Annotated in this window: 51 protein-coding genes, 4 pseudogenes and 1 riboswitch (2 of these 56 running past the window's edge); of the genes and pseudogenes, 34 read left to right on the forward strand and 21 right to left on the reverse strand. The window is 73.8% G+C overall.

Translation table 11 applies throughout. From position 1 onward, the window contains the following. Both O7604_RS29270 and O7604_RS29275 read left to right on the forward strand, forming a co-directional pair. Nucleotides 1–421, forward strand: the 3' end of a protein-coding gene (locus O7604_RS29270; RefSeq protein ID WP_269700747.1) for a bifunctional cytidylyltransferase/SDR family oxidoreductase. Its footprint begins 1082 nt before the window's first position; only the last 421 of its 1503 coding nucleotides appear in the window; the start codon falls outside the window, past its left edge; it ends in the stop codon at nt 419–421. A gap of 19 nt (nt 422–440) precedes the next feature. Continuing rightward, complete coding sequence (locus O7604_RS29275) at nt 441–2117, forward strand: CDP-glycerol glycerophosphotransferase family protein (protein ID WP_281578433.1); 1677 nt, start codon at nt 441–443, stop codon at nt 2115–2117. A 6-nt stretch (nt 2118–2123) separates the two neighbouring features. On the opposite strand, the gene O7604_RS29280 is transcribed toward O7604_RS29275, so the two are convergent. The 5 genes from O7604_RS29280 to O7604_RS29300 all read right to left on the reverse strand — a co-directional run bounded on the left by O7604_RS29280 (nt 2124) and on the right by O7604_RS29300 (nt 7167). Further along, entirely contained in the window at nt 2124–2870 is a 747-nt protein-coding gene (locus tag O7604_RS29280) for an alpha/beta hydrolase (protein WP_269700749.1), read from the reverse strand. 242 nt (nt 2871–3112) lie between these two features. After that, nucleotides 3113–3967, reverse strand: a complete 855-nt coding sequence (locus O7604_RS29285) for a C39 family peptidase (RefSeq protein ID WP_269700750.1) — start codon at nt 3965–3967, stop codon at nt 3113–3115. A 194-nt stretch (nt 3968–4161) separates the two neighbouring features. After that, nucleotides 4162–4304: riboswitch (cyclic di-AMP (ydaO/yuaA leader) on the reverse strand. Nucleotides 4305–4613: 309 nt separating this feature from the next. Further along, nucleotides 4614–5375 (reverse strand): hypothetical protein, encoded by a 762-nt coding sequence (locus O7604_RS29290; protein WP_269700751.1) that lies wholly within the window; start codon nt 5373–5375, stop codon nt 4614–4616. A 137-nt stretch (nt 5376–5512) separates the two neighbouring features. Then, nucleotides 5513–5857, reverse strand: a complete 345-nt coding sequence (locus O7604_RS29295) for a hypothetical protein (protein ID WP_269700752.1) — start codon at nt 5855–5857, stop codon at nt 5513–5515. A gap of 80 nt (nt 5858–5937) precedes the next feature. Next, nucleotides 5938–7167: an acyltransferase gene (locus O7604_RS29300; protein WP_281578434.1), complete on the reverse strand. Its 1230-nt coding sequence runs from the start codon at nt 7165–7167 to the stop codon at nt 5938–5940. 160 nt (nt 7168–7327) lie between these two features. Here O7604_RS29300 and O7604_RS29305 point away from each other — a divergent pair, with 160 nt between their 5' ends. The 3 genes from O7604_RS29305 (at nt 7328) to O7604_RS29315 (ending at nt 10761) form a co-directional block, all read left to right on the forward strand. Next, nucleotides 7328–8653: a polysaccharide pyruvyl transferase family protein gene (locus O7604_RS29305; protein WP_269700756.1), complete on the forward strand. Its 1326-nt coding sequence runs from the start codon at nt 7328–7330 to the stop codon at nt 8651–8653. 40 nt (nt 8654–8693) lie between these two features. Next, the gene (locus O7604_RS29310) at nt 8694–9329 is read left to right on the forward strand and encodes an alpha-ketoglutarate-dependent dioxygenase AlkB (protein WP_281578435.1); all 636 of its coding nucleotides are present in this window, start codon (nt 8694–8696) and stop codon (nt 9327–9329) included. A gap of 94 nt (nt 9330–9423) precedes the next feature. Beyond that, nucleotides 9424–10761, forward strand: a complete 1338-nt coding sequence (locus O7604_RS29315; protein WP_269700759.1) for a solute carrier family 23 protein — start codon at nt 9424–9426, stop codon at nt 10759–10761. Between the two features lie 453 nt (nt 10762–11214). Here the strand turns inward: O7604_RS29315 and O7604_RS29605 are convergent. From O7604_RS29605 to O7604_RS29325, 4 genes and pseudogenes are all read right to left on the reverse strand, one after another. Further along, nucleotides 11215–13296: pseudogene (locus tag O7604_RS29605) on the reverse strand (DNA gyrase subunit A); the annotation flags it as partial. 393 nt (nt 13297–13689) lie between these two features. Then, a pseudogene (locus tag O7604_RS29610) lies at nt 13690–14571 on the reverse strand (LAGLIDADG family homing endonuclease); the annotation flags it as partial. Between the two features lie 12 nt (nt 14572–14583). Next, nucleotides 14584–14991: pseudogene (locus O7604_RS29615) on the reverse strand (DNA gyrase subunit A); the annotation flags it as partial. A 32-nt stretch (nt 14992–15023) separates the two neighbouring features. Further along, complete coding sequence (locus O7604_RS29325) at nt 15024–17138, reverse strand: DNA topoisomerase IV subunit B (protein WP_269700761.1); 2115 nt, start codon at nt 17136–17138, stop codon at nt 15024–15026. Between the two features lie 290 nt (nt 17139–17428). On the opposite strand from O7604_RS29325, the gene O7604_RS29330 reads away from it, so the two are divergent. After that, nucleotides 17429–18685 carry a hypothetical protein gene (locus tag O7604_RS29330; RefSeq protein WP_269700762.1) on the forward strand — a complete coding sequence of 419 codons (1257 nt, stop codon included), beginning with the start codon at nt 17429–17431 and terminating at the stop codon, nt 18683–18685. Between the two features lie 46 nt (nt 18686–18731). Here O7604_RS29330 and O7604_RS29335 read toward each other — a convergent pair whose 3' ends face one another. Continuing rightward, nucleotides 18732–19364, reverse strand: coding sequence for a class I SAM-dependent methyltransferase (locus O7604_RS29335; RefSeq protein WP_269700763.1), 633 nt, complete (start codon nt 19362–19364; stop codon nt 18732–18734). Continuing rightward, entirely contained in the window at nt 19364–19801 is a 438-nt protein-coding gene (locus O7604_RS29340; RefSeq protein ID WP_269700765.1) for an Rrf2 family transcriptional regulator, read from the reverse strand. Before O7604_RS29340 ends, O7604_RS29335 begins: the two co-directional genes overlap by 1 nt. Nucleotides 19802–19956: 155 nt before the next feature. Here O7604_RS29340 and O7604_RS29345 point away from each other — a divergent pair, with 155 nt between their 5' ends. The 5 genes from O7604_RS29345 to O7604_RS29365 all read left to right on the forward strand — a co-directional run bounded on the left by O7604_RS29345 (nt 19957) and on the right by O7604_RS29365 (nt 24883). Further along, nucleotides 19957–21168, forward strand: coding sequence for a globin domain-containing protein (locus O7604_RS29345; protein ID WP_269700767.1), 1212 nt, complete (start codon nt 19957–19959; stop codon nt 21166–21168). 301 nt (nt 21169–21469) lie between these two features. Beyond that, entirely contained in the window at nt 21470–22687 is a 1218-nt protein-coding gene (locus O7604_RS29350) for a glycosyltransferase (protein WP_269706876.1), read from the forward strand. A gap of 135 nt (nt 22688–22822) precedes the next feature. Continuing rightward, nucleotides 22823–23680 (forward strand): alpha/beta fold hydrolase, encoded by an 858-nt coding sequence (locus tag O7604_RS29355; RefSeq protein WP_269700769.1) that lies wholly within the window; start codon nt 22823–22825, stop codon nt 23678–23680. Nucleotides 23681–23764: 84 nt separating this feature from the next. Further along, nucleotides 23765–24394: a hypothetical protein gene (locus tag O7604_RS29360; protein WP_281578437.1), complete on the forward strand. Its 630-nt coding sequence runs from the start codon at nt 23765–23767 to the stop codon at nt 24392–24394. Nucleotides 24395–24505: 111 nt separating this feature from the next. Beyond that, entirely contained in the window at nt 24506–24883 is a 378-nt protein-coding gene (locus O7604_RS29365) for a hypothetical protein (protein WP_269700773.1), read from the forward strand. 4 nt (nt 24884–24887) lie between these two features. Here O7604_RS29365 and O7604_RS29370 read toward each other — a convergent pair whose 3' ends face one another. Together O7604_RS29370 and O7604_RS29375 are read right to left on the reverse strand one after the other, a co-directional pair. Further along, complete coding sequence (locus O7604_RS29370) at nt 24888–25064, reverse strand: GTPase activator (RefSeq protein ID WP_281578438.1); 177 nt, start codon at nt 25062–25064, stop codon at nt 24888–24890. A gap of 60 nt (nt 25065–25124) precedes the next feature. Continuing rightward, nucleotides 25125–26015 (reverse strand): DUF72 domain-containing protein, encoded by an 891-nt coding sequence (locus O7604_RS29375; protein WP_269700776.1) that lies wholly within the window; start codon nt 26013–26015, stop codon nt 25125–25127. Nucleotides 26016–26159: 144 nt separating this feature from the next. On the opposite strand from O7604_RS29375, the gene O7604_RS29380 reads away from it, so the two are divergent. Continuing rightward, complete coding sequence (locus O7604_RS29380) at nt 26160–26870, forward strand: hypothetical protein (RefSeq protein ID WP_281578439.1); 711 nt, start codon at nt 26160–26162, stop codon at nt 26868–26870. 23 nt (nt 26871–26893) lie between these two features. Continuing rightward, nucleotides 26894–27646 carry a Pr6Pr family membrane protein gene (locus tag O7604_RS29385; RefSeq protein WP_281578440.1) on the forward strand — a complete coding sequence of 251 codons (753 nt, stop codon included), beginning with the start codon at nt 26894–26896 and terminating at the stop codon, nt 27644–27646. Nucleotides 27647–27667: 21 nt separating this feature from the next. Here the strand turns inward: O7604_RS29385 and O7604_RS29390 are convergent, their stop codons facing one another. Next, a complete protein-coding gene (locus tag O7604_RS29390) occupies nt 27668–29746 on the reverse strand; it encodes a glycogen debranching N-terminal domain-containing protein (RefSeq protein WP_281578441.1) in 2079 nt (692 codons plus the stop codon). Further along, the gene (locus tag O7604_RS29395) at nt 29743–30120 is read right to left on the reverse strand and encodes an SCP2 sterol-binding domain-containing protein (RefSeq protein WP_269700783.1); all 378 of its coding nucleotides are present in this window, start codon (nt 30118–30120) and stop codon (nt 29743–29745) included. The genes O7604_RS29390 and O7604_RS29395 overlap by 4 nt, the downstream gene beginning before the upstream one ends. A gap of 121 nt (nt 30121–30241) precedes the next feature. Between O7604_RS29395 and O7604_RS29400 the strand changes: the two genes are divergently transcribed. Beyond that, complete coding sequence (locus tag O7604_RS29400) at nt 30242–31219, forward strand: glycoside hydrolase family 88 protein (protein ID WP_281578442.1); 978 nt, start codon at nt 30242–30244, stop codon at nt 31217–31219. On the opposite strand, the gene O7604_RS29405 is transcribed toward O7604_RS29400, so the two are convergent. Next, the gene (locus tag O7604_RS29405) at nt 31206–31712 is read right to left on the reverse strand and encodes a DinB family protein (RefSeq protein ID WP_281578443.1); all 507 of its coding nucleotides are present in this window, start codon (nt 31710–31712) and stop codon (nt 31206–31208) included. The genes O7604_RS29400 and O7604_RS29405 overlap by 14 nt on opposite strands. A 99-nt stretch (nt 31713–31811) precedes the next feature. Between O7604_RS29405 and O7604_RS29410 the strand changes: the two genes are divergently transcribed. The 12 genes from O7604_RS29410 (at nt 31812) to O7604_RS29465 (ending at nt 45128) form a co-directional block, all read left to right on the forward strand. Continuing rightward, the gene (locus tag O7604_RS29410; RefSeq protein ID WP_281578444.1) at nt 31812–32327 is read left to right on the forward strand and encodes a 2'-5' RNA ligase family protein; all 516 of its coding nucleotides are present in this window, start codon (nt 31812–31814) and stop codon (nt 32325–32327) included. A gap of 213 nt (nt 32328–32540) precedes the next feature. After that, complete coding sequence (locus O7604_RS29415; protein ID WP_269700790.1) at nt 32541–33650, forward strand: hypothetical protein; 1110 nt, start codon at nt 32541–32543, stop codon at nt 33648–33650. Nucleotides 33651–33673: 23 nt separating this feature from the next. Beyond that, nucleotides 33674–34501: an MEDS domain-containing protein gene (locus O7604_RS29420; RefSeq protein ID WP_281578445.1), complete on the forward strand. Its 828-nt coding sequence runs from the start codon at nt 33674–33676 to the stop codon at nt 34499–34501. Continuing rightward, nucleotides 34498–35460, forward strand: coding sequence for an anti-sigma factor RsbA family regulatory protein (locus O7604_RS29425; RefSeq protein ID WP_281578446.1), 963 nt, complete (start codon nt 34498–34500; stop codon nt 35458–35460). Before O7604_RS29420 ends, O7604_RS29425 begins: the two co-directional genes overlap by 4 nt. Before the next feature lie 136 nt (nt 35461–35596). Next, nucleotides 35597–37066, forward strand: a complete 1470-nt coding sequence (locus tag O7604_RS29430; RefSeq protein ID WP_281578447.1) for a hypothetical protein — start codon at nt 35597–35599, stop codon at nt 37064–37066. A gap of 124 nt (nt 37067–37190) precedes the next feature. Further along, entirely contained in the window at nt 37191–37565 is a 375-nt protein-coding gene (locus O7604_RS29435) for a hypothetical protein (RefSeq protein ID WP_269700798.1), read from the forward strand. A gap of 43 nt (nt 37566–37608) precedes the next feature. Further along, entirely contained in the window at nt 37609–38613 is a 1005-nt protein-coding gene (gene pip, locus O7604_RS29440) for a prolyl aminopeptidase (protein WP_281578448.1), read from the forward strand. Next, a complete protein-coding gene (locus O7604_RS29445; RefSeq protein WP_269700801.1) occupies nt 38610–39434 on the forward strand; it encodes a metallophosphoesterase in 825 nt (274 codons plus the stop codon). The genes pip and O7604_RS29445 overlap by 4 nt, the downstream gene beginning before the upstream one ends. Beyond that, the gene (locus O7604_RS29450) at nt 39431–40093 is read left to right on the forward strand and encodes a 4'-phosphopantetheinyl transferase superfamily protein (protein WP_281578449.1); all 663 of its coding nucleotides are present in this window, start codon (nt 39431–39433) and stop codon (nt 40091–40093) included. The genes O7604_RS29445 and O7604_RS29450 overlap by 4 nt, the downstream gene beginning before the upstream one ends. Before the next feature lie 92 nt (nt 40094–40185). Beyond that, the gene (locus O7604_RS29455) at nt 40186–42447 is read left to right on the forward strand and encodes a catalase (protein WP_281578450.1); all 2262 of its coding nucleotides are present in this window, start codon (nt 40186–40188) and stop codon (nt 42445–42447) included. Nucleotides 42448–42533: 86 nt separating this feature from the next. Then, a complete protein-coding gene (locus O7604_RS29460) occupies nt 42534–43634 on the forward strand; it encodes an L-dopachrome tautomerase-related protein (protein WP_281578451.1) in 1101 nt (366 codons plus the stop codon). Between the two features lie 120 nt (nt 43635–43754). Continuing rightward, nucleotides 43755–45128: a glycosyl hydrolase family 18 protein gene (locus tag O7604_RS29465; RefSeq protein WP_281578452.1), complete on the forward strand. Its 1374-nt coding sequence runs from the start codon at nt 43755–43757 to the stop codon at nt 45126–45128. 43 nt (nt 45129–45171) lie between these two features. On the opposite strand, the gene O7604_RS29470 is transcribed toward O7604_RS29465, so the two are convergent. Then, entirely contained in the window at nt 45172–46149 is a 978-nt protein-coding gene (locus O7604_RS29470; protein WP_269700806.1) for a DUF2804 domain-containing protein, read from the reverse strand. 70 nt (nt 46150–46219) lie between these two features. Beyond that, a complete protein-coding gene (locus O7604_RS29475) occupies nt 46220–46978 on the reverse strand; it encodes a peptidylprolyl isomerase (protein WP_281578453.1) in 759 nt (252 codons plus the stop codon). Between the two features lie 218 nt (nt 46979–47196). On the opposite strand from O7604_RS29475, the gene O7604_RS29480 reads away from it, so the two are divergent. Together O7604_RS29480 and prfH are read left to right on the forward strand one after the other, a co-directional pair. Further along, a complete protein-coding gene (locus O7604_RS29480; RefSeq protein WP_281578454.1) occupies nt 47197–48345 on the forward strand; it encodes an RNA ligase RtcB family protein in 1149 nt (382 codons plus the stop codon). Further along, a pseudogene (gene prfH, locus O7604_RS29485) lies at nt 48342–48946 on the forward strand (peptide chain release factor H). The gene O7604_RS29480 and the pseudogene prfH overlap by 4 nt, the downstream one beginning before the upstream one ends. Nucleotides 48947–48980: 34 nt before the next feature. Here prfH and O7604_RS29490 read toward each other — a convergent pair. Beyond that, on the reverse strand, nt 48981–49406 hold the full coding sequence (locus O7604_RS29490; protein ID WP_281578455.1) for a VOC family protein: 426 nt from the start codon (nt 49404–49406) through the stop codon (nt 48981–48983). Between the two features lie 128 nt (nt 49407–49534). On the opposite strand from O7604_RS29490, the gene O7604_RS29495 reads away from it, so the two are divergent. Genes O7604_RS29495 through O7604_RS29505 form a run of 3 tightly spaced genes read left to right on the forward strand, consistent with a single transcriptional unit; the run spans nt 49535 to nt 51356 of the window. Continuing rightward, nucleotides 49535–49873, forward strand: a complete 339-nt coding sequence (locus tag O7604_RS29495) for a hypothetical protein (RefSeq protein WP_281578456.1) — start codon at nt 49535–49537, stop codon at nt 49871–49873. Further along, the gene (locus tag O7604_RS29500) at nt 49870–50499 is read left to right on the forward strand and encodes a hypothetical protein (protein WP_269700812.1); all 630 of its coding nucleotides are present in this window, start codon (nt 49870–49872) and stop codon (nt 50497–50499) included. Before O7604_RS29495 ends, O7604_RS29500 begins: the two co-directional genes overlap by 4 nt. A 29-nt stretch (nt 50500–50528) precedes the next feature. Further along, nucleotides 50529–51356 (forward strand): DUF72 domain-containing protein, encoded by an 828-nt coding sequence (locus O7604_RS29505; RefSeq protein WP_281580018.1) that lies wholly within the window; start codon nt 50529–50531, stop codon nt 51354–51356. An 89-nt stretch (nt 51357–51445) separates the two neighbouring features. Here the strand turns inward: O7604_RS29505 and O7604_RS29510 are convergent, their stop codons facing one another. Further along, on the reverse strand, nt 51446–52240 hold the full coding sequence (locus O7604_RS29510) for a DUF3152 domain-containing protein (RefSeq protein ID WP_281578457.1): 795 nt from the start codon (nt 52238–52240) through the stop codon (nt 51446–51448). A gap of 121 nt (nt 52241–52361) precedes the next feature. Between O7604_RS29510 and O7604_RS29515 the strand changes: the two genes are divergently transcribed. The 3 genes from O7604_RS29515 (at nt 52362) to O7604_RS29525 (ending at nt 55153) form a co-directional block, all read left to right on the forward strand. After that, entirely contained in the window at nt 52362–52880 is a 519-nt protein-coding gene (locus tag O7604_RS29515) for a SigE family RNA polymerase sigma factor (RefSeq protein ID WP_281578458.1), read from the forward strand. A 5-nt stretch (nt 52881–52885) separates the two neighbouring features. Beyond that, nucleotides 52886–53605: a hypothetical protein gene (locus O7604_RS29520; protein WP_281580019.1), complete on the forward strand. Its 720-nt coding sequence runs from the start codon at nt 52886–52888 to the stop codon at nt 53603–53605. A gap of 501 nt (nt 53606–54106) precedes the next feature. Further along, on the forward strand, nt 54107–55153 hold the full coding sequence (locus O7604_RS29525) for a zinc-dependent alcohol dehydrogenase family protein (protein WP_281578459.1): 1047 nt from the start codon (nt 54107–54109) through the stop codon (nt 55151–55153). Between the two features lie 67 nt (nt 55154–55220). On the opposite strand, the gene O7604_RS29530 is transcribed toward O7604_RS29525, so the two are convergent. Next, nucleotides 55221–57671, reverse strand: the 3' portion of a protein-coding gene (locus O7604_RS29530) for an Ig-like domain-containing protein (protein ID WP_281578460.1). It continues 780 nt past the right edge of the window; the window shows 2451 of its 3231 coding nt (coding positions 781–3231); its start codon lies beyond the right edge, outside the window; it ends in the stop codon at nt 55221–55223.

A 57671-nucleotide genomic window follows, 5' to 3' on the forward strand; every position in this document is an offset into this window, starting at 1 on the left:
CGGCCCGGTCACCATCGCGCGCCAGTCGCTGCCGTACCTGCAGCAGACGAAGGGCCAGCTGCTGCTCTACACGTCCAGCTCGTACACCCGGGGCCGGGCCCGCTACGCGCTCTACTCCGCCACCAAGGCCGCGCTGGTCAACCTCACCCAGGCGCTCGCCGACGAGTGGGCCGAATTCGGGGTACGCGTCAACTGCGTCAACCCGGAGCGCACCGCCACCCCGATGCGGACGCGGGCGTTCGGCGAGGAGCCGGAGCACACGCTGCTCTCCTCCGAGGCGGTCGCGCAGGCGTCCCTGGACGTGCTGATCTCCGAGCTGACCGGCCAGGTGGTCGACGTGCGCCGGTCCCCCGGCGAGCCGGTGGCCGCCGTACCGGCCCAGCCCGGCGCCGACCGGTCCGAGCTGTCCACCGGCGCCTGAACCCGACGGGACGTGTCCGATGCGTGGTGACCTGGTCCGCAAGCTGCTCGCCCGGGTACTGACCACCGGGCTGGCGGTGCTGGCCTTCCTCGTCGTGGCGCTCACCGGGGCCACCGGCTGGGGCCTGGCGCTGGCGGTGGCCGCGCTGGCCGCCACCGCCTGGGAGCGCCGGGTCCGGCCGTCGGCCGACGGTCTCGCCGAGACGGTGCTCGTCGCCGCCGGCATCCTGGTCGGCTACGCCCGGCGCCTCGACGACGGTTTCGACCCGGCGCTGACCGCCACCGCGCTGGTGCTGCTCGGCCTGGTGCTGCTGGTCGGCCCGCTGCGGCAGGCCGGCGCGCTGGAGATCCGCGCGGCGAACCTCCCGGTCCGCACGTGGGCACCCGTGGTCGCCGCCCGGCTGGGCGACGCGCTGCTGGTGCTGCTCGCCGTGGTGGCGCTCGCCGCCGCCCTGACGCTGCCGGCCTGGACGGCGCTGGCCGCCGCGCTGCTGGTCGGCGCCGGATGCGGGGCGGTCGCGCTCGACCTCGCCCGGCGCCGGTTCCGGCCGCCCGCCGGAGGTGGACCGGTCGGCCGGGCGCTGCGCCACCACCGGCCCGAGTTCGTGCTGCACTTCTCCGCGCCGCCCGGCTCGGAGTATCAGGTCACCATGTGGCTGCCCTACCTGGAACGGATCGGCCGCCCGTTCCTGGTGGTGCTGCGCGAGCCGGAGCTCCTGCCCGCGGTGGCCGCCGCCACCCGCGCCCCGGTGGTCCTCTGCCCCACGCTGAAGGCGCTGGACGAGGCGCTGGTGCCCAGCCTACGGGTCGCCTTCTACGTCAACCACGGCGCGAAGAACGCCCACCTGATCCGGTTCAACCAGCTCACCCACGTGCAGCTGCACCACGGCGACAGCGACAAGGCACCGAGCGCCAACCCGGTCTCGGCCATCTTCGACAAGATCTTCGTGGCCGGGCAGGCGGCGATCGACAGGTACGCCCGCGCCGGCGTGGAGATCCCCGCCGACAAGTTCGTCGTGGTCGGCCGTCCCCAGGTCGAGGCCATCGAGGTACGCCGGGAGCCGGTCACCCCGTCGGCGCACCCGACGGTCCTCTACACCCCGACCTGGACCGGGCACCACGCCGACGCCAACTACTGCTCGCTGCCGGTGGCCGAGACGCTGATCCGCCGGTTGATCGACAGGGGGGCCACGGTGATCCTGCGCGCCCACCCGTACACCGGCAAGAACCCGGCCTCGGCCCGCCAGCTCGCCCGCCTCACCGAACTGCTCGCCGCCGACCGGGCCAGGACCGGCCGGCCGCACCTGTTCGGCGCCGCCGCGAGCCGCGAGCTGACGCTCACCGAATGCGTCAACCGCGCCGACGCGCTGGTCTCCGACGTCTCCGGGGTCATCTCCGACTGGCTGTACTCCGGCAAGCCGTACGCGGTCACCGACACCGGCGCCGACGGCGAGCACTTCGTCGAGCGGTTCCCGCTGGCGGCGTCCGGCTACGTGCTGCGGCGCGACATGTCCAACGTGGACGAGGTGCTCACCGACCTGCTCGACGCCGACCCGAAGGCGGCGCAGCGCTGGGCGGCCCGGACCCGCTACCTGGGCGACTTCCCCGCCGACGGCTACGCCGAGGCGTTCCTCACCGCCGCCCGCCGCGAGCTGGAACCCGAATGGTCGGTCCCGGCGCCGCGCGCCGTGGTGTAGGCCCGCTCAGAGGTACGGGTCGAGCAGGGCGAGCACCGCGGCCGGGTCCTCGACGTGCGCGTTGTGGCCCAGCCCGGGCAGCGTGGCCACCGGCACACCCAGTTCCTTGAGCTGCGCGTCGGTCACCATCGGGTCCTGCTCGCCCCGGGCCAGCAGCACCGGCACGTCGGTGGCGGCCAGCAGCGCCGCCAGCCGGGGCTCCCCGACCGCGAACGCCGCCGGATCCATGGCGAGCCGCCAGCGGCCGTCCTCCCGCCGCAGCCCCGCCTCCACCACGGGATGGTCCGGGGCGAACAGCCCGGCGAGCCCTGACACCCGCAGGTAGCGGCGAGCCGCCTCGTCGCGGGTGGCGAACCAGGTGACCGGCCGGGCGGCCAGTTCCTGCGACTTCGCCAGCTCGGCCGGGGACCAGACCGCCTTGATGCCGAGCCCCACCACCGCGTCGACCGGAAGGGCCCGCTGCCGGGCGGCGAGCGCCAGCGCCACCACCCCGCCGAGCGAGTGCCCGAGCAGCACCAGCCGGTCGGTGGGGCCGAGCCGTACCGGGCCGAGCCCGTCGGCCACGCGTTGGGCGAGGGCCTCGAACGAGTAGCCGGGCAGCGGCGGCGACCAGCCGTGACCGGCGAGGTCGGGGGCGAGCCAGCGGCCGGGCCAGCGGCGCTCCAGCAGCGGCGCCCAGGGCAGCCACACCTCGCCGGTGGCACCCATGCCGTGCAGGAGAATCAGGTGCCGCTTCCCCGTCGTATCGCCCATTGGCGCAGTCTGCCACCGCCCGCCCCGCACACGCGAGACCGAACCCGCCGCCTCCGGCCCCCACCAGCCCGTCGATCTTGCGGTTTCGGCCCCCGGGATGCCCGGCTCACCCGTTATGCCGGGGCCACAACTGCAAGATCAACGGGGCGAGGTGAGGCGGGCCGGGGTGGGGTGGGGTGGGGTGGGACGGGGAAGGCCGGCACCCCGGGGTGGGGTGCCGGCCTTCGGGGCTGCGGGACTGCTCAGGCGGAGTAGCCGCGGCTGGCGATCCAGTGCGCCAGGTCGATCGTGGTGAGCCAGTACGAGGGCAGGGACGGGTCGGCCGAGTCGGCGATCCGTACGGTCCGGCCGTCGTCCTTGTAGCCGACCACGGCGACGTAGTGGCCGCCCGGGAACGAGTGCCAGCCGCCGTTGGTGTCGGTGGCGGTACCGGCGACGTTCGCGACGACCGCGCGGCCGTTGCTGATCGCCTCGACGACGTCGGCCTGGAGCCGGTCCATCTGGGCCGGGGTGGCGGTGCCGGGAATCATGCGGGTCCGGTACGGGTTGCCCTTGACCTGCTGGTTGAGCACCCGGGTGGTGTCCTCGGCGGAGTTGGTGCCCATCTCGGTGGTGCCGAGCGGGCCGGCGAGCGCGTCCTGGCTGCGCTCGATGCCGGCGGCGCTGAGCGCGTTGCGCACGGCGGCCGGGCCGCAGTAGAAGTAGTTGATCTGCGCCTGGTAGTCGTAGTCGAGCGACTTGCTCGACGGCGGCTTCGGCTTGGCCTTCCGGGTGAGGTCCGGGTCCGCCGCCGCCTTGGCCGACGGGGAGGCGCTCGCCGACGCGCTGGGCGCGGCCGAGGCGCTGGGCGACGCCGGCGGTACGGCGATGCGGGCCTCGCCGCGGCTGGCGGGCTGCTCGCCGAGGCGGGCGGCGCCGAGATCGGCGACCGCCGCGGTGTTCTCCTGGACCGGGGCGTCGTCACCGGCGGCGGCGACGGTGCCGGCACCGGCGGCCAGCACGAGCGCGGCGGCCGATCCGGCGATGATCTGGTACGGGCGTTCGGTGACGATCCGTCGCAGCTGACGCTTCAGGTGGTGCTTCACGAAATCCTCCACGGGGCGTGAGCGGCACACGCCGGCCCGGCACGCGGAGGAACTCACACGTGCTGGCGGGGCCGGATGGCCGGGGGATCCGGGAACGCCCGTGATGCCGGGCGCCCAGGGGGCGGTTGCCGGTCGCGCGTCAGGCGAGCGCGGGCACCGCGGTGCCGTGGAGGCGGGGGGACGATCGAGGGGTGGGCAAGAGGGGTAACTCCTTCCGTGGCCGCCGACCGGGTTAGCTGACGGATTCGGGCGGGAAGTACGCCCTACCGCGGGCCGTGGGCTCGCGGATTCACCCCGATGGTGCTCATGGGTCCCCGGTTCGTGGAACTCGATTAGGCGGGTCGGTGCGGCGTCGCCGTCGGCGATCGATTACCGCATCGGACGCGCCGACACTACCGGTGGGTATGTCCCATGCCAAGCGCTCCCACCTGCGTAAACGTGATCCGCGGTAACGGATTTCGGAACACCCGGTTACTGACTTCACTCAATGGGACAAGCAGTTTCGACGGCACCCGGCGGCGGAAACCGGACAGACGGCGAGCAGCCGACCGGCAATTGCGCGGCTCGATGACCCGTTCTGCGCCCCGCGCCCGATTCGGCGGCCTGGGTGACCGGGCTCACCACATTGCGGGTAACAATTCGGTCGAGACGGGGCGCCTCAGCCGACCCGGGCCGGGCGCCACCGCGCGTTCCGGGCCGCCGCGGGCACCGGCAGGGCGCTCGTCGTCGTGCTCCGGTACGGCAGGGCGGGCCGCAGGGCCACGGTTGCCGCGTACGCCTCGGCGGCGAGGGTCCGGGCGGCCTCGGCGGCCAGTTCCGCGTCCCGCCAGGCCGTCCGCTCCCGCGCGGCGGCGCGCTCCCATCCGGCCCGGCGCCCGTCCCGAACCGTGCGGGCCAGCACGATCTCCTGCTCGGCCGGGTGCCGGCGCGGATCCCATCCGTTGCGGTGCGCCAGCACGTCGGCGAGCTGACGGGCGGTCAGGTCGCCCCGCCAGTGGGCCGTCATGGCGGCGTGGTGCAGCCAGCGCTCCCGGGCCGCGTACTCGCCCGGGGTGCGCGGGGTGCGCGGGGCACCCAGCGCGGCGGCGCCGGCCAGGCGGCGGGCGGCGCTGTCCGCCTCGTCGTACGCGGTCCAGGCCCGGTCCGCCTCGTCCTGCGCGGCCAGCCACCGCTCCCGGCGGCGACGGGCCGTCTGGGCGGCCCCGGCGGCGGCCACCGCCACCTCCTCGGCGTAGCGGACCAGATCGTCGCGGCGGGCGGCATCGGCGTCCGGCTCGGGGGCGGCGTCCGGCTCGGGGTCGCGTTCCGGCCGGGCGACGAGCGCGGCGAGCAGGCCCAGGGCGAGCAGCAGCAGGAAGGACCAGATGGCGGCGGCCTCGGGCACCGCGGTGAGGAAGTGGTACAGAGCGGTCTGCGACATGGTCGGCACCTCACGGGAAGAACCTGGCGGGAGGACCCGCACGACCTCGCCGGGGCGGGCCGGTGGAACGGGCCGCCGGGGCGGGTGCGGGGATGACGTTCGGTGGGTGCGGTGAACGGGCGTGGCCCGTGGGCGGATCAGCGGGCGGGCGGGGCCCGCGGGCCGGCCGGCGCGGCGACCCGGCCGGCCGGGACCGGCTGCGGTGCGGCCGGGTCGACGGCCCGGGGAGCGGGCGCCGGGACACCGGCGGGAAGGGCCTGCCGCTCGGCCGCGCGGTCGGCCTCCGGCCGCGCGGTGGCCGAGGCACCGGCGACGGGGTACGCCGGGACGGCCGCCGCCGGAGCCGGGGCGGCAGCGGCGACACCGGACGGCAGCGTGGCGGCGCCGAACGAGCAGGCGACGACCACGGCGAGACTGGCGAGCATCCGGGCGGTCCAGCGCGCCACCCACCACACGGGGCAGGTGAGCGCGATCGGAAGCACGGGTACAAATTACCGCCGAACCCCCACGAACGCACCGCCGCACGGCGTGTCGCGAATCGACCGGCCGAGGGGTGCGCGTGTCAGTCCGGGCGACGCCGCCCGGCGTACTCGATGCCCTCGCCCGGACCGGCGACGGACGTCGCGCCGCCGTCGGCGGCCGGGCCGGCGGCGTCGTCGGCGGCCCGGCGCGGAGCCGGCACCGCCGGCGCGGCGGCCGGCATGCGGGACGCGGCGCGGGCCCGGCGGGACGGGCCGAGCAGGCGCATCATCGGCACCTCCACCCAGCGGTGCAGCGCGGCGGCCAGCGCGAGCGTGACCACCAGGAAGCCGAGGACCGCGAGCGGGCCGCGCCAGCCGGGCAGGCCGCTCCCCCAGTGCCCGGTCAGCCGCAGCACGGTGACCATGACCAGCACGTGCACCAGGTAGAAGGCGAACGACACCTCGCCGAGCCAGACCATGGCGCGGGACCGCCAGGGGGTGGGCCGGCCGCGCACGTCGGCGTCCGCCGCGGCGGCGATGACCAGCAGGTATGCGACCGCGAGCAGCGCCGCCCAGAACTCGGCCGGGATCCACAGCGCGGCGACGACCCAGGTGGTGACGAAGACGCCGGTGGCGACGGTGAGGTTCGGGCCGCGCCAGCGGTGCCGGCGCATCAGCTCGGCGGCGGCCACACCCATCCAGAACTCCAGCGACCGGGTCACCGGGAAGATCTGCGTGAACCACCACCGCTGCTCCTCCGGCACGAGCTGCTGGCCGGGCCACAGCGCCAGGATGAGCAGCGGCGCCGCGACCAGCACGGTCCGCAGCACGCCGGTACGGGCCCGGCGCAGCCACGGCACCACGAGCGGCAGGCACAGGTAGAAGGCCAGCTCGCAGGAGAGCGACCAGCTCACGTTGTTGACGCTGTAGAAGTAGCCGCCCAGCGGGATCCACGCCTGGACCAGGAAGAAGTTGGCGATCGCGGCCCACGGGACGATCGGGTCGGCGAACCAGGCCGCGACCGTCACCGCCGCGACGAACGTCACCACGTGGTTCGGGTAGATCTTGGCGAACCGGCGGCGCAGGAACGTCCACGCGCGTTCCCCGTCCCGGTACGACCAGACCAGCACGAACCCGCTGAGGATGAAGAAGAACTCGACGCCGGACAGGCCGAGGCTGAACGCCTTGTCGATCAGGGGCTTCAGGTGCGGCTCGGCGACGATGCCCATGGTCCCGGCGTGGAAGCCGAAGACGAGCAGCGCGGCGACCCACCGCAATCCGGTCAGCGACGGCAGTCGTGGGGCACGGGTGACGGTCGGCGCGCTGGTCATTCCGGGCACCCTACCCCGGGGGAACCGGGACGTTCCCGGCGAGCCGACGTCCGCCGGGTCTCTCAGGGGCGGCGGATAGGATTTCCGTTCCTGCACGCGCGGGCACCCCACCACGGCCCCCGCCCGGACGCCGTGCCGTACGGAAGGTGAGCGAAACCGGATGCACCAGCGGATCCTGCTCCGCGCCCGCAAGGGCCCGTTCGACGTCCTCACGCCGGAGGAGACGTTCGCCGGCAACTGGATCGGCGACAACAGCGGCAACCTGGTCTTCAGCCACGCCGCGCACAAGCTGCTCGCCACCTCCACGGCCGAGATCACAGCGACCCGCACCCCGGCCGACCCGCGGCTCGCCGACGAGATCAACGAGCGGCACGACGTCTTCGTGGTGCCGCTGGCGAACGCGTTCCGGCGCAGCTTCATCCACCGGCTCACGCCGCTGACCCGGCTGATCGAACGGCTGAAGATCCCGGTGGTGGTGCTCGGCGTCGGCGTGCAGACGAACGTCGACGGCGACCGCGAGTACCTACGCCCGATCGACGAACCGGTCCGCGCGTTCTGCAAGGCCGTGCTGGACCGGTCGCACAGCATCGGCGTCCGCGGCGAGGTGACCGAGAGCTACCTCAACACGCTGGGCTTCTCCGACGTGGAGCAGATCGGCTGCCCGTCGATGTTCCTGCACGGCGACACGTTCCGGCTCGAGAAGGACCGCCCGGAGCTGACCGCCGACTCGAAGGTCGCGCTCACCATCTCCCCGTACGTCCGCTCGATGGCCGCCGTGGTCCGCCACCACCAGGAGCGCTACCCGAACCTCTGCTACGTGCCGCAGGACCTGCGCACGCTCGGCACCCTGCTCTACGGCGACGCGCCCGAGCACCGGGGCCAGAGCAGCGACATCCCGCTGCACACCTCGCACCCGCTGTTCGCCGAGGACAAGGTGCGCATGTTCGTCGACCCGTGGACCTGGATGTCGCACCTGTCCGGGTACGACTTCGCGTTCGGCACCCGCATCCACGGCACCATCACCGCGCTCGTCGCCGGCACGCCCGGCTACCTGTTCGCGCACGACTCGCGCACGCTGGAACTGGCCCGCTACTTCGGCATCCCGCACCGGATCATGCGGGACGTGCCGGCCGACGTCGACGCCGCCGACCTCTACGCGGAGGCCGACTACACCGCGCTCAACGACGGCCACAAGGCCCGCTTCGAGACCATCACCGCGTTCCTGCGCAAGCACGACCTCGGCACCTCGTTCGCCGACGGTGACAGCGCCGCGCGCTTCGACCGGCAGGTCGCCGAGACGGTGTTCCCGCCGGCCGTCCGGCCCGCCGCCGCCACCCCGCCGGCCGAACTGCTGACCCGCATCGAGCGGCTGCGCGACGAGAACGCCAAGCTCACCGCCACCATCGACGCGCTGCGGTCGCAGCAGCTCCGGGAGCGGATCAAGCAGGCCGTCCCGGGCACCGTCCGCCGGATGCTGCGGCGCTGACCGTCGTACGCCTGTTCGAGAGCGCGGTACGATCGGCGACGTGTCCGACGCGTACCAGCCCTCGATGCTCGACCTGGCCGAGCAGGGCCCGGCCCTGGGCCCGCTCGCCGGGGCGCTGCGCCGGCACGAGCTGAGCCGGGGCGCCTGGGTCGACCACCTGCCCGGCTGGGTCCGGGGCTCCGACGAGGTGCTCGACACGCTGCGCCACGACGTGCCGTGGCGGGCCGAACGCCGCACCATGTACGACACCGCTGTCGACGTACCCCGGCTGCTCTGCTGGTACGCCGCCGGCCGGCCCCTGCCGCACCCGGTGCTCACCGCGGCCCGGGACGCACTCACCCGGCACTACGCGCCCGAACTGGGCGAGCCGTTCGTCACCGCCGGCATGTGCCTGTACCGCGACGGGCGCGACAGCGTCGCCTGGCACGGCGACACCCTGGGCCGCTCCGCGCACACCGACACCATGGTGGCGATCGTGTCGTTCGGCTCCCCGCGCGCGCTGCTGCTGCGCCCCCGCGGCGGAGGCGGCGGCAGCCTGCGGTTCCCGCTCGGCCACGGCGACCTCGTGGTCATGGGCGGCTCCTGCCAGCGCACCTGGGAACACGCGGTGCCGAAGACCACCCGGCCGGTCGGCCCCCGCGTCAGCGTCCAGTTCCGTCCCACCGGCGTCGCCTGAGCCGGGGCGGGACCACGTCCCGCCAGGGCACGTGCTAGAAACAACTCCCAGGGTCGATCACGCCCCCGTCACCCGATGACGCGAAGGGCGACCGATGACCCAGTCCCCCACCTCCCGCTGGTCCCCGTGGACCCTGCACGGCGACGGCCGCCAGGTACGCCCCGGCGACGTGGTCGCGCCCGACGAGCGGCTCTCCTGGCCGCGCACCATCGGCGTGGGCGTGCAGCACGTGGTCGCCATGTTCGGCGCCACCTTCACCGTCCCGCTGATCACCGGGTTCCCGCCCGCCACCACGCTGCTGTTCTCCGGCCTCGGCACGCTGCTGTTCCTGCTGATCACCGGCAACCGGCTGCCCTCGTACCTCGGTTCGTCGTTCGCGTTCATCGCGCCGGTGCTGGCGGCGAAGACCGACGGCGGCATCGGCGCGGCCCTCGGCGGCATCGTGGTCGCGGGCGTCGCGCTGGCGCTCGTCGGCGTGGTGGTGCAGGTGGCCGGTTCCCGCTGGATCGACGCGCTGATGCCGCCGGTGGTGACCGGCGCGATCGTCATGCTGATCGGCCTCAACCTCGCGCCGGTGGCCTGGGACGGCGACGGCTCCGGCACCGGCGTCAAGGCGCAGCCGCTGATCGCCGTGGTCACGCTCCTCGCGATCCTGCTCACGACGGTGCTGTTCCGGGGCTTCGTGGCGCGGCTGTCGATCCTCGTCGGCGTGGTGGTCGGGTGGGTGCTCGCCGCGCTCACCGGCAACCTCGACCAGCAGGCGGTCAGCGGCCTGCGCCAGGCGGCCTGGGTCGGTTTCCCCGAGTTCCACACGCCGAGCTTCGACGCGCGCGCCGTCGTGCTGGTCATCCCGGTGATCCTGGTGCTGATCGCGGAGAACGCCGGGCACGTCAAGGCGGTCGCCGCGATGACCGGCCGCAACCTGGACCGCGACATGGGCCGGGCGCTGCTCGGCGACGGCGTCGCCACGGTGCTGGCCGGCTCCGGCGGCGGTTCCGGCACCACCACGTACGCGGAGAACATCGGCGTGATGGCCGCGACCCGCGTCTACTCCACCGCCGCGTACTGGATCGCCGGCGGAACGGCGATCCTGCTCGGGCTGTGCCCGAAGTTCGGCGCGCTGATCCTGACCGTCCCGGCCGGTGTGCTCGGCGGCGCCACCACGGCCCTGTACGGCCTGATCGCCATCCTCGGCGCCCGGATCTGGATCGAGAGCCGGGTCGACTTCCACGACCCGATCAACCTGTTCACCGCGGCGGTGGCGGTGATCATCGGGGCCGCCAACTACACGTTGACGGCCGGCGACCTGTCGTTCAACGGCATCGCGCTGGGCACCGCCGCCGCCTTGGCGATCTACCACGGCATGCGCCTGATCGCCCGCCTGCGCGGCACCACTCCCGAGTCCCGCCAATCCCCCGACCCCGAACTCTGACCCCTCACCCCACCCGCCCCGCCGCCTTTTGCCCCGCCGCCCCGTCGCTCCGTCGATCATGAAGTTAGCGGCACAAATTGCCCGATTCACGCCCGCCAACTTCATGGTCAACAGACGGTCGGGGCGCGATCGGGACACCCGAGGGCCCGACCGCGTCGATCATGAAGTTGACGGCGATCGGTGTCCGTTTTGCCGCCGCCAACCTCATGATCAACCGCGCAGGACGGGGGGCGAGTGCCCACACACCCGCAACTCGCCAGCCACCCGGGCGCCCGCTGCGGTGATCAAGGAGTTTGTGGTCGGCGGGAGGCGTGAAAGGGCCGCAAACTCCTTGATCAACGGGGTCGGGCAGTGCCGAGATGGGCAGGGTCGCCGGGTGCGCGGGCGCGGGCGGGAGACGAGCGGGCGCGACTGAGCGGTAGGGCGGGTGCGCCAGGCGCCCGCCCTACCTCGTCAGTCGCGGTCGATGTGGTGGCCCACCACCGTCGGGCCGAGCATGACGGCGAAACCGGAGCCGTCTCGGCGCGGGTCAGCAGGGGGCAGTTCCACCGGGTCGCCGGTGGCCGTCGCACCCACCGGCCGCGGACCGATCCACGCCACCGACAGCTCCACCTCACCCTTGAGGAACCGCTGCGCGCGGACGCCGCCGGTCGCCCTCCCCTTCGCCGGGTACGCCTTGAACGGCGTCACCTTCACCGTGGCTCCGGTCGAGGTGACCACCATCGGCTCACCGTGCTTCGCGTCGTCGGTGCGGATCGCGCCGAAGAAGACCGCCCGGGCGTCGCCTGGCAGGTTGATGCCGGCCATGCCGCCGCCCTTGAGCCCCTGCGGGCGTACCACCGATGCGGCGAAGCGCAGCAGCGACGCCTCCGAGGAGACGAACGCCAGCGTCTCGGCGCCGTCGGTCAGCCAGGTCGCGCCGATCACCTCGTCGCCGTCGCGCAACGAGATCACCTCGAACTCGTCGGAGCGGACCGGCCAGTCCGGGGCGCACACCTTCACCACGCCGGCCCGGGTGCCGAGCGCCAGACCGGGCGAACCCTGCGCGGACGGACCCAGCGGGGCGAGCCCCACCACCGTCTCGCCCGGCTCCAGCGGCACCAGTTCCGCCGCCGACATGCCACCGCGCAGTGACACCGTGCCGGACTGCTCCGGCAGCACCGGCAACGGCAACACGTCGATCTTGAACGCGCGCCCGGCGCTGGTCACCAGCAGCACCCGGCCGCGGGCGGTGGAGTGCACGAGCGCGCGTACCGCGTCGTGCTTGACCCGGCCGCTGCGCCGGCGCGCCTCGGCGGCCTCCTCCGACTCGGCCGCGGTCCGCGCCACCAGCCCGGTGGCGGAGAGGATCACCTGGCACGGGTCGTCGGCGACCTCCAGCGGACCGGCGGGCACCGAGGCGGCGAGCACCTCCTTGAGGTCGCCGTCGACGAGCGTGGTGCGCCGCGGCGCGCCGAACTGCTTGACCACGGCGGCCAGCTCGTCGGAGACGACCTTCCGCAGCACCTTGGGATCGTCCAGGATCTTCGACAGCTCGGCGATCTCGCCGCGCAGCTTCTCCTGCTCGGCCTCCAGCTCCAGCCGGTCGTACTTGGTCAGCCGGCGCAGCGGAGTGTCCAGGATGTAGCTCGCCTGGATCTCGGAGAGCTTGAACTTCTGCATCAGGCCGTCCTTGGCGGCCTGCGCGTCCTCGCTGGCGCGGATCAGCTTGACCACCCGGTCGATGTCGAGCAGGGCGATCAGCAGACCGTCGACCAGGTGCAGGCGCTCCTCCCGCTTGCGCTTGCGGTACGCGCTGCGCCGGGTCACCACCTCGTAGCGGTGCGCCAGGAACACGTCGAGCAGTTCCTTGAGCCCGAGCGTGCGGGGCTGGCCGTCGACGAGCACCAGGTTGTTCACGCCGAAGGACTGCTCCAGCGGGGTGAGCCGGTAGAGGTCCGCGAGCAGCGCCTGCGGGTTCACGCCGACCTTGCACTCCACCACCAGGCGGGTGCCGTTCTCCCGGTCGGTGAGGTCCTTGACGTCGGCGATGCCGGTCAGCCGCTTGGTCTTGTTCACCTCGTTGGTGATGGCCGCGATGACCTTCTCGGCGCCGACGCCGTACGGCAGCTCGGTCACGGTGATGGCCTGCCGGCCGCGGCTGCCCTCCAGCGGGCCGATCTCCACCCGCCCGCGCATGCGCACCACGCCGCGCCCGGTCTCGTACGCGCGGCGCACCTCGTCCAGGCCGAGCAGCAGCCCGCCGGTGGGCAGGTCGGGGCCGGGGACGAACTCCATGAGCTTGTCGAGCGTGGCGTCCGGGTGGTTGATCAGCCAGCGGGCGGCCTGGACCACCTCACCGAGGTTGTGCGGGATCATGTTGGTCGCCATGCCGACGGCGATGCCGGACGCGCCGTTGACGAGCAGGTTCGGGAACGCCGCCGGCAGCACGGTGGGCTGGGTCAGCGAGCCGTCGTAGTTCGGCTCGTAGTCGACGGTGTCCTCACCCAGCTCGCCGGTGAGCAGCATCGCCTCGCGGGACATCCGGGCCTCGGTGTTGTGGTTGACGAAACCACCGGCCAGGAAAGAGTGGTCCGCGGATTCGACTCGAACGGAAAAGACCTCCGCCGGCTCGTCGGGAGCAACCGCGACGACCTTCTCGTACCGATAGCCCGCATCCATGACGGGCAGGATCGTGGCAAGGATCTCGGTGTCCTTGATGCGGTCGATGATGCGGAGTCGTTCGGTTTCCCACCGCTCGACACGATCGAAGTTGTGGCTGGTGAGCCACTTGCGTCCGCTGCCCCGACGATCGAAGTCGATGCTGCTGCGCACGTAGTCGGCCACAAAGGGGACATGGTCCTGACTGAGCCGATGCGGGCGCAGCGGCGCGTGCCGCAGCATCTTGGCCAGCACCGCCTGCTTGGTACGGAGAAAGCCGACACGAGTTGCGAAAGCCCTGATGTTTCGCGTCCCGGAAACCACCAAGCGGTGCTCCACCGAGCCACTGGGCCGGGTGTAGTGGCGTCGACAGGCGATCACACCGAACTCCGCGAGCAGTTCTTGCACCTCCCGAGTCAGACGCTCGCTGTAGCTGGTGTACTGGATGGTGAAGCTGCTGTTGGCGACGCGGACTCCGCCGTCACCTTCGAAGAGGGCCATCAGGAAGGCCCTCTTGATGCCCCACCCCCCTGCCCAGACGAATTCGGGCACGAACTTGTCTCTCGCCTGGTGACCGATGAGCTCGGCGAGTGGACTCGCCCGGAAGGCGTCCATCCCGCCGGCGACGTCTTGGACGTCAAGTTCGTGAATACGGCGACGGTCTCGGCGCGTGTGCCGGTCGTTGACGTAGCGGCGTCCAGCCACGACCTGGTCGTAGGCATGCAGGACCTCGCCGAAGAAGTGCTCATCGGTATTGCTGAATCCTGCCCGCGACTCGCTGGCGAAGCCTTCAGAGACCCAGGCGCCGCCGAGCACGCCGAGCATGTATTCACGAGCGGTGGGGACGACCTGGTTCCATGCGTTCCGCGCGATACAGACCACGGAGCCCGGCGTCACCTCATCGAGCCGACGCCATTGGAAGACAGGGACGCCCATCGGAGCTTCGAGGCAGAGAACCAGATGATTCTCACTACCACGGAGGGAGAATCCGGTCTCAGTCGTGAACCGGATCGTCGGGTGGACACCCGAGTTGAAGACCTTGTTGACGCGAACCGCTTTGCCGTCCTTGTCGAGGACTTCGAAATCGGCCTCCGCCTCGCTGTTCGGCGGCAGGTCGACCACATCACCGATCCGTGGGCTGCTGCCATCGGCCAGGCGGATCCGGGTGTCACCGACGACGCAGTAGCGCGCCGCGGCCGGTCCGTCGTCCGGGGAACCGAAGTTGCCGTGCCCGTCGATGAGCGGGACGTTGAGCGAGAAGTCCTGCGCCAGCCGCACCATCGCGTCGTAGATGGCGGTGTCGCCGTGCGGATGGTACTTGCCCATTGTGTCGCCGACGATGCGGGCGCTCTTGACGTGGCCGCGGTCCGGGCGGTGGCCCTGCTCGTGCATCGACCACAGGATGCGCCGGTGCACCGGCTTGAGCCCGTCGCGCGCGTCGGGCAGGGCGCGGGAGTGGATGACCGAGAACGCGTACTCCAGGTAGGAGTCCGAGACCTCGGTGACCAGCGGGTTGTCGAAGACGCGGGCGCCGGCCTGGTCGAAGGCGGCGAGGTCCGCCTTCGCGCGGTCGTCCTTGCGGCGTGCCATGGTGCGGTTCCCTTCCGAGAAGAACCCGTTGGTCAGGCGTCGATGGCGTCGCGGTCGACGCGGTCGGCGGAGTCGATCAGCCAGTTGCGGCGGGGTTCGACCTTCTCCCCCATGAGCAGTTCGAGGATCCGCTCGGCAGCGTCGACGTCGTCGAGCGTGATCCGGCGGACCGCCCGGGTGGCCGGGTTCATGGTCGTCTCCCACAGCTCGTCGGCGTCCATCTCACCGAGGCCCTTGAAGCGCGGGATCGGCGTGACGATCTGCTTGCCGGCCTTCTCCAGCTTGCGCACCGTCGCCTCCATCTCCGCCTGCGTGTAGGTGTAGACGGTCTGCGGGTTGCGCCCCTTCGTGGTGATCTTGTGCAGGGGCGGCATCGCCGCGTAGAGCCGCCCGGCCTCGATCAGCGGCCGCATGTAGCGGGCGAACAGCGTGATCAGCAGGGTACGGATGTGCGCGCCGTCGACGTCCGCGTCGGCCATGATGAGCACCCGGCCGTACCGCAGCGCCGACAGGTCGAACGTCCGGCCGGAGCCGGCGCCGAGCACCTGCACGATGGCGGCGCACTCGGCGTTGTCCAGCACCTGCTGGAGGTTCGCCTTCTGCACGTTGAGGATCTTGCCCCGGATCGGCAGCAGCGCCTGGTATTCCGACGAGCGGGCCATCCGGCTGGTACCGAGGGCGCTGTCGCCCTCCACGATGAACAGCTCGCTGCGCTCCACACCGGTGGCCCGGCAGTCGACGAGCTTGGCCGGCATGGCCGCGCCCTCCAGCGCGGTCTTGCGGCGGGCGGCGTCCTTCTGCTGCTTCTGGGTGAGCCGCACCCGGGCCGCGTCGACGATCTTCTGGAGCACCGTCCGGGCCTCGGCCTTGGTGCGGCGGTCGTCCAGCCAGCTCTTGAGGTGCGCCTCGACCAGGCCCTGAAGCACCTTGGTGATGCCGGCGGTGGACAGTTCGTCCTTGGTCTGCGAGGTGAACTGCGGCTCGGGGATGCGCACGTGCACCACCGCGGTCATGCCCTCCAGGACGTCGTCCAGGGTGGGCGCGTCCTCCTTGGGCTTGAGCAGGCCGCGGGCGTTGCGGGCGGCGTCGGCGAGGGTACGGGCCAGCGCCCGCTCGAAGCCCTTGCGGTGCGTGCCGCCGTGGGCGTTGCGGATGGTGTTGGTGAAGCACTCGACGGTGCGCTCGTAGCCGGTGCCCCAGCGGAAGGCCACCTCGACCTCGGCGCGCCGCTGCACGTTGGACTGCATGACGCCGTTGGCGTCGGCGGCGTTCTCCCGGTAGGTGCCCTCGCCGGTGACCAGCAGCGTGCCGGAGACGGGCCGGTCGCCGGCCGGGGCGAGGTATTCCACCATGTCGGTGAGCCCGTTGGGGAAGTGGAAGCGCTCCTCGACGGATTCCTCGCCGGTGTCGTCGCGCAGCCGGTAGGCCACGCCGGGGACGAGGAACGCGGTGTTGCGCAGCTTGAGCCGGACCGCCTCGGTGTCGAGCGCGGCACCGGTCTCGAAGTAGCGCGGGTCGTGCCACCAGCGGATCGAGGTGCCGGTGCGCTGGCCGCGCTTCATCGCGCCGACGATCTGCAGGCCGGGACCGGGGGTGAACGGCGCGTCCGGGCCGTCGCCGTCGAAGACGCCCGGTACGCCGTGACGGAACGACATGGCGTGGACCTTGCCGCCCCGCCGGACCGTGACGTCGAAGCGGCGGGACAGCGCGTTGACCGCCGACGCGCCGACGCCGTGCAGGCCGCCGGAGGTCTTGTAGCCGGAGCCGCCGAACTTGCCGCCCGCGTGCAGGCGGGTCAGCACCAGCTCGACGCCGGAGATGCCGGACTTGGCGTGCACGTCGGTGGGGATGCCCCGGCCGTCGTCGTCGACCTGGACCGAGCCGTCGGCGTGCAGGATCACGTCGACTCTGGTGGCGTGACCGGCGACACCCTCGTCGGTCGAGTTGTCGAGGATCTCGTTGACGAGGTGACCCACGCCACGGCTGTCGGTCGAGCCGATGTACATGCCCGGGCGCTTGCGGACGGCGTCGAGGCCTTCCAGGTGCGTCAGGTCGTCGGCCCCGTAGAGGGTGTCAGGCTGTGCGGTCAACTGGTCGTACTCCCAGGTCTCGGCGGTGTGGTGCCGTTCACCGTGTGATCCCCCCACGATGATCGCCGGGCGCGGCGCGCCGGAGCGAGCCTAGCCGGGTGCCCCGACAGGTCGGCGGCACCGGGGCGGTGCGTTGCGCGATCGGCCTGCCGGCCGGGTCCGCGCCGAGGCCGCGTACGGCGGTCCGGCGGGACGGGTGGGGCGTCCAGGCGGCACAACGATCCGCGCGCCCGGTGTCTTCCCCGGCGAGGGGCTCTGGATGTCGGGGCATTGACGTCCGTCACACGCGCGTGATCTGATCGCCATCCCAAAGAATCTTTCACATTTCGATGTCTGGGAGGTCGGGCATGTCCGTGTTCCGTCGTTCCGTGCTCGCGGCGGCGCTGGCGCTCGCCACGGTGGCGTTACCCGCCGCCGCGGCGCCCGCCCGGCCGGCCGCCGCCGCACTGCCCACCGCCGCCGTGGCGCTGGGTGACAGCTTCATCAGCGGTGAGGGCGCCGGGGCGTACGCGCCGGTGGCGGACGTCAACGGGGTGGCCCAGGGCTTCCCCGGCTGGTCCGCCGCCAACGCCAACGCCTACTTCTGCCACCGCTCACCGAACGCCTCGCTGTTCCAGGCCGACCTGCCCGGCATCTCCGCGCGGTTCAACCTGGCCTGCTCGGGCGGCCAGCCGTACGACATCGCCAACGCGTCCGCCACCCGGGCCAAGGGGCGGCAGGTGGCCGCCCAGCTCGACCAGCTCCGGGCGGTGGCGCGGACCCACGACATCGACCTGGTGCTCGTCGGGCTCGGCTCGAACAACAGCTCGTTCACCTTCGGCAGCGTGGCGGAGAAGTGCGCCAACCGGTTCATCGCCGACGCGTGGACCGGCTGGTGGGAGTTCTGGGCGTACCTGGGCGGGCCGGTGGAGCAGAAGCCGTGCACGGACGCCGACCTGGGCACCGCCGCCCAGTTCGCCGCCGCGACCGCGGAGACCACCACGGCGCTGCGGCAACTGCTGGCCACGCTGGACGAGGTCGACGCCGACGGCCGGCACCGGGTGGTCTTCCAGGACTACACCAACCCGCTGCCGTACGAGCTGGACCAGACCTACTGGACCGAGGACAGCCGCGACGACACCCGGGACAAGTTCCGCGCGCTGGGCGCCGAGCGGTACGCGGCCGGCTGCCCGATCCACCGGGCCAGCCTGGCGCCCGGCCACCGCTTCTCGCAGGGGCTCGGCACGCTCGTCAGCTCGGTGCGCGGCACGCTCGCCGGTGAGTTCCCGCAGGACGACCTCGTCTACCTGAACGTGCAGCGCGCGTTCGACGGCGCGCGGCTCTGCGAGTCGACGGGCAGCCCGGGCAACGCCCTGGCCACCCCGATCCGGCTGATGGACGGCCCGACCGGCACGTTCGTCACCAGCCTCTCCGGATACGACAAGCTCGACATCCAGCGGATCGCCAACGCCTGCGGCACGTACTTCCAGACCTGCCAGGAGTCGTGGCACCCGAACGCCGCCGGGCACAAGGTGCTCGGCCGGTGCCTGGCCGGGGCGGCGACGACCGGCGCCCGTACCGTCTCCTGCGTCCGCGCCCCGGACGGCACGGTGAGCGTGAGCTGACCGCGCGAGGACCGGGCCGGATCTCCGGCCCGGTCCGGCGTCAGGGTCAGGGCCGGATCGCGGCGCCGAGGACGTGCGGCGAGGCCGGGGCGGGCAGCCCGGTCGGCGGGAAGCGGAAGCGGTCCAGTTCGGTCACCTCGAAACCGGCCGCCCGGATCGCTGCCACCGTGTCCCGGGCGGTGTGGCAGCCGGCGCAGAACAGCGGCCAGAGCGTGGCGTCGGCCAGGCGCTGGGCCCGCCGCAGGCCGGGGGTCTGCGCCACCACATGTTCGTAGAAGCGCAGTTCGCCGCCGGGCCGCAGCACCCGGTGCGCCTCGCGCAGCGCCACCGCCTGGTCCGGCACCGAGCAGAGGACGAGCGACAGCACCACCGCGTCGGCCGCGCCGTCGGCGACCGGCAGCGCCTCGGCCAGCCCGGCGGTGACGGTGACCGGCACCGGGGCGCCCGGTGCGGCGGCGCGGGCCAGGGCGCGCAGGCGCGGCTCCGGCTCGACGGCGAGCACCCGGGTCACGCCCGGCGGGTAGTGCGCCAGGTTGCGCCCGTTTCCGGCGCCGACCTCCACCACCCGACCGCGCAGCCCGGTGACGAGGCGGGAGCGGTGCGCGGCCATGCCGGCCTGGTCCATGGCGACGCTGGCGCGGGCGAAGAGCCGGGAGAAGACGGGATGCGAGACGGCCATCAGCGACCGGCCGGTGGCGCGCCGAGGCTGAGCAGGAGCGGGCCGGCGGATCCGTGGACCAGGTCACCGAGGCGTACGCCGTCGAGCACGGCGAGGAACGCGGCCTGCGCGCGGCGCAGCTCACCGCGCAGCCGGCACTCCGCGACCAGCGGGCAGACCGGCCGCGCGCAGTCGACCACCTCGCCGTCGCCCTCGAAGGCGCGGACCACCTCACCGACGGTGATGTCCGCGGCGTGTTCGGCGAAGGCCACACCGCCGGAGCGGCCCCTGATGGTCACCAGGACACCGATGCGTTGCAGCCGTTGCACCACCTTGGCGACGTGGCTGCGGGGCAGCGCGAGCCGGTTGGCGAGTTCGTCGACGGTGGCCCGGACCGGGGCCGCGGCGGTCAGCATGGCGATCCGCAGCGCCATGTCGGTCGACCGGTTGAGCCTCACGCACCGACCCTAGCCATTCGGTGCCGTCCGCGACACCGACAGATTCACGGTGACCCATGCCACCCCGGCGGCGGGACCTTCGGCCCTAAAAGAGGAATCTAGGAATCCTGTTTCGTGGGGATCGACCTGTTCGAGTCCCAGAAGGAGATTCGGTAGTGCTCACGCAATCCTCAGCAGCTGTGGTGACCGCCACCCTGCCCGTCGTACGGGCGCACGGCGAGGCCATCACCGGCCGCTTCTACCAGCGCATGTTCGACGCCCACCCGGACCTGCTGGACCTGTTCAACCGGGGCAACCAGGCCACCGGGGCGCAGAAGGCGGCGCTCGCCTCGGCGGTGGTCGCGTACGCGGCGCACCTGACCGGCGAGACCGGCATGCCGTGGGGGCCGGTCCTGGACCGGATCGCGCACAAGCACGCCTCGCTCGGCATCACCGCCACCCAGTACCCGATCGTCGGCCGGCACCTGCTCGCCGCCGTCGGCGAGGTGCTCGCCGACGCCGTCACCCCGGAGGTGGCCGCTGCCTGGGACGAGGTCTACTGGCTGCTGGCCTGCGAGCTGATCGCCCGCGAGGCGCGGCTCTACGCGGGCGCCGGCGTGCCCGAGGGCGGTCCGGTGTGGCAGGACTGGCGGGTGACCGGCCGGGCCCGGGAGAGCGCCGACGTCGTCTCGCTCACCCTCGCGCCGGCCGGCGGCGGCGCCGCGCCCGGCTTCACCCCCGGCCGGTACGTCTCGGTCGCTGTCGACCTGGACGGAGGCCGGGGACAGCAGATCCGCCAGTACAGCCTCTCCGGCCGCCCCGGCGCCGACACCTGGCGGATCACCGTGAAGCGGGTACGCGGCGAGGGCGGCGCGCCCGACGGCATGGTCTCCGGCCACCTGCACGAGCGGGTGTCCGTCGGCGACACGCTGCGGCTGAGCCCGGCGTTCGGCGAGGTCGACGCCACCGGCGGCGACGGGCCGCTGCTGCTGGTCAGCGCCGGTATCGGGCTCACCCCGGCGATGGCGGCGCTGGCCCACCTGGCCGACCGGGACCCCGGACGCCGGGTGACGCTGGCGCACGCCGACCGGGACGCCGAGGCGCACGCGCTGCGCGCGGAACTGCCCGCGCTGCAGCAACGGCTGCCGAACCTGGCCGTCCACCTCTGGTACCTCGACGCCGCCGGTGCCGACCTGCCCGGCCTGAAGGCGGAGGTGTCCGCCGGGCTGATCGACCCCGACCGGCTCCCGCTGCCCACCGGGGTCGCCGCGCACCTGTGCGGCCCGGTCGCGTTCATGAACCTGGTCCGGGGCAACCTGCTGCGCCGGGGTGTGCCGGCCGAGCGGATCGCCTACGAGGTGTTCGGCCCCGGGATGCTGCCGGGCTGACGCCCCGCGGTGAAGTCGACGATCTCCTGGTTAGGGGCGCAAGCCGAGGGTAGGGGTCCTCCATGCGCATCCCCGGCATCAACGCGACCTTCCGGCCACCACGGAAGCGGTGGACGCCGCCCCACCGGACGCCGGGGCGCCGGCCACCCGAGTCGACACGCTCGTGGCGGTCGCGCGCCGGCTGACCGGGGACGCCGACGCCGCGTACCGGCTCGGCGCACGGGCACGCGAGGTGGCGAAGGAGCGGTCCGGTCCGGACCGCTTCCTCGCCGACTGGGACCGGATCCTGGAGGACGAGAACATGCGCATCGCGATGATTTCCCAGCACGCCAGCCCGCTCGCCGCCCCCGGCGAGGAGGACGCGGGCGGCCAGAACACGCACGTGGCGGAACTCGCGTCCGCGCTCACCGTTGCCGGCCACGACGTCCGCGTCTACACCCGCCGCGACTCCCCGGCGCTGCCCGAGGTGGTCAGCGCGGCGGACGGCTACCAGGTGTGCCACGTGCCGGCCGGTCCCGCCCGGCGGGTGCCGAAGGACGACCTGCTGCCGTACATGGGCGAGTTCGGCAGCCGGCTGGCCGACACCTGGCGGCACGGCGGCTGGACCCCGGACGTGGCGCACGCGCACTTCTGGATGAGCGGACTGGCCACTGTGCACGCCGGCCGCCGCACCGGGGTGCCGACGGTGCTGACGTACCACGCGCTCGGCACCGTCAAGCGCCGTCACCAGAGCACCCGGGACACCAGTCCACCGGGGCGCGCCGGTTACGAGCGGGCACTCGGCCGGGCGGTGGACCGGGTCGTCGTGCAGGGCTCGGACGAGGTCGCCGAACTGGTCCGGATGGGCGTACCCCGGTCCCGGATGGCCCTGGTCCCGTCCGGCGTCAACGAGGCGGTGTTCCGCCCGAACGGTCCGGTCGCGCCCCGCGACCCGGCCCGCCCGCGCATCCTCACCGTCGGGCGGATGGTCGAGCGCAAGGGCTTCCTGGACGTGGTCCGGGCGCTGCCCGCGGTGCCGGACGCGGAGTGTGTGATCGTCGGCGGCCCGCCGGCCCACCTGCTGCCCGCCGACACGTTCGCCCGCCGGCTGTCCGCGCTCGCCGACTCGTGCGGCGTGGCCGACCGGGTACGGCTGCTCGGCGGCGTGCCGCGCGAGGAGATGGCCGCCTGGTACCGGTCGGCGGACGTGCTCGTGGCCGCACCCTGGTACGAGCCGTTCGGGCTCACCCCGTTGGAGGGCATGGCCTGCGGCGTGCCGGTGATCGGCACGAACGTGGGCGGCATCGCCGACAGCGTGGTGGACGGGCTCACCGGCGACCTAGTGCCGCCGCGTGACCCCCGCGCGCTCGGCACCGCGCTGCGCCGGCTGCTCGGCGACAACGTGCGCCGGTTCGCGTACGCCACCGCCGCGCTCGACCGCGTCCGCAGCCGGTACTCCTGGAAACGCTGCGCCGAGCAGCTCGGTGCGGTCTACGGTGCGCTGACCAGCGCGGCCCGGCCCGCACCGGCGGTGGCGTGAGGCGGGCGCGCACCCGCTGCACGCGTGCCGGCCGCGACGCACCGGGGCCGTCGGCCGCCGCGCAGGCGTGCCGGCGCAGCGGACGCGGACACCCCTTACTACCCGTCGGTAGGTTAGGGCCGTAGGCTGGTCCGGGTGAGCGGGGACTACACCCAGGAGTTCGTGGACGTCGACGGCGCACGCATCGGCGTGCAGGTCTACCCGGAGCCGGCCGGTCCGCCCGGCGCGCCGGTGGTGCTGATCTGGCCCGCGATGGGCGTGCGCGCCCGCTACTACCGGCCGTTCGCCGCGGCGCTGCGCGACGCCGGGCTCGCGGTGATCGTCGCCGACCTGCGCGGCACCGGCGAGAGCACCCCGACCCCGTCGCGCGCCTGCCGGTACGGCTACCAGGAGATGGCCACCGACATCGGCGCCGTGCTCGACGCGCTCAAGCCCCGGCTGGACGGCCGTACCCGGCTGCTGCTCGGGCACTCCCTCGGCGGCCAGGTCGCGGTGCTGCACCAGGCGCTGCACGACGCCGACCGGGTGGACGGGCTGGCCCTGGTGGCGGTGGGGCTGCCGTGGTGGCGGCGGTACCCGGGTCTGCGCGGGTGGGGCGTGCTGCCGTACACCCAGGGGATCGCGGCGACGGCCCGGCTCCTCGGCGTCTGGCCCGGCTGGGGCTTCGGCGGCCGACAGGCCGCCGGCGTGATCCGGGACTGGGCGCACACCGCCCGCACCGGCCGGTTCCCGGCGCTGGACGGGGTGGACACGGAGGCCGCCGTGCGGCGGATCCGGACGCCGGTGCTCGCGGTCAGCGTCGACGACGACCAGTACACGCCGCACGAGACGCTCGACCACCTCTGCGAGAAGCTGGCCGAGGCACCCGTGACGAGGCACCGCTACACGGTCGCCGAGGCGGGGGCGCCGCTGGACCACTTCACCTGGGTACGCGCGTCGGCGCCGCTGGCCGCCCGGATCGCCGCGTTCGCGGGCACGCTCCCCCGGCGCTGAGCTCCCGACGGGGAGCCACGCCCGGGCGTGAGTCGCCCGATCGTGGGTATGCCGCACCGCCCGAACACGGCGGAGGGGGATCTGATGTCAGAACGGCACACCACGCTGCGCTCGATGCACGACCTGGGCCTGGCGGCCTGGTTCGGCGGCTCCCTGATGGGGGCGCTGGGCGTCAACGGCGCGGCGGCGCGGATCAACGACACGACCGAGCGGCTGCCGGTGGCCTCGGCCGGGTGGGCGCGGTGGACACCGGTCAACGCGGCGGCGATCGGCGCGCACCTGGCCGGCGCGGTCGGCGAGCTGGTCACCGAGAGCCCGCGCATGGCCCGCCAGGCAGGCGTGGGGAAGATGAGCGCGGTGAAGACCGCGCTGACGCTCGGCGCGCTGGCGGTGACCGGCTACAGCCGGCTGGTGGGCATGCGGCTGGAGAAGGCCGGCGGGCCGCCGGTCGAGGGGACCACCGAGCCCAACCACCACACCCCGGCGAACGTCGCCGCCAGTCAGCGGCAGATGAAGCTGCTCCAGTGGGCGGTGCCGGCGATGACCGGCGCGCTCGTCGTGGTGTCGGCGTACATGGGCGAGCAGCAGAAACCGGGGCAGGTGTTCCGGGGCATGCTGGACCGCGCGGGCGGCATCATGTCGGCGCCGAAGAACATCGGCAAGGTGGCCGCCGTGGGCGCGGCCGGACGTTCCCTGGTCGGGGCCGCCCGTTGACCACCGCGCGGCCGGCGACCCACATCGGGGTGGGTCGCCGGCCGCGCGGTGCACCGGAACCGGACCGGCCGCCGACGGGCGGCGCGGGCACAGCAGCCAGGTGAGGTGACCATGACCAGCAGGAACCGGCCGGGTGCCGGGCGCGGGCCGGAGTCGGCCGCGCCGTGGGGCAGCACCGGCGGCTTCGACGCCGACGCGCCGTGGGGCGCGGGCGACGACGACCCGATGGACGAGGGCAGCGAGGAGACCGCCGTGCCCGAGGGCCGGCTCGGTGAGCGGCGGGCGGCCGGCGCCGGGCCGGGTGGGCCGAAGGCGGGCCGGCACGGGTTCGGAAACGTCGAACCGACCCGGACGCCGGTGGCCGGGCCGGGCGCGCCGCCGGATCCGGCGCCGTCGGGACGGACGTTCCCGGACGACCGCGCGGACGGCGACCTCGGCGACAACGCGCTGGAGGAGGCGACCGGGATGCGCCCGGAGACGCGTCCCTAGGCCGTCAGGAGCCGGTGCCGTCCTCGCCCGGCGCCGACGGCTCGTTGTCCGGCACCGGTGACTCGGCCACCGGGTGCCCGGTGTCGTCCACCAGGCCCGGCGCCATGCTGCCGCCGTGCGCCTCCTCGGCCTCCCGGGTCGCTCGCGGGTCCCGCTCGTCCTCGCCGCGCCGCTGCTCCACAGATCCCCCTTCGCGGTCGTCCATGAACCCGGCGGTACCCGGGAGGCGGCCGGGAAAACCTCAGGCGCGCGCGGCGGCGGGCGCGACGCCGAGCAGGCCGGCCAGGCGGGCGGCGTCCCGCTGGGCCTGGTCGCCGCAGCAGTTGTTCATCAGCACGTGCAGCTCGGCGCAGTCGTCGGCCAGCTCGCGCAGCAGCACCGACCAGTGCCGCAGTTCCTGCTCGCCGTAGGCGTAGCGGAACCGCTCCTGCTTGTCCCCGCTCTCCCAGGCCGCGCTGTGCCCGTGGAACCGGATCACGGCCAGATCGGTGGTGGCGACAAGGACCGGCGGCACCGAGGAGACGTGCCCCTGCGGCATGTCCACACAGGCGTACCCGAGGTCGTGCTCGCGCAGGAACGTCACGGTCTCGGCCATCGCGTCCCCGTCGAACCAGGACGAGTGCCGCAGCTCGACGGTGACCGGCCAGGGACGGCAACGCCGTGCGGCGTCCAGGATCCGCCGCCGGGCCGCCTCACCGCGGGCCAGCCACGGCGGGAACTGCAACAGCACGGCGCCGAGCCGGTCGGCCGCCGCGAGCGGCGCCAGCGCCGCGTGGAACCGGTCCCACAGCTCGTCGTACGCCCCGGCGGGCAGGTCGCGCCAGCGGATCCGGCTCGGGCCGCCGACCGGACGCAGGTCCTTCGGCAACGCGTCGATCGGCGTGTGGTGGCCGGTGAACAGGCGGAACGCCTTGACGTCGAAGGTGAACCCGTCCGGGGTGGCGTCCGCCCACGCCGCGGTGGTCTCCGGCACCGGCACGGCGTAGTACGACGTGTCCACCTCGACCAGTCCGAAGCGCTCGGCGTAGAAGCCCAGCCGGCCGGCTGGCGTGTTCACACCGCGCGGATACCAACCGGAGCGGACCAGCATCTGGTCGGCCCACGAGGACGTGCCCACCTTGATGACACCCATGTAATTCAGTTCACCGCGACCGCCGGACATCGGCAACCGGAGATGCGATCCGGGTCGTGACCGGCGCGGGGTGACCGGGCTCACCAGGGTTCCGCCGGGCCGGGGTGTGACGCGGGGCCGGGTGGCGGCGCTGAGGGTCACGAGATGGACGCATCCGGCCTGGACCAGGAAACCGTCGAGCGGCTGCTCGCCGGGCGCCCCGGCGACACCTCGTCCGCTCCGCCGCGGCTGGTGGCCGTACTGGCCGCGGTCCGGGCCGCGCCCGGCGCGGGCGAACTCGACGGGGAGGCGGCAGCGGTCGCGGCGTTCAGGTCGGGCCGGCGGTCGGGCCGTCGTCGCGGCGCCCGGTTCGGCGTCCCGGCCCGGCTCGGCGTCCGGGTAGCGGTGACCGCGCTCGCCGCGTCCCTGACCGGCGGCGTCGCGCTCGCCGCCACCGGGAACCTGCCGCGCGCCGTCCGCCCGGCGGCGCCGCCGGTCGTCACCGCACCGCCCACGCCGCCGGACCGCCCCAGTCGACCGGCCGTCTCACCGGCGCCCGGGGAACCACAGCCGTCCGAACCGTCCGGCCTGTGCGTCGCGTACCGGGCCGTCGCCGAACCGGAACGGGGCCGCGCCCTGAGCACGCCCGCCTTCGGCGACCTCGTCAGCGCCGCCGGCGGCCGCGACCGGGTGCCGGACTACTGCGCCGGGCTCCTGGGCGACGACGATCCGCCGGGAAAGGCCGGCGACGAGCGGGGCGGCGGCAGGACCGAGCGTCCGGTCCACCCGTCCGGCGGCCCGCCGGGCCCGGACGTGCTCCCGTCGGGGCAGGCCAAGCGGCCGTCCGGCACCCCGCCCGGGCGGCGTACCGGCTGACAACCGGCTGGTAGCTTGCCCCCGTGACCCCCCGGCGCCGTCTACCGGCGATCCTCCTCCGCCTCACCCTGGTGCTCGCCGTGCTGGCCGGCATCGTGCTCACCGCGCTCGGCCCGGCCACGGTGACCGGCCTGCTGCCGTACTTCACCATCCAGAGCAACGTCGCGGTCGGCGTCCTCGCCGGGTACGCCGCCTGGTGCGCGCTGCGCGGCCGGCCGGAGCCGCCGAGCGTCCTCAAGGGAGCGGTGACCCTCTACATCACCATCACCGGCACCGTCTACCACCTGGTGCTGGCCAACCCGGCCAGCCCGTTCGCCATGACCCAGCCGGACCGGCAACCGGGCGAGTGGTGGGGCAACCAGTTCCTGCACACGGTGGTGCCGCTGCTGGCGGTCGCCGACTGGGCGCTGTTCGACAGGCGCGGCTGGCTGCGCCCCCGGTACGCCGCCTGGTGGCTGGTGTTCCCGCTCGGGTACCTCGGGTTCGCGCTGGTACGTGGCCTGATCGTGGACCGCTACCCGTACCCGTTCATCGACGCGGGCGAGCTGGGCTACGCCGGGGTGGCGATCAGCGCGACCGGGTTCGCCGCGGTGTTCTGGCTGCTGGGCCTGCTGTTCGTGGGCGTGGACCGGCTGCTCGCCCGGATCGGGCGCGCCGATCCGTCGGCGGCCGGGCCGGCGCAGCCGCCGATGTCCGAGCCGACCGGGTCCGATCCGGCCGACTCCGGACCGGCCGGGTCCGAGCCGGCGATGCGGGAGACCACCGGCTCGGGCTGAGCGGCCCGTCGGGTCAGCGGGTCAGGCGGCCCGGTGGGCCGGCTCCCCCACGCGCATCCGCCGGCCCGCGCCGCGTTCCCGGCCGTACGAGTCGGCCCGTCCCCACCGGCCCGGCACGTCCAGCAGCTCGATCCGTCCGAAACCGGCCGGGACGGACGGATTCACCAGCAGGTTCTCCCCGCACGGCCGCAGCCCCAGCATGGTCGCCAGCAGCATCAGCAGCCCGCCCGAGGCCCACGACTGCGGTCGCCCGGCGTCCGGCAACTGGACCGGATACTTGGTCAGCGTGCGGGGATAGCCGGCGATGGACTCCGGGACCGAACCGCCGAGCGTCTCCGCCATCGCGAACACGCCGGCGACGACGTCGGCCGCCTCCTCGTCGTAGCCGTACCGCCGCAGGCCCGCCGCGACGATCGCGTTGTCCGACGGCCACACCGCGCCGAGGTGCGCGCCGACCGGGTTGTACGGCAGTTGCCCCTGCGCGTACGTGCGCACGCCCCAGCCGGAGAACAGGTCCTCCCCGCACAGGTGCCCGGCCACCGCGTCGGCCCGGTCCGGCTCCACGATGCCGCTCCACAGCAGGTGCCCGAGGTGCGAGGTGAGCGCGTCGACCGGCTCGCCGTCCGGGGTGAGCGCGAGCGCGTAGTAGCCCCGCTGCGGCAGCCAGAAGTCGCTGTTGAACCGTTCCCGCAGCCGCGCGGCGTCGGCCTCCAGGCGCTCGGCGTAGGCCGGGTCACCCCAGAACTCCCGGGCCAGGCGGGCGCCCCGGATCCGCGCGTCGTACGCGTACCCCTGAAGCTCGCAGGTGGCGCGCGGGTACGGCGGCTGGACGCCGTGCCGGTCGACGATGGCCTCGGGCGAGTTGCGCCAGGTCTGGTTCGCCACCCCGTTGACCGTGTTGCGCGGCAGGTAGCGCAGGTAGCCGTCGCCGCACAGGTCGCCGTACCGGGTCAGCCAGTCCAGCGCCATCCGGGCCGGGTGCCGCAACTCGTGGATCAGGTCGGCGTCGCCGGTCCAGCGTTCGTACTCGTCGAGCAGGATCACGAACAGCGGCGTGGTGTCGGCCGCGCCGTAGTAGAGCGCCGTCGGCTGCTCGTCGAACGCGGCCGCCTCGCCGTACCGCAGCTCGGCGACGATCTTGCCGGGCTCCTCCTCACGCCGGTCGTCGAGCCGGCCGCCCTGCAGCATCGCCAGCATGCGCAGCGTGCCCGGGGTCAGCTCGGGCGTGAACGCGAGCGTCTGGAGGCAGGTGATCAGCGCGTCCCGCCCGTACAGCGTCATCGCCCACGGCATCCCGCCGACCGGCACCCGGTCGGTGTAGGCCAGCGGCATGTAGCGCAGGGCGGCCAGGTCGGTCAGCGCCTGCCGGTACACGGCGGACAGCGCGGGCCGGTCGGCGAACAGGTGCGGCGCCCGGTCGAGCCACCGCTCGAGCTCGTCGCGCATGTCCTGCCGGACGTGCCGGCGGTGCGACTCGATGCCGGCCCGCAGGTCCCGCCCTCCGGCACCCTGGATGATCATGACGACGTGCAGGTCGACGTGCCACTTGCCCTGCGGTTCGACACGGATCCGGAAGGTCATCCCCCGCGGGTCCACCTCGGCCGGGACGGTGCTGGAGACACACGTCTCCCGCGCGAACCGTCCGCGCTCGTACCGGATCCGCAGCCGCTGGTGCTCCGGCTCCGGGACGACCGTCGGGCGCCGCGGGCCGGGCCGCAGGATCTCGGAGGTGTCGGCGAAGTCGGCAGCCATCTCCACCCGCACCGTGTACTGGGCGGGTTCGGCCGAGTGGTTCAGCACCGTGAGGCTCTCGTGGTACGCCTCGTCGATCGAGCGGTGCCGGATCACCGAGACGTCGGCGTCCACGTAGTGGCTGGCCGCGCCGGGCACCAGCACGAAGCGGGTCTCGAAGTAGGTCAGGTCGTCGCGGGACAGCGCGTGCAGCCGCTCGCCGTCGACGGTGAGCACCCAGTGGGACAGGAACCGGGTGTCGAAGGAGAACAGGCCGATCGGGGCGGACGGGTCGCGCTCCATGTCGCCCTGCGCGTCGCTCATCGCGAACGCGTTGCCGGCGACGACGTGGACCAGCTCCTGCCTCATCGGGCCGCCGCCCGCCGGTCGGCCACGTCGCGGGGATCCCGCGCGTCCGGCGGGCCGGGGAAGATCCGGCGCAGCGTCATCAACAGTCTGAGGTCGCCCTGCGCGACGAGGTCGTTGCGCAGCAGCGCGGCGGCCGGGTGCAGGCACCCCGCCGCGATCCGGTCGAACACCTCCCGGTTCGCGCCGACCACCAGGTCGGCCTCGTCGGCCAGGCGGTCCACCCGGACGTCCTGCCGGTCGACGGTCAGGTACCAGTGCTCGGTGTGTCCGTCGTCGCGCAGGTCCAGGCGGATGGTGCCGGAGGTGGTCTCGGGCAGCTCCGGGTGCCGGCCGGCGGTCCCGCGGGTCAGGTGTTCCACGGCCGAGACACTCATCGGGCCTCCTCGTCGGTGGTGCGGCCGACGCCGCTCGTCCCGCAGCGTCCCCGTCCTGGGGGTGAGACGAACTCACCCGGTCCGGGTGAGGCGCGGCGCCGCGGCGGGTATCCCTGCGGCCATGCCGACGACCGGGGACGCCACCGCCGACCGGGTGCTGCTCGCGTTGCTGACCATGCAGCGTGAGTCCTGGGAGCAGGGGATCCTCGGGCAGGCGCTGCTCGACCTGGGCCTGGACGAGGCCGCCGTGCTGGTCGCCGACGCCGCGGTGACCCGGCAACGGCCGGACGGGCGGCTCGGCGAGCCGGCCGGTTCGGTGGGCGCGGTGAACGGCGCCGCCTGCGGCGAGGTGGTCCGGCACGCCGCGCGCAGCACCGGCGACCGGCGGTACGCGGCGGCGCTGGACGCCCAGCTCGACTGGCTGGCCCGCCGGGCGCCGAGGGCGGCCGACGGCACGCTGTTCCACCTGCTCGACGGCCGCCAGGTGTGGGCGGACACGGTCTACATGGTGGTGCCGCTGCTGGCGCTCACCGGCCGGACCGAGGCGGCCGCCGCGCAGGTCGAGGGGCACCGGCGACGGCTGCACGACGCACGTACCGGCCTGTACGCCGCCCGCTGGGACGAGGACCGGGACGAGCTGGACCGGCCCGGGCCCTGGGGCACCGGCAACGGCTGGGTGGTCGCCGGGATCGCCCGCGCGCTGCGGCTCGCGCCGGACCGGCCGGGCGACCTCCGCGCCGAGCTGGCCGGGCACGCCGAGGAGGTGTTGCGCGCCTGCCTCGCGTACCGGGGCGCGGACGGCCTGTTCCCCGACGTGCTGGACGAGCCGGACGCGTTCCGCGAGGCGAACACCGCCCAGCTGCTCGGGTACGCGGCCCTCAGCGGGGTGGCCGACGGGTGGCTGGCCCGGTCGTGGTTCGAGGTCGGGGCGGACCTGCTCGCGGCCGCCGCCCGGGGCATCGACGCGTACGGGCGGGTGACCGGGGTCAGCGGGGCGCCGGACTTCGAGCGCCCCGGTACCTCGCCCGAGGCGCAGGCGTGTCACCTGCTCGGGCACGCCGCGCTGCGCCGGGCCGGTGCGGCACTCAGCGCAGGATGAGCCCGCGCACGTACGCGGCCTGACCGACGTGCTGGAAGTCGTCGTCGAGCACGCTCACCAGCCGCACGCCGAGCGTCACCGGCGGATCCCAGTTCTCGTCCACGATCCGGTCCAGGTCGGCCGCGCTCAGCCCGCGCAGGTACGCGAGGCTCCGGTCCACCACCGCCCGGTGGTAGTCCAGCAGAACGTCGCCGTTCTCGGGGCGTACCGCGGCGATCTGCTCCGGGCCGTGCCCGAAGCCGGTGTCGGCGGGATCGGGCCGCAGGCCGCACTTCGGCGCCCAGTCGCCGGTGGCCCAGAGCTGCGGCTCGCCCATCACGTCGGCCACGTGGTCGTCCTGGATCCGGGTCAGGTGCCAGACCAGCCAGCCGACCGGGTTCGCCCCGTCGGCCGGCGCCTGCCGCAGCTGGGCCGCGTCGAGCCCGTCGAGCGCCCCGGCCACCAGATCGGGCAACCGCCCGTACGCCTCGGTCAGCACGTCCTTCGCGTCCACGCGCGCCTCACTCCCCTGCCGTCTCGTGCGTACCCTCGGGCAGTACCGCGCAGCGTGCCCGGCAAACCTCGGCGCGGGCCCCGCCTCTAGGGTGATCGCGTGGTCGCGGCGCTGGAGCTGTATCTGGACACCGACGCCACCCGGCGGATCCGGGTGCTGTGGGATCTGCTGGAGTCCGACGGGGTGCCGAGCATGCGGTCGCTGCTGGCGCAGCGGCACCGTCCGCACCTCTCGCTGGCGGTCGCGCCCCGCCTGGACCCGCACCGCGTCGCCGAGGCGCTTGCCGGAACCGTGGTGGCCGCGCCGCTGCGGCTGGAGTTCCAGCACGCCGGGCAGTTCCTCGGGCGGGTGCTCTGGCTCGGTCCGGCGCCGACGGCCGAGCTGCTGGCGCACCACGCCGCGGTGCACGAGCGGCTGGCACGGGCCGGCGTCGAGGTGGTGGAGCACTACCGCCCCGGCCGCTGGGTGCCGCACTGCACGCTGTCCATGCGGGTGCCGAACCCGCTGATGGGCGCGGCGGTGCGGCGCTGCCTGGAGGTGCTGCCGCTGACCGCGACGGTGGTCGGCGCGGCGGTGGCCGACCACGCCCGCGACATCTCCCACCCCCTGCCCTGACCACCGGTACGCGCAGGTCCCGCACGATGATCGGCATCGGACCAGGATGTGGGCGGGACAGCTCGGCGGCGAGGCGGGTTTCGCGCCATCTGCGGCCACCCTGACGATCGGGGCCGAACCGACGCAAGCTGGTAAAAGCGCAGGTCAGAGCCATTCTGGCCCCCCGAAGACGTGCGGCCGGAGCGGCAGCGAAGCACGTCGAAGGAGAGCCTCATGGCCGCACCCGTCGTCCGTTCCGTCACCGCCGACCACACCGTCCTGCTGCCCGGGCAGTCGACCACCGTCCGGGTTGACGCCTACCACCCCGACTCCCGGCTGCTGACGCTCGCCGGCCGGGTCAGCGACCCCACCGGCGTCACCTGGGACAGCCCGGTCCGGGTGGACCTGAGCGTCCCGCTGACGATCCAGCTCGCCAGCGCCTCGCCGGGAGTGACAGTCACACCGAGCGGCGCCGAACCGGGCCGCTTCACAGTCACCGTGCTGGCCGGCCGGGGCACGGTGACGCTGACCGCGACGGCGCGTGACGGCGCCGGACGCACCGGCACGGGCACCACCACGCTGACCGTGCCGCTGCTGGTCGGGATGAGCGCCGAGAAGGGGGCGCGGACCCAGCGGGCGGTGGCCGACTACCCGGGCATCCGTTACATGCGCGACTTCGGCACCGACGGCCCGGACGCGGACGCGCTGCCGGAACTGCCCGCGCTGACCACCGGCAAGTTCGCCGACGCGCCCTCGGCCGTCATGCACGTCAGCTGGAAGGACGACGTCGAGCAGCTGGCCGGCTGGCTCGACGGCGTGGCCCGCCCGATCTACCTGACCTGGTACCACGAGCCGATGGGCGACGTGGCACCGGCGACGTACCGGGCGACGGCGAGCCGGGTGACCCAGATCGTGGCCGCGCACCGCAACCGGCGGTGGGTGCTCGGGCACGGGCCGATCGTGACCCGCTACTGGCTCGACGAGGGGCGCGGCAACCCGGCCGACTGGGGCTACCCGGGCATGACCCACTACGGCGTGGACTGCTACTCCCGGGACACGGCCGCGTACTGGCCCGCCTCCCGGATGTTCGGCGTGGCCTTCGGCAAGGTGCGCGCCGCGTACCCGGGGATCCGGCTGCTGGTGCCCGAGTACGGGCTGAGCCGCATCGCCGCGGACACCACCGGCGCGGGCCGGGCGCGGACGATCCGGGAGCACGTCACCTGGCTGCGGCAGCAGAACGACGTGGACGCGATCGCGTACTGGAACAACTGGGCCGAGTTCGAGCTGGGTGACCCGCCACTCGAGGCCACGGCCTGGCGCGATCTCCAGGGGGGCGCGGCATAGACTGCGCCCATGAGGCGGAGCCGGTGACCAGCGGGAGCGTGACGTACCCGGGCTACACCCATGGCTGCCTCGCCTACGACGACCCGGCCACGCTGCGCGCGCTGGCGGTCGAGCAGGTCAGCGCCGGTCTCGCCGCCGGTGAGCAGGTCTGGGTGGTTTGTCCGGAGGATCGCGCCACCGTCGCCGGCTGGCTGGCCTCGGTTCCCGGGGTCGACGCCGCGCGCCGGCGGGACGCGCTCCGGCTTGTTCCCGTCGGCGAGGCGTACCGGCACGACGAGATCGTCGACCCCGGCCGGCAGGTCCGGGCGTACGTGCGGGCCACCACCGAGGCGCTGACCGCCGGGCACACCGGCCTGCGGGTGCTGGCCGAGGCGACGAGCCTGGTCCGCACCACCGCCCAGCGGGACGCGTTCGCCCGCTACGAGCACCGGATCGACCACTGGATGCGGCACCGGCCGATGTCGGCGATCTGCGCCTACGACCGCCGGCAGCTGGACGACGCGGCGATCGCCGAGCTGGCCTGCCTGCACCCGGAGACCAACGCGGACGTGCTGTTCCGGCTGCACGCCGGCGGCGACGACTCGGTGGTGGCGCTGGCCGGCGAGCTGGACCCGTCCAACCACCGGGACTTCGCCGCCGCGCTGGAACGGGCCGACCCGCGGCCGGTGGCGGGCCGGGTCGTGTTCGATGCCGCCGGGCTGCGTTTCGTCGACCACCGCAGCCTGCTGCACCTGCGCGACCACGCCCGCCGGCACGGCGCCGTCGCGGTGCTGCGCACCCCGAGCCGGGTCCCGGCCCGGCTGGTCGACCTGCTCGGCCTGTCCGAGGTACGGGTGGAGGTCGTCGGATGAGGAGCGGCGCGGCCTCCGGCCACGTGGGCTACTTCCACGAGGCGTTCGTCTACGACTCCGACGAGGAGTTCCTGGCGGTGGCGCTGCCGTTCCTGATGGACGGGGTCGCGGCCGGCGAGCCGACGGCGGTGAACCTGGACGAGCGCAACACCGAACTGGTGCGCCGGGCGCTGCCGCCGGGTGCCGATGTGACGTTCCTGCCGGTCGGCGACGTCTACGCCCGGCCCAGCGTCGCCCTGCGCGCCTACCGCGAGCTGCTGGCCTCGTACGTGGCGGCGGGCGCGGCGCAGATCCGGATGGTGGGCGCGCTGCCTCCGGTGCTGCTCGGCGCGACCTGGGACTGGTGGGCGCGTTACGAGTCGGCGATCAACCACGCCTACGACGACTTCCCGCTCTGGGGCATCTGCGCCTACGACCGCCGGGGCACGCCCGCGCACGTGCTCGCCGATGTGGCGCGTACCCATCCGCTGGTGGCGCGGCCGGACGGCGGGCACGAGCCGGCCGGTCTCTACACCGAGCCGACGAGTTACCTGACCGAGTACCGCCCGGCGCCCACGGACCCGGTGCAACGGACCGCGCCGCTGGTCGAGCTGGTCGACCCGACGCCGGCGCGCGCACGCGCGGAGGTCCGCGCCGCCGACCGCGGCCTGCTGCCGCCCGACGGCCTCGACGGCCTGGTCATCGCGGTCAGCGAGGTGGTCAGCAACGCGCTGCGCCACGGCGAACCGCCGGTGCGCCTGCGGTTGTGGCGCGCGCCGGACCGGATCGTGGTGACCGTCCACGATCGGGGGACGGGCCCCAAGGACCCGTACGCCGGGCTGCTGCCGGCCGGTGACGGTTCCGACGGCGGGCTGGGCCTGTGGATCAGCCACCAGAGTTGCGACCATGTGACGTACCACAGGGACGCGGGCGGCTTCACCATCCGTCTGACGGCGGGGAACCCGCACTTCCCGGTCTGACCCCGACGCCGGTCGGCGGGCAGGGGGGCGGGGTGGGGCGAGCCTCGCGCGCGGACGCGGTACCGTAGCGCCTCATCGTGCCCTGCGGGGCGGTCATCCGCCGGCCTGGCGCTGGCGAACCGACGGAGGATGGCGCATGTCCAACGGTGCCGAGCCGTTCGCACCCCATGACGACCTGTCCGCGCGGCCGCGGTTCGACCCCGCGTTGCGCGGCTACGACAAACGCCAGGTGGACCGGTACGTCGAGCAGATCGACGCCGAGGTGAGCGCGCTGACCGCCGCGCGGGACCGGGCGTACGCGCAGGTGCGCGACCTGACCGCGCAGGTGCAGCGGGCACAGGCCGAGGCGGTGGAGCTGCGCGACCGCCCGTCGCCGGTGGACCGGGCGTCCTTCCGCGACCTCGGCCCGATGGTCGACCAGATCCTGGACCTGGCCGAGAAGCAGGCCGGCCAGATCACCGACGTGGCCAACCGGCGCGCGGATGAGGTCCAGGGGCAGGCGGAGAAGCTGCTGGCCGCCGCGCAGGAGCAGGCCGCGCGGGAGCGGCGTGAGCTGGACGAGGAGCTGTCCGCCCGCCGGGCCGAGCAGGACCGGGTGGACGAGGAGCGGCGGGCCGCCGCGCAGGCGGAACTGACCGCCGTGCGGGAGCTGGCGGAGAAGCTGCGCGCCGAGGGCCAGGCCGTGCACGACCGGGCCCAGCAGGAGGCGAAGCGGATCACCGAGCAGAGCGCGCAGCAGGTCGAGCAGGCGCGCTCGGCGTCCGAGGCGCTGGTGAAGGCGGCGCGGACGCAGATCCAGCAGGAGGTCCAGGCCAACCGCAGCAAGGCGCAGCAGGAGCTGGCCCAGTGGCAGGCCACCATGGCCAAGGAGTTGGACGAGCGGCGGGCCGCCGCCGAGCAGGAGCTGGCCGACCGGGCCGCCGCCGCGGAGAAGGACATCGCCGCGCTGGTCGCCGAGGCGCAGCAGTACGCCAACGAGGTCCGGGAGCGGGCCGACGAGGAGACGGCGGCGCACCAGGAGCAGCTGGCCGGCGTACAGCGGGAGATCCAGCAGCGGCAGGAGACGCTGACCGGGCTCAAGGCCGAGCTGGAGGCGGTGTCCCGGCAGCTGGAGGACACCCGCCAGGAGATCGCGACGATCGAGCAGACCGGCGCGGAGCTGGAGGAGCGGCTGGTCGGCGTACGCCGGGACCTGGCGGCGGAGAGCAAGCGGCTGGACGAGGCGCGGCGCGCGGCGGACCTGGCCGAGCAGCACGCCAAGGAGACCCGGGCCCGGGTGCAGCGGGAGGCCAAGCGGGTCGCCGACCTGGCCGCGGCGGCGGTCATGGCGGCCGCGGCGGGCGGCGGCGAGACCGCCGAGTACCCACAGGTGTCGGTTCGCCCGGCGATCGCCGTCCCGGCCGAGGTGGCGCCCCGGGCCGTGGACGGGCGGACCGAGCCGGACGCGATCGAGCCGGACCGGTCGGAGCCGCCGGCCATCGAGCCCTTCGTCGAGCGGCTGGACGGGCCGAGCTTCGACGCGTTCGCGGTCCGCACGCCGGCCCCGCGCGGGGTGCCCGAGGCGGAGACCACGGGTACGGACAACGGCGTACCGGCGACCGCCTGAGCGTTCGGTGCCGCCGGCCCGGGCCGGGCCGGCGGCACCGCGTCTTGCTCATCGAGCTTGCTCTATGCAAATATTTGGATCGTTCTGCTGGTGCATCTCGATCCTTTTGCGGGAGTTGACGGGCATGCGGAAGATCTCCTCCATCGGCGCCTCCGTCGTCCTGACCGTCGCCGCGGCGGGCGCCGTGCTGGTCGGTTCGGCCGGACCGGCGAGCGCCGGATGCAGCCACTCGCACTCCAACGTGGACAGCAAGTTCGGCCAGCTGTTCAACGCCACGAACGTCAACATCCGCACCGGCCCGCACACCACCTGCGGGTCGGTCGGGTACGGCCAGCTCAGCCACACCGTCGACTTCCACTGCTTCGCCAGCGGCGACCGGGTCACCGCGAACGGCCACACCACCTACACCTGGACCTACCTGCGCGACGTCACCACCGGCAAGTCCGGCTGGGTCGCAGACGCGCTGCTGGACAACCTCGGCGGCAACGTCGCCTGCTGACCGGGACCACCGGGAGGCCCCTCGGCGGGCAGAATGAGCGGGCATGACCGGCCTGCACCCGCCCGTCGAGCCGTACGCCACCCACCGGATCCCCGTCGGTGACGGCCACGTCCTGTACGTGGAGGAAGTCGGCCGGCGCGACGGCGTACCCGTGGTGTTCCTGCACGGCGGGCCCGGCGGCGGCCTGGTGCCCGCGGCCCGCCGGTTCTTCGACCCCGCACGCCACCGGACCGTGCTGTTCGACCAGCGCGGCGCCGGCCGCAGCACCCCGCACGGCGAGGTGCGCGCCAACACCACCTGGCATCTGGTGTCCGACCTGGAGACCATCCGCCAGCGGCTGGGCATCGGCTCCTGGCTGGTGTTCGGCGGGTCGTGGGGCACCACGCTCGGCCTGGCGTACGCGCAGGCGCACCCGCGGCGGGTGACCGGCCTGGTCCTGCGCGGTGTGCTGCTGCTGCGGCGCGGCGAACGGGACTGGTTCTACCAGGGCGGGCTGCGCCACCTCCAGCCCGAGGAGTGGGAGCGGTTCGTCGCGCCGATCCCGGCGGACGAACGCGACGACGTGCTGGCCGCGTACCACAGGCGGCTGCACGGCCCGGACGAGGCGCGGGCCCGGGAGTACGCGCGGGCCTGGGGCCGGTGGGAGGCGGTCAACTCGTCGCTGCGGCCCGACCCGGAGATGCTCGCCCACTTCACCGCCGACGAGCACGCGCTGCCGGTGGCCCGGATCCTGTCGCACTACGCGGTGAACGGCGGCTTCCTGACCGAGGGCCAGTTGCTCGACGGCGTGGATCGGATCCGGCACCTGCCCGCCGTGATCGTCAACGGCCGCTACGACCTGTGCTGCCCGCCGGTGTCCGCGTACGACCTGGCCCGCCGGTGGCCGGAGGCGACGCTGCGGATCGTGCCGGAGGCCGGGCACTCCGCCGCCGAGCCGGCCGTGACCCGGGAGGTGCTGCGCGCGCTCGACGAGGTGACCGCGCGGGTGGAGAGCCCGGCCGGCGAGCCTGGTCATCCGGAAGCGCCGCTGGCAGGATCGGCCGGGTGACGGGTGCGCTGTACGCGGTCAGTGACCTCCACGTGTCGTACGCGGAGAACCGCGCGGTGGTGGACGGCCTGCGACCGGAGACGGCGGACGACTGGCTGATCGTGGCCGGTGACGTCGGCGAGGTCTTCGCCGACGTGGAACGGACGCTGCGGCTGCTGCGCGACCGGTTCGCGCGGGTGGTGTGGGCGCCGGGCAACCACGAGCTGTGGACCCACCCGAAGGACCCGGTGACGTTGCGCGGCGTGGCCCGCTACGACGCCCTCGTCGCGATGTGCCGCGAGCTGGGCGTGCTGACCCCGGAGGACGACTACCCGGTGTGGCGGGGCGCGGGCGGGCCGGTCACCGTGGCGCCGCTGTTCCTGCTCTACGACTACTCGTTCCGCGCCCCCGGCACCGCGACCAAGGAGGAGTCGCTGCGCGCGGCGTACGACGCCGGTGTGGTGTGCACCGACGAGATGCTGCTGCACCCCGACCCGTACCCGGATCGGGAGTCCTGGTGCGCGGCGCGGCTGGAGGTGACCCGGCGGCGGCTGGAGGCCACCGACCCGGCGCTGCCCACGGTGCTGGTCAGTCACTGGCCGCTGGTGCGGCAGCCCACCGAGGTGCTCTGGTTCCCGCAGTTCGCGCAGTGGTGCGGCACCGACCGGACGGCCGACTGGCACGTACGCCACCGCGCCGCCGTCGCGATCTACGGCCACCTGCACATTCCCCGCACCACGCACTACGACGGCGTGCGGTTCGAGGAGGTCTCGCTGGGCTACCCGCGCGAGTGGCGGCGCCGGGGCGGCGAGCCGGCGCCGATGAAGCGGATCCTCGGATGATCGGCACGCTGCTGCCGGCCGGGGCGATGGCCGTGGAGGCGTTCGCCGACCGGCCGGGCGAGACGCCGTACCCGGGCGAGGAGGACCTCGTGGCCCGCGCGGTGGCCACGCGCCGCCAGGAGTTCGTCACGGCCCGGCGCTGCGCGCGGGAGGCGCTGGCCCGCCTCGGGTACGCCCCGGCGCCGATCCGCCCCGGGCCCCGCCGGGAGCCGGTCTGGCCGGCCGGCGTGGTGGGCAGCATCACCCACTGCACCGGCTACCGGGCGGCGGCGGTGGCCCCGGCCGGGGCGCTGGCCGGTCTGGGCATCGACGCGGAGCCGCACGAGCCGCTGCCCGACGGGGTGGCCGGGGTGGTCACCGTGGCGGGCGAGCCGGAGCGGCTGGCCGCGCTGCGCGCCGCCGACCCGGCGACGCACTGGGACCGGCTGCTGTTCAGCGCCAAGGAGTCGGTCTACAAGGCGTGGTACCCGCTGACCGGGCGCTGGCTCGGGTTCGAGGAGGCGGAGCTGACCTTCGACCGGGACGGCCGGTTCACCGCCCGGATCCTGGTCGACGGCACCCGCGCCGACGGCGGCCCGCCGCTGGACGTCCTGGACGGCCGCTGGCTGGTAGACGGTGGGCTGCTGCTCACCGCCGTGGCCGTACCGCACCGGTCCTGACCAGCGATACCGCGATTGTTCCGGTTTGCCCGCCCCGAGCTGGGGTAGGGCCGAAGGGGCCTGGACATTTAGCTGTAGGAGGACAGGTCCTGATGGAATCCAGCAAGCCCGCCCAGATCGTCAAGGGTGTCGTCGAAGCCGCCGTCGAGAAGGTCGGTGACGCGCTGACTCCGGACGTGCCCGGCGCTCCCGGCAGCGCGCCGCCACCGCTGGAGGAGCCGACCACGCCGCACGGCCCGCTGCCGCCCAAGGCCGAGCAGGGCGCGCCGGACACCCGGACCCCGACCGGCGCCGAGACCGGCGTGCCGAAGATCGCCAAGGGGCAGCAGGGCGCGTACCTCACCACGGCCAACGGGGCCCGGCTGCGCGACACCGACCACTCGCTCAAGGCCGGTCCGCGCGGCCCGGTCCTGCTCCAGGACCACCACCTGCGGGAGAAGATCACCCACTTCGACCACGAGCGGATCCCGGAGCGGGTGGTGCACGCCCGGGGCGCCGGTGCGCACGGCACGTTCGTCGCGTACGGCACCGCCGAGGAGGTGACCCGGGCCGGGTTCCTGAAGAAGGGGCGGGAGACGCCGGTCTTCGTCCGCTTCTCCACCGTGCTGGGCTCGCGCGGCTCGGCCGACACGGTCCGCGACACCCGGGGCTTCGCCACCAAGTTCTACACCGACGAGGGCACGTTCGACCTGGTCGCCAACAACATCCCGGTGTTCTTCATCCAGGACGCGATCAAGTTCCCGGACGTCATCCACGCGGGCAAGCCGCACCCGGACCGGGAGATCCCGCAGGCGCAGAGCGCGCACGACACGTTCTGGGACTTCGTCTCGCTGCACACCGAGGCGCAGCACCACACCATCTGGAACATGTCCGACCGGGGCATCCCGCGGTCCTACCGGACCATGGAGGGCTTCGGCGTGCACACGTTCCGCATGGTCGACGAGGCCGGGGCGACGGTGCTGGTCAAGTTCCACTGGAAGCCGAAGCTGGGCGTGCACTCCCTGACCTGGGAGGAGGCACAGCTGATCGGCGGCATCGACCCCGACTACCACCGCCGCGACCTGTACGACGCGATCGAGGCCGGCGCGTACCCGGAGTGGGAGCTGGGCATCCAGGTCTTCCCGGACACGCCGGAGGAGACGTTCGCCGGGATCGACCTGCTCGACCCGACGAAGATCGTGCCGGAGGAGCTGGCGCCGGTGCAGCCGATCGGCAAGCTCACGCTGAACAAGACGCCGCGGAACTTCTTCGCCGAGACCGAGCAGGTGGCGTTCCACGTCGGGCACCTGCCGCCGGGCATCGACGTGACGAACGACCCGCTGCTGCAGGGCCGTCTCTTCTCGTACGTGGACACGCAGCTCACCCGCCTGGGCGGCCCGAACTTCACCCAGATTCCGATCAACCGGCCGCACGCCGACGTCAACGACATGCTGCGTGACGGCTTCCACCAGCACGCGGTGCACGCCGGGGTGGCGCCGTACCGGCCGAACTCGCTCGACGGCGGCAACCCGTTCCCGGCCGGCGACCGGGAGCACGCGTTCGTGGACACCCCGGTGACGGTGGCCGAGGCGCCGAAGGTGCGTGCCTCGCCGGCCTCCTTCGACGACCACTACAGCCAGGTACGCCTGTTCTGGCAGAGCATGTCGCCGGTGGAGAAGGAACACATCATCCGGGCGTACACGTTCGAGCTGGGCAAGTGCTACCACCAGGCGATCAAGGAGCGGCAGCTCCAGTGCCTGGCGAACGTGGACCCGGTGCTGTGCGAGCAGGTGGCGATCGGTCTGGGCCTGCCCGTGCCGCAGCCCACCGTGCCGCTGGCGGAGGTGCAGCCCAGCCCGGCGCTGTCCCAGGTGGGCCGGGAGTGGCCGGCCGACGGCCGGATGGTCGGCATCGTGGTCGACGCCCAGGCCGGCCTGGACGACGTGCACGAGGTACGCCGGGCGGTGGCCGCCGCCGGCATGGTGCCGTTGCTGATCGCCGCGCACGGCGGCACCGTCGACGGGCTGCCGGTGCAGCGCACGTTCGCCACCGGCCGCTCGGTCGAGTTCGACGCGGTGCTGCTGGCCGGCGCCCCGGCCCCGGCGCCGGATGCGCTGCCGGCCCGCGACGCCAAGGCCGGCGCACCGGGCGGGGCCACCGTCGACCCGCGGGTGCTCCTGCTGGTCGAGGAGGCGTGGCGGCACGCCAAGGTGATCGGCGCCTGGGGCGCCGGTGCCGAGGTGCTGAACCAGGCCGGCGTCACCGGCACGCCCGGCGTGGTCACCGGTGGTTCCGGTGCCGAGGTGCTCGCCGAGGTGCAGCGGCTGATGGCGGCGCACCGGGTCTGGGAGAGGTTCCCGGCCTCGGTCGCCTGATCTCGTCGAAGTGCGTGGGGCGGTCCCGGATCCGGGACCGCCCCACGCCCACGTTTGCCGCGGCCCCGCCCGGGAACGAGCAGTGGATGAACGGGCCTGTGGCCGACGAACCGGTCGGCGAGCTGGAACTGGTGCACACCTTCACCGGGGCGATGCCGACCGGGGTGAGCGTGTCGCACACCGGCCGGATCTTCGTCAACTTCCCGAAGTGGGGCGACGAGGTGCCGGCCACGGTGGTCGAACTGCGCGACGGCCGTGAGGTGCCGTTCCCCGATCAGGGCTGGAACGACCCGTCCGGCGACGACGACGCGGGCGCGTTCGTCTCGGTGCAGAGCATCGTGGTCGACCCGGCCGACCGTCTCTGGGTGCTCGACACCGGCAGCCCGATGTTCCAGCCCACGAAGCCGGGCGGGCCGAAGCTGGTCCGCGTCGACCTGGACACCGACGCCGTCGGACAGGTGATCACGTTCCCGGCCGACGTGGCGCTGCCCACGACGTACCTCAACGACGTCCGGTTCGACCTGCGCCGCGGCGAGGCGGGTCTGGCCTACATCACCGACTCCTCCGACTCCGGTCCGAACGGCCTCATCGTGGTGGACCTCGCCACCGGGGAGTCCTGGCGCCGGCTGCACGAGCATCCGTCCACCAAGGCCGAACCGCTGTCGGCGTTCCGGCCGGTGGTGGAGGGGCGGCCGTTCCTGCAACGCCCGGCGGACGGGCCGGCGAAGCCGGTCTCGATGGGTTCGGACGGCATCGCGATCTCCGCCGACGGCGCCCGGCTGTACTACTGCCCGCTCGCCTCGCGCCGCTGGTACAGCGTGGCCACCGACGCGCTGGCCGACCGGTCGCTCGGCGACGAGCAGGTCGCCGCCACGGTGGTGGACGAGGGCGACAAGGGCACCGGCTCCGACGGTCTGGAGACCGACGACTCCGGGGCGCTCTACCTGACCGCGTACGAGCACAACGCGGTGCTGCGGCGCCGCCCGGACGGGGAGTTCGAGACAGTGGTGCACGATCCGCGCCTGCAGTGGCCGGACACCATGTCGGTCGCCGTCGACGGCCACCTCTACGTCACCGCGAACCAGTTGCACCGGCAGGCGACCTACCAGGGTGGACGTGATCTGCGGCGCAAGCCGTACGCGCTGTTCCGGGTGCCGATCGGTGCCGGGCCGGTACTGCTGCGCTGACCGAGGGCGCATGCCGCGTCACGTATCGAAGTGTGTCGTTGACGGCTTAGTTAATACTCTTTAATATTCGGGCCACCTCGAGGAACACCCCATCCGCCCCCGTCCCCGGGAAGGCCCTCGATGCCCAGACCTCACCTCCGGCGGCGCCTGGCCGCCGGTGCGCTCGCGCTGGCCACCACCGCCGCGACGCTCACACTCGCCCCCACCGCCGCCGAGGCGGTGGTGCTGCCGAACAACTTCAAGAGCGTCGGCTACATGCCCTCCTGGAGCGGCAACGTCAACACCATCCAGTACGGCAAGCTCACCCACATCAACTACGCGTTCGTGCTCCCCAACGGCGACGGCAGCCTGCGCCCGGTGGAGAACCCGAGCAAGCTCTCCTCACTCGTGTCGCTCGGGCACGCCAACAACGTCAAGGTCTCCATCGCCGTCGGCGGCTGGAACGACGGCGACGACTCCGCGTTCGAGGCGCTCGCCGCCAACTCCGGCACGCGCACCGCCTTCGTCAACAACCTGATCGCCTTCGTCAACCAGTACAACCTCGACGGCGTCGACATGGACTGGGAGTACCCCGACCCGGGCGCCTCGGCGAACAACTACACGCTGCTCATGCAGCAGCTCGGCAGCGCCCTGCACAGCCGCGGCAAACTGCTCACCGCCGCCGTGGTCTCGGAGGGCTACTACGTCGACGGCGTGCCCACCGCCGTCTTCGGCTCGGTGGACTGGCTGAACATCATGGCGTACGACGGCGGCAGCCCGCACGCCAACTACGACTGGTCGATCGCCAGCATCAACAGGTGGAAGTCGCGCGGCCTGCCCGCCGCCAAGGCGGTGCTGGGCGTGCCCTTCTACAGCCGGCCCGGCTACTACACCTACTCCGCGCTGGTCGGCATGGACCCGGCGAACGCCAACCGGGACTGCACCACAGTGGGTGGCGCGCAGCAGTGCTACAACGGCGTACCGACGGTGAAGCGCAAGACCCAGTGGGCCATGGCGAACGCCGGCGGGATGATGAACTGGGAGCTGTCGCAGGACACCACCGGTTCGACCTCACTGGTCAGCGCGATCTACGACACCCTCACCGGCGGCGGCAACCCGCCGCCGTCCGGGCGTACCGGGCCGATCACCGGCATCGGCGGCGCCTGCGTGGACGTCGCGGCCGCGAGCACCGCGAACGGCACCGCGATCCAGCTGTACGGCTGCAACGGCACCGCCGCGCAGAGCTGGACCGTCGCCGGTGACGGCACGCTGCGCGCTCTGGGCAAGTGCCTGGACGTGACGAGCGCCGGCACCGCGAACGGCACCACGATCCAGCTCTGGGACTGCAACGGCACCGGGGCCCAGGTCTGGGCGGCCCAGAGCAACGGCACGCTGCGCAACCCGGCGTCGGGCCGCTGCCTGGACGCCACCGGCAACAGCTCCGCCAACGGCACCCGGCTGCAGATCTGGGACTGCTTCGGCGGCGCGAACCAGGTCTGGCGGCTGCCGGCCTGAGCGGGCGTCCCCGCCGGGCGGCCCGGCCCGGCGGGGACCGGCCTCACCAGCGGTTGCGGGCCTCCTCGGCCCAGCCGACCAGGCCGTCCAGATCCACGCGCTCGCCGTCGTCGGTCGCCGCCCAGCCGGTGAAGTGCCCGAAGCACTGGTGCGTCTCGCCGGCCAGCACGAGCAGGTTGGTACGCGCCACCCGCTCGTGGAACGGGTGGAACGTCACGTCCACCCGGTCGCCGGTGATCCGCCACGGCCGCAGCCAGTCGGCGGTGTCGTACTCCCAGGTCAGATCGGCGCCGATCTTGTGCAGCCGCCCGTCGACGAAGACCGCGTTCTCGGTCGAGCCGGTGCCGTCGGTCCACTTGCCGCCGAGCTGGATCGACCGGCCCGGCCCGCTGCCGGCCGCCCAGTTCCACCGCACCGCGTACCGCCACTTGCCCCGGCCGTGGTCGAGCGCCGCGTACGACCCCTCCCCCACCGGGTACGCCGTGCCGTCCACGGTGATCGTGCCGTGCACCGGCCGGCCGATGTCCTTGACCGTGTACTGGAACCGTCGGGTACTCCACGGCACCACCACGCCGAGCGACTCGTGCCCCGCCGGCAGCGGCACGGTCAGGTCCACCTCGACGCCCGGCGCGGTCGCCCGCACGGTGCTGCCGTCCGGGCCCTGGTCCACCGCGACGGTCAGCTTCCCGCCCCGGGCCCGGACCGGACCGGCGCCGCTGACCGGCGGCAGCACGGTACCCCGGGCGAGCGGCACCACCGCCTCCGCAGTCGTCTCCCGGCCGGTGCTCCGGTCGAGCAGGTAGAGGCTCTGCACCCCGGCGTAGTCGAGCGACGACACGACCAGGCCGAGGATGTGCGTCGGTGTGACCACACCCCAGTGCTCCCACCGCTTGGCCCGGCCCCAGCCGCGCAGGTTCGCCCGGTGCAGCGGCCGGCGGCTCCAGCCGACCGCGTCCGGGTTCAGCCGCCCGTCCGGCCGGCACAGGTCGACCGGCTCGGTGATCTCCCGCTCATGCGTCATCGCCGCAGGCTACCGGCGGCGACGCGGGCCCGGCGGGCGGCCTCGGCAGCCGTCCCGCCGGGCCGTTACGTCAGCGGCCCTGCTTGGCGCGGCAGATCTCCACCGGCACCGCCGGGGCGCCGTCGACCGGCGCCGGATCCTCCGGGGTGGGCGCGATGCCGCCGGCCGAGATCCGGTCCAGCGTGGCCAGCCCGGCCGCGTCGACCTGGCCGAACACCGTGTAGTTGGGGCGCAGCGCCGAGTCGGCCTGGACCAGGAAGAACTGGCTGCCGTTGGTGTCCGGGCCGGCGTTGGCCATGGCCAGGGTGCCGCGCGCGTACAGGCGGCGTACACCGGTCGGGTCGGTCGGCGCGGGCGGCAGGTCGGTGGGCAGCTCGTCGCGGTACCGGTAACCAGGACCGCCCGAGCCGGTGCCGGACGGGTCGCCGCACTGCAGCACGGTCAGCGTCGGGTACGCGGTGAGCCGGTGGCAGGGCGTCCGGTCGTAGAAGCGCTTGCGGACCAGGTGCAGGAAGCTCTGCACGGTGCACGGCGCCTGCTCGCGGTCCAGCGTCAGCCCGATCGGCCCCTGGTTGGTGCGCAGCGTGACCCGCACGGTGCCCCGGTCCGGCGTACGGCGCGGGTCCGGCGGCAGCGACACCGGCCGGGCGGCCGGCTCGTCCGGCGTCGGCGTGTACGCGCACGGCCCCTTGGTGGGCGCGGGGTCGGCGGGCGGCGCCGCGGTCGCGGCGACACCGGCGGCGGCGACGATCGTCGCGGCGGCCACGCTCACCCCGGCGAGGCGGGCCAGCAGGGGTAAGGCGGCGTGCGTTCGGGTTTCGCTCGACACGGTGGTCCTCCCTGGACTCGTGGTACCAGAACGACCGGAGTCTATGGATCAGGTCATCCGATGTCGACGCGGGCGCTCGGCGGGTCGAAAGTCGGTTGCCGGCCCGCGCCGCTTCCGAGAAGGTGATCGGCATGACGTTCTGACGGATCGCACCCAGCCCGCAGGCCCCTCCTCGCCGCCTGCCGTTCCCGCTTCTCTTTCCGCAGAATCGAGCGTCTGTGTCCGCGTACCCCTCCGGGCGGGCCGTCGTGCCCGCCACCGTCTCCGTCTTCTCCTCCCCCGGCAGCTGGATCGAGTCCGCCGCGCTCGACCAGTGCCGTCAGGTCGCCGCCCTCGACGGCATGGCGCACGTCGCCGCCATGCCCGACCTGCACCCCGGCAAGGGCGCGCCGATCGGCGCCGCCATGTCCTCGACGGTGCTCTACCCGTTCCTCGTCGGCTCCGACATCGGATGCGGCATCGCGGTCTTCCCGATCGCGCTGCGCCGGGTCGTACCGGAACGGCTCGCCGCCCGGTTCCCCGACCTGGACCGGGCGCTCGACCCGGACGACGACGACCCGGCCTGGTCGGTGCTGGACGGCGAGATCCCGGCCGGTCACCTCGACGGGCTCGGCACCGTGGGGCGCGGCAACCACTTCGTCGAGCTGGCCCGCGTCGGGCCGATCCTCGCGGCGGAGCACGCCGCTCGGCTCGGGCTGGACGCCGGTGACCTGGTCCTCGTGGTGCACTCCGGCTCGCGTGGGCTGGGCGAGCGGATCCTGCGCGAGCACACCGAGGCGCATGGCGCCGGTCCCGCGCCCGACCCGGACGCCTACCTGGCCCGGCACGACGCGGCGGTGCGCTGGGGTTCGCTCAACCGTCGGCTGCTGGCCGCGCGGGTCGCGTACGCGCTCGGCGCCGAACCCACCGAACCGGTCGTCGACCAGTGCCACAACCTGGTCGAGATCCGCGACGGGCACTACCTGCACCGCAAGGGCGCGGCGCCGGGCGACGGACGGGACGTGCTGATCGCCGGCACCCGTGGCACGCCCTCCTACCTGGTGGCCGCGCACGCCGGGCCGGACGCCGGCTACTCGGTGGCGCACGGCGCCGGGCGCAAGATGTCCCGCGCCGACGCGCTGCGCCGGGGCCGGGCCAAGCACACGGTCGAGGAACTGCGGCGTACGCCGGTCGGCTCGATCGTGGTGTGCGGCGACCGGCAGCTGCTGTTCGAGGAGGCGCCCACCGCGTACAAGCGCATCGAGCAGGTGATCGGCGACCTGGTGGCGCACGACCTCGCCACGCCGGTCACCACCACGGTTCCGCTTGTCACCTACAAGACGCCGGACGCGGGTCGCCGCGACGAGCGCCGGAAGGGCCGCCGGTGACCGAGCTGCTGCTGTCCGCCGGGCGCGGACCCGCCGAGTGCGCGTGGGCGCTGGCCCGGCTGCTGTCCCGTCTGGAGGGCGAGGCGGCCCGGCGAGGTCTGCGTACCGAGCGGGTCGAGACGGTGACCGGCGACCGGGCCGGCACGTACCGGTCGGTGCTGGTCCGGATCAACGGCGCCGGGGCGGAGGCGTTCGCGGCCGGGTGGACCGGCACGCTCTGCTGGCAGGCGCCCAGCCCGTACCGGACGGGTCACGGCCGGAAGAACTGGTACGTCACCGCGCGGACCTGCCGGACCGAGGTGGTGGTCACGCCGTTCCACGAGGCGGACGTGGAGTTCGTGCCCTGCCGCACGGGTGGGCCCGGCGGCCAACACCGCAACAAGGCGAGCACCGCCGTCCGGGCCACGCACCGCCCGTCCGGCCGGACCGTGGTGGTCGACACCGAACGGCACCTGCATCTCAACCGCCGTATCGCGGTCGAGCTGCTGCGGCAGCGGATCGCGCCGACGACGAGGCGGCCCGGCGCGCGGGCGTCGACGCCCGCTGGCGGATCCACGACGACCTCGTGCGCGGCGACCCGGTACGGGTGGAGCGGCCGTAGGGCAGGCCGGGCCGGGACCCGTGCCCGCCCTGCCTCAGGCGACGAAGACGCAGAACGGGTGACCGGCGGGGTCGGCGTACACCCGTAACGGCTCGTCCGGGTCGTCGGACCGGTCCCGCACCAGCCGCCCGCCGAGCGCGAGCACCCGCTCGTGCTGCCGTTCCAGCTCGGCCACCGACGGCACGGTCAGGTCGAGGTGCAGCTGCTGCGGCACCTCCCCTTCCGGCCAGGTCGCCTCCGGCAGCCGGTCGACCTGCTGGAAGGCCAGTTGCGGCACGCCTTCCGCGGTCCTCAGCACCAGCCAGTCCCGGCCATGCTCGTCCGGTTCTCCGGCCGCCGGGGGCTCGTCACCGGACCGGTAGACCAGGCCGAGCAGCACGCGGTAGAACTCGGCCAGGGCGCGCGCGTCGGTGCAGTCCAGCACCACCTGGCACAGCCGCAGACCCGGTCCGTCGGTCATCGTCACCACCTCCGGCCTCCTCTTGCCCCGCCGGTCGCGGCCCAATCCGCGGTCCGTGACCGTCCCGGCTACCGTGGGCGCGGCGGACGGGCGGCCCGGCCCGCCGACGTACTGCGCGAGGAGGACGGATGCGACGGAGAAGGACCGGTCCGGTGACGGCGCTGGCGACACTGACGCTCGCCCTCACCGCCTGCGGCGGGGACGCCGGGACCGATCCCGAGACCTACCTCCGCGACGCCATGAGCGAGGCCGTGTCCGTCAAGCAGGAGACCGGGCAGTTCCCCCGGGGCGTGAGCGACCTGTCGGTCGGGGACTACGACGGCATCGGCGTCGTCACGTTCGTCACCAACAACGACGCGTCGGCGCTCTGCGTGCAGCTGTCTGTGCCGGACGCCAAGCGCAGCGTGTACTCCGCCGACCCCGGGCAGGTCACCGAGGGCGCCTGTGACATGGACCGCGTCCGGTGAGCCCGCTCGTGCAGCGCTTCCGCGCCGTGGTCGCCATGTGGATCTTCGTCGGCGGCGGTGGGTTCCTGCTGGCCGGGTTCCTCGGCCTCGCGTTGCTGACCCAGACGGGTCCGTTCGCGGCCGCGTCGACCTTCTCCGCCGCCGCCGAGTTCGCACCCGGCGCCGAGATCAAGGTGCGGGACACCGGCGTACGCCCCGGCAACATCCTCATCCTCGCGTCGCCGGCCGACGTGGACCCCGCCACCGTCCGGTGCACCGCGAAGAGCCGCGTCTACACCAGCGGCGAGCAGCGCAGCAGGGAGCTGACCGGGGCCCGGCCCGAGGGGACAGCGTCGGTGATGACCGACCGCGGTGACCCGCGGTTGTTCACTCCGGTGCTGGCCACCGAGGGCATCACCTGGATGGAAACCGACTTCGTGAGCTGCACCGGTGACGGCGTGGAGGCGTTCACCCTGACGTCGGCGAAGGGCCTGCAGAGCGACCGTTTCCGGCTCGGCGCCGGCCTGCTGCTCATGCTGCTCGCGCCGGTGTTCGCCGGGTTCGGCTGCCTCGCGCTGTACTTCACCCGGAAGTGGAACCGGGAGGCGGCGCTGCGCGGCGGCTCGACGAGCTGGCCCTACCGGTGACCGGGATGCGCCTGCACGTGGGCTGTGCCATGTGGACGCACAAGTCCTGGTCCGGCCGCTTCCTGCCGCATCCGCTGCCCGCGCACGAGCGGCTGCGCGCGTACGCCGCGTGGTGCGACGCTGTGGAGGGCAACACCACGTTCTACGCCACCCCGGCCCGCCGGACGGTGGCGTCCTGGGCCGAGCAGACCGATCCGGGCTTCCGCTTCCTGCCGAAGCTGCCGAAGGTGGTCACGCACGAGCGCCGGCTCACCGGCGGCGAGGCGGAGCTGCGGGCGTTCCTGCACGCCATGGAGCCGCTCGGCCCCCGGGCGGACGCGCTCTGGATCCAGTTGCCCGGCTCGTTCGGCCCCGACGACGTGCCCGACCTCGACCGGTTCCTGCGCACGCTGCCCGCCACCCACAGGTACGCCGTCGAGGTCCGCCACCCGGCCTTCTTCACCGAGGCCGGTGCGGTACGCGCGCTGGAGGCGACGCTGCACCGGGCCGGCGCCGAATGGATCCCGTTCGACACCACAGCGTTCTTCCGGACGCCGCCGACCAGCGACGCGGAGCGGGAGGCGTGGACGCGCAAACCGCGCCTGCCGCTGCGTACCCGGGCGCTGACCGACCGGCCCGTCGTGCGCTACCTCGGCCGGGACGACCCGGCCCGCACCGTCGAGGGCTGGCAGCCGTGGCTCGACGTGGTCACCGGCTGGCTGCGGGAGGGCCGCTCGCCGACCGTGTTCGTGCACACGCCGGACAACGCGGACGCGCCCGAGCTGGCCCGCCGCTTCCACGACCAGGTCCGCGAGCGGGTGCCCGGGCTCGCGCCGCTGCCGGAACCGGAGCCGGTCGGCCCGGCCACGCTGTTCTGAGCGCCGGATGGGATCGCCGACGCGGCCGGGCACACGCGCGCCCGGACGGACGGCCCGCGCAGCCCGGCCCCGCGGACCCGCGCCGGACCTCAGCCCGGCCGGCCGCCCTCGGGCGGGGGCAGGCGGTCGTCGTACACGCCGGAGGGGCCCGTGTACCGCTCGCCGCGCAGGAACGGCAGCGGGTTCGGGGTGCAGCCGTGCAGGCCGAGCGTCTGCTGCTGCATCACCGGCGCCGGACGCCCCCGCCCCGGGCAGCGCTCGTGCCCGTGACCCAGGCGATGGCCGACCTCGTGGTTGACCACGTAACGGCGGTACGCGGCGAGGTCGCTGCCGTACGCGGGCGCGCCGAGCACCCAGCGGGCCACGTTCACCACCACCCGGCCCCCGTTACGGCAGGACGTGTACCGGTCCAGGCCGTCCCCGCACAGGTCGTCGCGCGTACCGGGGGTCGCGAGATAGACGGTGAAGTCGGCGGGCTCACGGGCTCCGACGCGACGCAGGGCGATCCGCCCGTCGGTCGTCCAGCCACCCGGGCCGGCGAGGATGCCGGTGACCTGCGCCCCAAAGTCGGCCGCCGGCAGACCCGTGATGTCGCGCTCCACCGCCACGCGGTAGCGCAGCAGCCGGCCCGTACCCCCTGTGATGGCCGGCTCGGCGGCGGCGAACCGCCACCGGTTGCCACCCTCGGCGGGATAGCCGATCCGCGCCGGCCGGGGCCGGACGGGCGCCGCCGCCGACGCGGCCGGCGCGGCAGCGGACGGCCCGGCCGGCTCGGACAGCGCGACAGCGGGCTGGTCGGCCACCGCCGGTGTGCAGCCGGCCAGCGCCACCGCCAGCGCGATCACCGCCGCGCCGCCGCGTGTCCGGTCCACGGTCCTGGTCATCTCGTCTCCCCTCGGTGCCCGGTCGGGGGCACGGGGATGAGGACGGGTGATCCGTCGCGAAAGTTGGTCCGGCGGGGACTCAACCTTTTCCGCGTCCCGCACGTCCCTACCGGGGTGAGAGGTGCAGAGGACGGCCATGGCCCGGGGTGACGCGGAGTTCGTCGAGTTCGCGCGGGCGTCCTCCGCGCGGCTGACGCACGCCGCGTTCCTCATGACCGGCAACCACCACCACGCCGAGGACGCCGCCCAGACCGCGCTCGTGCGCACGTACGCGTCCTGGTCCCGGATCCGCAACGGCGACCCGTACGGCTACGCCCGCTCGGTGCTGGTGAACCACCTCGTCGACACCTGGCGGCGGCCGATCCGCGAGTACCCGAGCGACGACCTGCCGGAGCGCCACGGCGGCGACATGGCCGAGGAGGTGGCGACGCGGCGGTGGCTGGTCACCGCGCTCGGCACGCTCACCGCGCGCGAACGCGCCGTCGTCGTGCTACGGCACTACTTCGACCTACCGGAGGCTCAGGTGGCCCACGAACTCGACGTGTCGGTCGGCACCGTCAAGAGCACCTCGTCGCGGGCGCTGGAGAAGCTGCGTACCGCCGGTCTGTCCGCACCGCGACCGCAGGAGACGTGCCGGTGACCGAGATGGACGAGCTGCGCCGCGTGATGCGGGTGACCGAGCGGGCCGACGGCCTGGACATCGCGGACATCATGCGCCGGGGACGCCGGCTGCGCCGCCGCCGGCGGATCGGCACCGGGGTCGCGGCGGCGGTGGCGACCGTCGCGGTGGCGGTCGGGGTCACCGCCGTGGCGTCGCGGCCCGGCCCGCCGGACCTCCCGGCCGGGGAGCCGGTCGCCACCGCGTCCGCCGCCACTCCCCCGCCCTCGCCGACCGCCTCGCCGGCCCCGACCGAGGCGCCGCCGCAACCGCTCGGGACCGTCGTGGGAAGCGGCATCCGGTACGGCGCCGACGAGCGCGTGTTCTTCGTGGTCCCGGTGGACGTGCCGGAACTGCCGCGCGTGACGATCGGCCTGGTCGCCGGGCGGCGCGCGCCGGACGGCCGCCTGACCTCCGACTTCCTGGTCAACGACGTGTCCGGCAGCGACCGCCGGGCGGGGTTCCACGAGATCGGGTACGACCAGCAGCGAGTGCCCACCGACACGTCCGTCCCCACGTTCGGCTACTTCGTCGGCCCGGCCGCCCGCATCGTCGGGACAGTCGACGGCCGGCAGGTCGACGCGAAGCTGGCCCGCTGGAGCGAGGACCCCCAAGTGGTGATCTTCTGGTTCGACCCGGAAACCCTCACCCCGGGAACCCCGCTGGACGGCATCACCGCCCAGGACTCCAAGGGCCGCCGCCTGTAGCCCACCCTCTCCCTCCCCTCCCCCGCCCCCGGTGATCAAGGAATTTGCGGACTGACACCGCCCCGGTGAGGACACAAATTCCTTGATCACCGGGGTCAGGAGGGCGTGGCGTGAGAGCCGAGCCCGCCCCAGACTCCGTGATTCGCCGCCCGAGCCGCCCCGCGCACCCTCCCCCGTCCCGACGGCCCGAGCCGCCAGCAGATCTTGCTACGAAACGGCCCCAATGAGGGCACTTTCGTACCAAGATCTACGCTGCTCCCGGGATACGGACCACGGCTCTCAAGGCATGGGAGACCTGGACGCGCCCGGCACGGGCAGGCGAGGCGGGCACTGGCCCTCGTCGGTGATCTTGCACTTTCTGCCCGGTCAGATGGGGCATTCAGGACATCGACAGGGCCGCAAGTGCAAGATCGCGGGAGCGGGGAGCGGGGAGCGGGGAGCGGGGAGCGGGCGGGTGGGGGGTGGAAGGAGACGCGGGGTGGGGGTGTGAGGATCGGGGGCATGCGTGCTGTGGTGTTTGAGCGGTTCGGGGTGCGGCCGGAGATTCGCGACGTGGACGATCCGACGCCGGCGCCCGACGGGGTGGTCGTCCGGGTCGGTGCGACCGGCCTGTGCCGCAGCGACTGGCACGGCTGGCAGGGGCACGACCCGGACATCCGCCTGCCCCACGTACCGGGGCACGAGTTCGCCGGTGTCGTCGTGGCGGCCGGCGCGGACGTCCGCGGCTGGCGGCCCGGCGACCGGGTGACCGCGCCGTTCGTCTGCGCGTGCGGGCGGTGCCCGTCCTGCCTGGCCGGCGACCAGCAGGTCTGCGAGCGGCAGACCCAGCCGGGCTTCACCGGATGGGGCTCGTTCGCCGAGCTGGTCGCGGTACGGCACGCCGACGTGAACCTGGTCCGGCTGCCGGACGAGCTGGACGAGGCGGCCGCCGCCGCGCTCGGCTGCCGGTTCGCCACCGCGTTCCGGGCTGTCGTCGCGCAGGGCCGGGTGGCGGCGGGCGAGTGGGTCGCAGTGCACGGCTGCGGCGGTGTCGGCCTGTCCGCGGTCATGGTCGCGGCGGCGAGCGGCGCGCGGGTGGTGGCCGTGGACGTCTCCCCCGCCGCGCTGGAGCTGGCCCGCCGCAGCGGCGCCACCGTCTGCCTGGACGCGAGCGCGCTCGGCGGTCCCGGCGAGGTGGCAGCCACGATCCGGGAGGCCACCGGCGGAGGTGCCCACCTCTCCCTCGACGCGCTGGGCAGTCACGCCACCTGCGTGGCGTCGATCGAGGGCCTGCGCCGGCGCGGCCGGCACGTGCAGGTCGGGCTGCTGCCCGCCGCGCAGGGCCGCCCGGTGCTGCCGATGGACCTGGTGATCGCGTACGAGCTGGAGCTGCGCGGCAGCCACGGCATGGCGGCGCACGCGTACCCGGAGATGCTGCGGCTGGTCACCGCCGGGGTGCTGCGCCCGGGCGAACTGGTCACCCGCACCGTCGACCTGGCCGCCGCGCCCGATGCGCTGGCCACCATGGACCGGCCGGCAGTCGCCGGGATGTGCCTGATCGAGCCCTGAGAACGGGCACGGGCCGGCCCGGCGCCGGGAGACCCGGCGCGGACCGGCCCGCGAGGCCGCGTGATCGTCAGTCGGTGACGGTCACCGTGACGGTACGGGGCGGCTGCTGGTACTGCCCCCGGTTGTCCATGCCGCGGATCGTCACCGTGTACGTGCCGGCCGGGATCACCGGCGACGTGTACGCGAAGTTCGATCCCGGCGAGCCCGGGCTGGTGAGGAACGTGGCGATCCACGGCCAGTTGCTCGGCGCGCCCGCCCGGCCGAACGTGCCGGCGGAGTTCATGCCCTGCCCGGCGCTGTTGCCGATCTGCACCTCGACCTTCTGCATGCCGCCGTCGTCCACGGCCCGGCCGGTGATCACGATCCGGCCGCCGGTGTACGCCTGGCCCTCGACCGGAGTGATGCTCGGCTCCAGCGTCGGGTCGGTGTCACCCGGGTAGACCAGGTAACGGGCGGTCGCGCCGCTGGTCGAGTTGTCCTGCTGACCCGAGGTGTCCACGGCCCACGCCTCGACGCTGTAGGTGCCCCGGGTGGGCAGGTCGATCGAGAGCGTGAACCCGGTGCTGGTCGCGCCGGGCGAGGCGAGCGTCGCGTCGACGGTGGCGAACGCGGCGGCCATGGTGCCGTTGGGCTGCACGTACCGGCCGGTGTCCAGGTCGCGCAGCGCGATCCGGACCTCCCGGACGCCCTTGTCGTCGGTCGCGGTGCCGGCCAGGTCCAGGTGCAGCTGGTCGATGTCCTGGTTGGTGCCGGTGAAGCTGAGCAGCCCGTTGGGGAAGGCGTCGCCCGGCACCTGGGCGGTGACGGTGAGCCGGCCCATGTTGGTGCTGGACGTGGTCAGGCCGAGCTTGTCGGTCGCCCGTACCCGGAAGTCGTAGACGCCCGGGGTGAGCGGCACCGTGGTGAACGACCAGTCGAACGTCGCGGCGTCGAGGTTGGTCGGCGAAATCCGGTGGTAGCCGGCGACCGAGTCGGCGCCCCACGTACCGTCGCTGGCGAGCGCCTCGCGGGTGGTGTTGTTGCGCAGATAGATCTCGACCGACTTCAGGGCGTCGTCGTCGCGCGCCGTACCGGCGAACGTGATCGTGCCGCCGGGCGCGACGGTGAGCGGCGCCGGGTTGCCCGGCGGGGTCATCGCCACCGGCGAGGTGATCGCCACGGTCGGCGGTACGCCGTTGGCGGAGACGGTCCAGTCGCGGGTGTCGCCGCGCAGGTCGCTCTGCCCGGTCGTGTCGACGGCGGTGGCGGTCATCTTCCACTGCCCCTCGATCGGCAGCGTGACCTCGTACTGCCAGGTGGCGGACGTCGCGCCGATCACGTCCGGCTCGCCGCGGAAGGTGTTGTAGACCGCGGCGACGGTGCCGTCGTCCTGCAGGTACCTGTTGTCCGGCGTGCGGAACGAGTAGATCAGCGAGTTGACGCCCTTGTCGTCGGTGGCGGTGCCGGAGGCCACGAACGTCTGCGTGGCGACCAGGCCGGCCGCCGGCGAGCTGATCCGGGTCGTCGGCGGCAGGTCGTCGAAGCGGAACGCTTCGATCTTCTTGACCGCCTTGGTGGTGTCGCCGGCGCCGTTGCGGTCGAACGTCTTGGCCTGCAACTGGTAGACCCCGGCCGGCAGCGTCACCGGCAGGCTCCACGTGGTGGAGGTGGCGTTCGGCGCGGCGACCGTCGTGTTGATCGCCTTGAACGCGCCCCAGGTGGTCAAGTCGGCCTGGAGGTACTTGCCGCTGTTGCGGTCCTGGATCTCCAGCTGGACCCGGGCCACTCCGGCCGGGGCGAGCGCCTGACCGCTGATGGTGAACGACTCGCCCGCCGGCTTCACCGCGCCCTCGATCGGCGTGGTGATCGTGGTGTCCAGCGCCGCCGGTGCGGGCTCCTTGGAGAGGTCGAAGAAGGCCACCCGGCCGGTCGTCTTGCCGCCCTTGACGTTGCCGTCACCGCCGACGAGCAGGCCGCGCGAGGTGGCGAGCATCGCCTTCTCGCCCTCGTACGAGTTGGAGCCGGGGTTCCACTCCAGGGCGGTGCCGGTGAGCGGGTCCAGCGCGCCGAGGTGGTCGCGGCGGACCACCTGGTCGCCGAGGCCGTAGCCGCTGAGTCCCTGGCCGGTGCCGTAGCCGACGTTGTCCAGGCCGGGCCACGGCACGTTCGACGTGGGCGACTCCTGCCAGCTGAAGTGACCGCCGACGTAGACGGCGGTGTCGGTGATCGCCACCGAGTAGATGCTGTCGAAGTGCCGGGAGATCCAGAGCGGCTCGACGTGGTCGTTTCCGGTCAGCGAGTACGCGATGGCGGTGTCGTTGATCGGCGGACGGTCACCGCCGGAGCCGCTGGTGACCACGAAGTACGAGTCGTCCGGGGCGATGTCACCGGCGAAGACCCGCTGGATGCCGCCGACGAAGGAGAGGTTGTCCTCCCACAGCCGGGTACGCCAGGGCAGCAGCGCCTTGCTGGCCGTACCGATGAGCGCCACGCCGTAGCGGTCCTGGCCGGCGATCTGGCGGCCGGTGTGCACGACCAG

The organism is Micromonospora sp. WMMA1947 (assembly GCF_027497355.1).
GTDB lineage: Bacteria > Actinomycetota > Actinomycetes > Mycobacteriales > Micromonosporaceae > Micromonospora.

Coding starts and splice junctions, on each gene's coding strand:
- O7604_RS29275 (WP_281578433.1), top strand. CDS start 441: ATGCGTGGTGACCTGGTCCGCAAGCTGCTCGCCCGGGTACTGACCACC.
- O7604_RS29280 (WP_269700749.1), bottom strand. CDS start 2,870: ATGGGCGATACGACGGGGAAGCGGCACCTGATTCTCCTGCACGGCATG.
- O7604_RS29290 (WP_269700751.1), bottom strand. CDS start 5,375: ATGTCGCAGACCGCTCTGTACCACTTCCTCACCGCGGTGCCCGAGGCC.
- O7604_RS29300 (WP_281578434.1), bottom strand. CDS start 7,167: ATGACCAGCGCGCCGACCGTCACCCGTGCCCCACGACTGCCGTCGCTG.
- O7604_RS29305 (WP_269700756.1), top strand. CDS start 7,328: ATGCACCAGCGGATCCTGCTCCGCGCCCGCAAGGGCCCGTTCGACGTC.
- O7604_RS29315 (WP_269700759.1), top strand. CDS start 9,424: ATGACCCAGTCCCCCACCTCCCGCTGGTCCCCGTGGACCCTGCACGGC.
- O7604_RS29330 (WP_269700762.1), top strand. CDS start 17,429: ATGTCCGTGTTCCGTCGTTCCGTGCTCGCGGCGGCGCTGGCGCTCGCC.
- O7604_RS29335 (WP_269700763.1), bottom strand. CDS start 19,364: ATGGCCGTCTCGCATCCCGTCTTCTCCCGGCTCTTCGCCCGCGCCAGC.
- O7604_RS29350 (WP_269706876.1), top strand. CDS start 21,470: ATGCGCATCGCGATGATTTCCCAGCACGCCAGCCCGCTCGCCGCCCCC.
- O7604_RS29360 (WP_281578437.1), top strand. CDS start 23,765: ATGTCAGAACGGCACACCACGCTGCGCTCGATGCACGACCTGGGCCTG.
- O7604_RS29365 (WP_269700773.1), top strand. CDS start 24,506: ATGACCAGCAGGAACCGGCCGGGTGCCGGGCGCGGGCCGGAGTCGGCC.
- O7604_RS29375 (WP_269700776.1), bottom strand. CDS start 26,015: ATGGGTGTCATCAAGGTGGGCACGTCCTCGTGGGCCGACCAGATGCTG.
- O7604_RS29380 (WP_281578439.1), top strand. CDS start 26,160: ATGGACGCATCCGGCCTGGACCAGGAAACCGTCGAGCGGCTGCTCGCC.
- O7604_RS29390 (WP_281578441.1), bottom strand. CDS start 29,746: ATGAGGCAGGAGCTGGTCCACGTCGTCGCCGGCAACGCGTTCGCGATG.
- O7604_RS29395 (WP_269700783.1), bottom strand. CDS start 30,120: ATGAGTGTCTCGGCCGTGGAACACCTGACCCGCGGGACCGCCGGCCGG.
- O7604_RS29400 (WP_281578442.1), top strand. CDS start 30,242: ATGCCGACGACCGGGGACGCCACCGCCGACCGGGTGCTGCTCGCGTTG.
- O7604_RS29415 (WP_269700790.1), top strand. CDS start 32,541: ATGGCCGCACCCGTCGTCCGTTCCGTCACCGCCGACCACACCGTCCTG.
- O7604_RS29425 (WP_281578446.1), top strand. CDS start 34,498: ATGAGGAGCGGCGCGGCCTCCGGCCACGTGGGCTACTTCCACGAGGCG.
- O7604_RS29430 (WP_281578447.1), top strand. CDS start 35,597: ATGTCCAACGGTGCCGAGCCGTTCGCACCCCATGACGACCTGTCCGCG.
- O7604_RS29435 (WP_269700798.1), top strand. CDS start 37,191: ATGCGGAAGATCTCCTCCATCGGCGCCTCCGTCGTCCTGACCGTCGCC.
- pip (WP_281578448.1), top strand. CDS start 37,609: ATGACCGGCCTGCACCCGCCCGTCGAGCCGTACGCCACCCACCGGATC.
- O7604_RS29450 (WP_281578449.1), top strand. CDS start 39,431: ATGATCGGCACGCTGCTGCCGGCCGGGGCGATGGCCGTGGAGGCGTTC.
- O7604_RS29455 (WP_281578450.1), top strand. CDS start 40,186: ATGGAATCCAGCAAGCCCGCCCAGATCGTCAAGGGTGTCGTCGAAGCC.
- O7604_RS29460 (WP_281578451.1), top strand. CDS start 42,534: ATGAACGGGCCTGTGGCCGACGAACCGGTCGGCGAGCTGGAACTGGTG.
- O7604_RS29465 (WP_281578452.1), top strand. CDS start 43,755: ATGCCCAGACCTCACCTCCGGCGGCGCCTGGCCGCCGGTGCGCTCGCG.
- O7604_RS29470 (WP_269700806.1), bottom strand. CDS start 46,149: ATGACGCATGAGCGGGAGATCACCGAGCCGGTCGACCTGTGCCGGCCG.
- O7604_RS29490 (WP_281578455.1), bottom strand. CDS start 49,406: ATGACCGACGGACCGGGTCTGCGGCTGTGCCAGGTGGTGCTGGACTGC.
- O7604_RS29495 (WP_281578456.1), top strand. CDS start 49,535: ATGCGACGGAGAAGGACCGGTCCGGTGACGGCGCTGGCGACACTGACG.
- O7604_RS29505 (WP_281580018.1), top strand. CDS start 50,529: ATGTGGACGCACAAGTCCTGGTCCGGCCGCTTCCTGCCGCATCCGCTG.
- O7604_RS29510 (WP_281578457.1), bottom strand. CDS start 52,240: ATGACCAGGACCGTGGACCGGACACGCGGCGGCGCGGCGGTGATCGCG.
- O7604_RS29520 (WP_281580019.1), top strand. CDS start 52,886: ATGGACGAGCTGCGCCGCGTGATGCGGGTGACCGAGCGGGCCGACGGC.
- O7604_RS29525 (WP_281578459.1), top strand. CDS start 54,107: ATGCGTGCTGTGGTGTTTGAGCGGTTCGGGGTGCGGCCGGAGATTCGC.